The following is a 57,671-nucleotide window of genomic DNA, read 5'->3' on the forward strand; positions in this document are numbered from 1 at the left end:
ACGCCGGATACGAGGATCCCCCGCCACGCCGCCCGATCGGGCAGCCGCTCCCCGGTCGCGAGCATGATCGCGCCGAGCGTCAGCGACCCGGCGATCATCCGCCCGAGAGCCAGCGCGCCCGGCGAAAAGCTTTGTCCCGCAACGCGAATCACCACGAATGCGGACGCCCACAACAGCACGGTGATAGCTGCCGCGGCGAGTGCCCTGCGATCCGTCGGCTGTTGGACTTGCACCATTTCGGCAACGGTAGAGCACTGTCGGCGCTGGTACCAGCGGTTTTTCGACCTGCCGTTTCGCGGGGCCCGCCCAGGGTAGTGCGCAGAGGTAGCCGAGGAACAGGAGGAATCATGCCCGAATCTCTCGATGGCGCACGCGTCGTGATCATCACCTCCAACGCCGGGGTGGAGCACGACGAGCTGGTGGTACCCCGGGACCGGCTGCGCGAGCGCGGCGCCCGGGTGACGCATGCGGCGATGAAAGGCGAGACCGTACAGACCTATCGGCACGACCTCGAACCCGACGAGCAGGTGCAACCCGATACCGCGCTCGACGCCGTCGATCCGTCCGAGATCGACGTGCTGGTGGTGCCGGGCGGCACGGTCAACGCCGACAAACTGCGGATGGACGACCGCGCCCGCAACCTGGTGCGACAACTGCGCACCGCGGGCAAGCCGATCGCCGCGATCTGTCACGGCCCGTGGCTGTTGGTCGACGCCGGGGTGGTGCCGGGCAAGATGCTGACGTCCTATCCGTCGCTGCGCACCGACATCACCAATGCGGGCGGCACCTGGGTGGACGAATCGGTGGTGCGCTCCGACCACAACGGCTGGACGCTGATCACCTCACGCAGACCGGACGACCTGCCCGATTTCGTCAACACCATCACCGCGCAGTTGATGGGCTGACCGGGTCACGGGTTGATCCCGCCAAACCGGACGCCGCCCGCGGTCCAGTAGACTGCACCCCGCAGAAAGTAGGTCGCTGGAAGTCGCCCGGGGGCACGACTGATTATGAGAGGCGCGTGAATGTCTCGCCGCTACCCATCCACTGCCGCAACGGGATTCGTCCTGTTCGTGGCACTGGTGCTCGCCGCGTGCTCGAGTTCGCCGGATCATTCGGCGAACAGCCCGGCACCGCCCCCGGCCAAGATCACGATCGATCCGGGTAGCGGCTCCGACGTCGACCCGTTGACGCCGATCAAGGTCAGCGCGAGTGAAGGCATCCTGACGAACGTCAGCATGACTAACGAGGACGGCAAACCCGTCGACGGCATCTTCACCCCCGACAAGACGGCGTGGAAACCCACCGGCCCGCTCGGTTACGGGCACACCTACACGGTCAACGCCGAGGGCGTCACGCTCACCGGCAAACTCGGCCCGATGACGGCGAGCTTCGGCACCCTGAAGCCGAGCAATCAGACCAAGGCGTATCTGACGCTCACCAGCACCGCGCTCATCTCCGACGGCGGCACCTACGGCGTCGGCACCGTGGTCGTCGCCCAGTTCGACGAGGACATCCCGGACCGCGCGGCCGCGGAGAAGCGGCTCCAGGTCACCACCGTTCCGCCGGTACAGGGCTCCTGGTACTGGGTGGACAACCGGCACGTGCACTGGCGGCCGAAGGATTATTACGCCCCCGGCACCAAGGTGACCGTCGACGCCAATATCTACGGCGCCCAGCTCGGGCCCGGCCTCTACGGCCAGGAGGACAGTCACGTCTCGTTCACCATCGGCGCATCGCATGTCTCGATCGCCGACGACAACACCCACCAGGTGGAGGTATACGAGAACGGCAAGCTGATCCGCACCATGCCGACATCGATGGGTCGCGGCGGCACCGAGACCATCGCGGGCAAGACCATCAGCTTCTGGACCATGCCCGGCGTCTACACGGTGATGGACAAGGCGAATCCGGTGATCATGGATTCCTCCACCTATGGCCTGCCGATCAATTCGCGCCTCGGCTACAAGGAGGCCATCGGCTGGGCCACCCGCATCAGCACCGACGGCATCTACCTGCACGCGCTCGACTCGACCATCTGGGCGCAGGGCAGCAGCGACCAGTCACACGGCTGCCTCAACCTGAGCACCACGAACGCGCAATGGTTCTTCGACTTCTCCAATCCCGGCGATGTCGTCGAGGTGCGCAATACCGGTGGTGCGCCGCTGGCCATCTGGCAGAACGGCGACTGGACCCTGTCCTGGGATCAGTGGCTGCAGGGCAGCGCGCTGCACTAACCGTCAACTGTCCATCCCCACACGACATTCCGGGCTGATCTTCCGGCGCGGCTCGGATATGTTGTGCGCATGCGGACCATGACACGGTTGGGCCGGGGCGTCTGTCTCTTGGCCGCGGTGCTGCTCGGGGTGACGGCCGGTGGCCAACTGGCCGTTGCGGATTCGGATCTGCCGCCCGGCGGGCTACCCGGGATCCCGGTGCCGGAACTGGCCTGGCAGGCCTGCGGGGATGCCGGATACCAGTGCGCGAGCGCGGAAGTGCCGCTGGATTACCGCAATCCGGGCGCCGGGAATCTCACGCTGGCGGTAAGGCGGCATACCGCAACGGATTCCGGGCGGCGGATCGGCTCGCTGTTCGTGAATCCCGGCGGGCCGGGCGGTTCCGGGACCGACTTCGTCACCTCCGTGGTGAAACGGATGCCGGATCTGGCCGCGCGCTTCGATATCGTCGGCTTCGATCCGCGCGGCGTCGAACAGAGCCATGCGGTGCACTGCTTCGACTCGGCGCAGATGCGGCAGGAATGGGCGATGGTGCCCGCGCAATGGCGGCCGGGTGCCTTCGAACGCGGACAGGATTCGGCGGCCCGCTTCGAGGCGGCCTGCGCGGCGAACAGCGGCGACATCCTGCCCTACATCGGAACGGAATACGTTGCCCGCGATATGGATCTGCTCAGGGCGGCCGTCGGCGATCCCCAAATCAATTATCTCGGAGTGTCTTTCGGGACCATGATCGGCTCGGTCTACGCGAACCTGTTCCCGCAACGGATCCGGTCGTTCGTGCTGGACGGCGCGTACAACCCGGAGACATACGCGAACGATACGTACGCCTACGACTACGGCCAGTACGTCGCGGTGGAGGGCGCGCTCAACAGATTCCTCGACTGGTGTGCCGCGGATCGCGCGGACTGCCAGTTCGGCGATCCGGCGCAGGGCGGGCCCGCCGCGGCCTTCGACGCTCTGGTCGGGGATCTCAGCGACAATCCGGTGCGTGACGAATCCGGTGCGGTCACCCTGAACGGGTCGTCGCTGGTATACGAAATTCTCTTGCGGCTCAACGGCGCTCGCGCGGCCTGGCCGGCCATCGGCCGGATGCTGCAGCAGGCGGCGGCGCACGACGCCACGGCGGCGGGGCTCGACTCGTTCAGCCAGATGGCCGACTTCTTCGCCGCCAATGTCGCGGTCGAATGCGCCGATCGCGTCTACCCGCCCTCGACGCTGGAACTGCAGGCCCGCCTCGCCTTCGAGGTCGCGTCGGCGCCGCGCACGGGTCCGGTCATGGCCTGGGGTCCGCCCGGATACGACCATTCACACGGCAATATCTGCCAGCGCTGGTCGCAGCCGCGGCTGAGCCGCTACGCCGGACCGTGGTCGGCGGCGGGTTCCGCGCCGATCATGGTGGTCGGCACCACCGGCGACCCCGACACCCCCTATCCGGACGCGGTCGCGCTGGCCGGAATGCTGGCGAACGGGCGGTTGCTCACCGTGACGGGTGAGGGTCACTCCGGATTCGGCCACAGCGTCTGCGCGCGCGAGGCGGAGACGGCCTATCTCACCGAGCTGACCATGCCCGGCGCGCAATGCCCTGGCGATTCCTAGATGCTCAGCCGTAGGTTTGGCTCGGCGCCGGGACGGTGTGGAATTCCTTGATCGTCACCGTCGGGGTCATATAGTTCTCCGGCCGGGCCGAATCGGGAACCACCTTGCCCCGCACCGAGATCCAGCCGCCGTCGGAAACCGGTCCGAGGTCGCCGTCGAGGTGCACGCGCAGAGTCTGCGCGTCGGCGACGCAGCAGGTGATCACGACGCGCGCCAGATCCCAGCCGGAATGTGAACCGTCCAAACGGATTTCGCCGTCCTCCTCGGTGCGCACCAGGAAACCGACCACGGTGATCTCGCGGCGGTCCAGCTCGCCGGAATTGTCGTAGGAGGCGCGGTCGATCAGGTCGTACATGCGCATGGTCGGCGCGTCGCCGGGCGGCATCGGGCCCATGTTTATCTTGCGGACGGTCTGCGCCGCAGGGTTCGCACCGATCGAATTCGCCGGTGCGGTACCGGATTTCACCGATGCGGCACCGAGTGCGGGCGGCACGATGAGCAGCAGCCCGGCGACCGGAGCCACCAGCAGCCACCGCGAACGGCCACTGTCGTGCTCGTGCTCCGGCCGCGCGCGGCCCCGGCGGATGTCCCGCACTATCGCCGCGACGGCGAGCGCGATCACCGCGATCCCGCTGGCCAGCAGGAACGGATACAGACCCGGTTTGACGTAGCGCAGATAGGTGCCGTCGAGGGTGATCTTCACCATCGCCGCGCCGATGAGCAGCAGGATCATATTCTGTGTTTCGCGATTCATCGCATACCGCCCAGGAAGATATATCCGGCGAGCGCACCGCAGCAGGTGGCGACCACCAGCGTCAGCGGCGCGAACCGGAGGGCGAAGCGCCGCCCGAAGGTCCCCGCCTGCATGGCGAACAGCTTCACGTCGACGGCGGGACCGACGACGAGGAATACCAGCCGCGGCAGCAGCGGCAGCGCGGACATGCTGGACGCGACGAACGCGTCGGCCTCCGAACACAGTGCGAGCACCACGGCGAGCAGCGCCAACACCACGATCGAGAGCAGCGGTGCGCCGGCGAGGTGGCGGAACCATCCAGCGGGAACGAGCACATGCAGTGCCGCCGCGGCGGCCGCGCCGAGCACGAGGAATGCGGCCGCCTGGAGCAGATCGTGCCGCGCGGCCTCGGCGAACACCTCCCAGCGGGATCGGCCGGTGACGCAGTGCTCCTCCGCTCGATTACCTTGTGGCCGTAGCCAACCCGGCCGCCCGAATCGCGACCACAGCCAGCCCATCGCGAGCGCGGTCGCCAGCGATCCGGCGAATCTGGCGCCGACCATGCCCGGCTGGCCCGGAAACGCGACCGCGGTGGCCACCAGGACAACGGGATTCACCGCGGGCGCGGACAGCAGGAAGGCGAAGGCCGCACCGCTCGGCGCGCCCTGATCGATCAGCCGCTTCGACACCGGGACCACACCGCATTCGCAACCGGGCAGCGCCATCCCGGCCAACCCGGCCACCCCGACTGCCGCGGTTTCATTGCTCGGCAGGACGCGGCGCAGCAGCGCGGGCGAGACGAACGCGGCGATCGCGCCGCTCATCGCGACACCGAGCACCAGGAACGGCAGCGCCTGGACGAACACCCCAACGAATATCGTTGTGGCGGTTTGTAATTGCGGAACAGCACCGATCCGGTCGACCAACGGTCCACGGAAGATGATGCCGAGCACCGCCAGGAGTACGAACAGATGTGTCGAGGTCGGGGTGAATCGGCGTTGCCGCGGCGCCACCGCACCGGCAGGTCCCGACATATCCGCCCCTCCCACCTGACGGTAATGACAACGGTTACAAGTTAACCGATCGGCACGGCGCTGTCGCCCGGAACCGCCGTCAGGGTGATGTTTCGCATCGCACGGGTGACGTATTCCTCCTTCTCCCCCACCGGAGCGACATAGTGCACGGCGCTTTCGGCCGCTTCGACACCCGCCAGGCGGGCGATGATCCACGCCGCGAGATAGTGCGATGCGAGGCAGCCGCCCGCCGTCGCCACATTTCCCTTGGCGAAGATCGGTTGGTTCAGCACCTCGACGCCGGCGGCCCGCACCCACGGCTTGGTGATCAGATCGGTACACGCGGGCACGCCGTGGAGCAGTCCCAGCTTCGCCAAAACCAGTGTGCCCGAACATTGTCCGGCCAACAGCTGCCGGGCCGGGTCGAACCGCAACCGCGCCATGAGCTCCCGGTCGGCGACAATCTCGCGGGTTTTCGCGCCGCTGCCGACGATGACCGCGTCCGCGGCGCAGGCCTCCTCGATGGTGGCCATCGACTCGATCACCACACCGTTCATCGACCGCACGCGCGGCGACGGGCAGGCGATCGACACCCGCCACTCCGGCCGCCCGACCCGGTTCAGCATGCCGAGCGCGATGAGCGAATCCAGTTCGTTGTAGCCCTCGAAGGTGAGGATGGCGATATGCACGGCAACTCCTTTCGCTGCCCAGGCACTGTATGGCGGCCTATCCAATACATTCAAGAAATTGTCATGCATACAATCGGGTGTGGCATCCTCCCGATACAAACGCGTGGTAGACGCGCTGGCCGCCGATATCCGCGCGGGACGATTGCCGTCGGGCACGCGCCTGCCCACCCATCGTCAGCTCGCGGCCCGGGAGGGCATGGCGCTGGTGACGGCGACGCGGGTATATGCCGAACTGGAGGCCATGGGCCTGGTCAGCGGGGAACGCGGCCGTGGCACCTTCGTCAGGGAGCTCGCGCTGCCGCCGGGCCACGGCATCGACCAGCAGGTCGCGGCGGCGGATATGGTCGACCTGAGCTTCAACTATCCGACGCTGCCCGGCCAGGCCGACCTGCTGCGCAATTCGCTGCGTGAGCTCGCCGCCTCCGGTGACGTGGAGGCCCTGTTGCGCTATCAGCCGCACGGTGGACGACCACACGAAAGGGACACCGTCGCAAGGCATTTGCGGCAACGCGGCCTGGCGGTGGACGCAGGTCGGGTGCTCGTCGTCGGCGGCGCTCAACACGGATTGGCCGTCACGGCCATGGCCGCGCTACAACCCGGCGATGTCGTCGCGGTCGATGCGCTGACCTATCCGGGCTTCAAAATCCTCGCCCGCGCTCTGCACCTGGAGCTCGCGCCGATTCCGGTGGCAGGCAACGCATCCGACCTCGACGAGCTCGAACGGCTCTGTGCGACAAGGCGGGTGCGCGCGGTGTACACCATGCCGACGCTGCACAACCCGTTGGGATGGGTCACCTCGACGGCGCACCGTGCGCGTTCGGTCGAGATCGCGCGCCGATACGGGCTGCTCGTAATCGAGGACGCCGCCTACGCCTACCTGGCCGAGCGGCCGCCGCGCCCGCTCGCGGCGCTCGCACCGGAGACGACCGTGTACGTCTCCGGTCTGTCCAAGAGCGTCGCGACCGGACTGCGCTTCGGATTCGTCGCGGCTCCAACGGCTTTGGTGCCCGCGCTGGAGCGGGCGATCCGCGCGACGGTGTGGAACGTCCCCGCGGTGCTGACGGCGATCGCCTGCCGATGGCTCGACGACGGCACCGTCACCCGACTGGAGGCACAGAAGCGCGCGGACGCGAAAATCAGGCAGTCGATCGCCCGTGACGTGCTCGCCGGGCTACCGCTCGTGGGCCATCCGTCCTCGTATTTCCTCTGGCTGCCATTGGCCGAGGAGGTGCGGGCCGATCGAGTGGCGGCGGCGCTGCTGCGCGAACGCGTCGCGGTGTCCACCGCGGCACCGTTCGCCACCTCAGCCCATGTGCCGCATGCGATCCGGCTCGCGCTCGGCTCGACGAATCCGCGGACATTGCCCGACGCGCTCGGCAAGGTCAAGCGAGTTATCAATGATCACACCTATGGCTGACCTGGGGAGGTCGTCCGGCAGGATGGCCGGTATGGAAGATCCGGAACAGTTGCTGAAGCGCATCCTCGAATTCGCCGCCGACGATCCCGGAATCCGCGCCGTGATCCAGACGGGATCGCGGGCGCGCGGCACCCGGATCGACGAATTCTCCGACCTGGACCTCGAATTCATCGGTCCCGGCGCCAAGGCGCTGGTCGGTGACGACGCATGGGCGGAGCGGATCGCGCCGGTGCTGGTCGGCATCCATCTCGCCAACGACGAGGAGGACGAACCGGACTGGCCCACCTACCTCGTCGTCTTCGCGGAGGGCAGGAAGGTGGATTTCACGCTCGCCGATACCGCCCGGCTCACCGAACTGCGCGACGAACTCGACGAGCTCTACGAGCGCGGCTACCGGGTGCTGCTGGACAAGGACGGGCTGGCCGCCGGACTGCCCACCGCGAGCGGTAGGCCGCGGGCCGAGCCGCCGACCGCCGCCGAATTCGAGACCAACCAGCGCGAATTCTGGTTCGAGGCAACGCAGGTGCCGATCTATGCGGCGCGTGGCGACCTGTGGCATGCCCAGCTGCGCGTCGCCGAACTGCGCGAACTGCTGCTGACCATGCTCGAATGGCAGACCGCCGCAACGTCTTCCGGACAGATCGACACCTGGCACGCCGGACATCACGTCGACGAATGGGTCGCCGCGCCGTTGCGCGACCGCACGCCCGCGTATTTCCCCGCCTATCAGGCGGATTCGATCGTCGATGCCGTCCGCGCCATGGCGACGACCTACGCCACGGCCACCGCGGAGGCCGCGGAAGTACTGGGCCACACCGATCTTCGGCTGCGCGACCGGGTGCTGGCACATATCGAACGGATCGGGTCCGACTGAAAACGGACCGCAGATCGGGTTTTGCCAGCAGGATGGCGGCATGGCATCGACCGACCCGACTCCCCCGTCCGCCGCCCGCTTCGCCAGGATCGTCGCCGCGAGCGTGGCCGGGACCACCATCGAGTTCTACGATTTCTTTCTCTACGGGCTGGCCGCCGCGCTCGTTTTCAACAAGGTCTTCTTCCCCACCGATGATCCGCTCACCGGCGTGCTGCTCGCCCTGATCACCTATGGCGTGGGCTTTCTCGCGCGTCCGCTGGGCGGTGTGCTGTTCGGCCACCTCGGCGACCGGTACGGCAGGCGCCGCACGCTGTCGTTCACGCTCATGCTGATGGGCGCCGCGACCGTGGCCATCGGCCTCATCCCGTCCTATTCGAGCATCGGCATCGCCGCGCCCATCCTGCTGCTCGGGCTGCGGTTGGTGCAGGGGCTCGCGCTCGGCGGCGAATGGGGCGGCGCGATCCTGCTCGTCGCCGAGCACGGTTCGCCGAAACACCGTGGCTTCTGGACGAGTTGGCCACAGACCGGCGGCCCGATCGGCAATCTGCTCGCCACCGGCATACTCGCGCTGCTCGGGCTGTGGGTCACCAATTCCCAATTCCAGCAATGGGGTTGGCGCATTCCGTTCCTGCTGTCCATCGTCCTCGTCGTCGTCGGACTCTGGCTGCGGCATGCGGTCGAGGAATCGCCGATCTTTCGCGAATTGCAACAGCGCGCGCCCGCCGCGAGCCACGCGCCGGTGCGGACCGTGCTCACCCGTTATCCGAAGCAGGTGATCATCGCGGCGCTCGCGGATGTCGGCGAGAAGGCGACCTACTACACGTTCAGCATTTTCCTGCTCGCGTATCTCACCCAGATCGTGCACGTGGCCAAATCCACTGCGCTGACCGCGATTACCATCGCCTCGTTCTTCCAGGCGGCCGCGATCCTGCTCGGCGGCGCGGTGGGCGACCAGTACGGGCGACGGCCGACGAGTGTGCTGCTGGCCGTGCTGATCGGGATCTGGGCACTCGCCGGCCTGCCGCTGGTCGACGGCGGCAGCGCCACGCGGATCACCGTGGTGATCGCCGTCGGGCTCGCCCTGCACGGGCTGCTCACCGGTGCGCAGGCGCCGTTCTTCGCGGAGCTGTTCCCGAGCGAAGTGCGTTACACCGGAGCATCTTTGGGTTATCAGCTGGCCACCGTCGTCGGCGGCGCGCTGACACCGATTCTCGGCACCGCACTGCTGCACCGCTACCCGTCGACGGTACCGATCGCGCTGCTGTTGTGCGCGACCCTGGTCTGCACCGCGGGCGCATTCCTCTGGGCCGGTGAGACCCGGCGACGCGACCTGCGGAACATCGCGGCGCGGGAACCGGTCGAATCGGAGATCCGGTAGACGCTTGTCGCCTGATGCTCGCAACCGTATATTCGTAAGCGAGTATTGGCCTGATTCGACTCGAAAAGAACGAAATATGAGCACCCTTCATGTCCCCGGCGCCGACCTGTACTACGAGGTGACCGGCTCGGGTCCGCTACTGCTGGTGATACCCGGCGGCAGCGACGATGCCCGCGACTTCACCGGCATCGCCGAAATCCTCGCCGAGCGCTACACGGTGGTCGGCTACGACACCCGCGGCATCTCCCGCAGCCCGCGAGCCGATGACACCGCGGGCGCGTCGATGGAAACCGAGGTCGACGACGCTTCTCGGCTGTTGACCGCGGTCGGCGGCGAGCCGGCGCACATCTTCGGCACCAGCGCGGGCGCGCAGATCGCGCTGGCATTCGCGATCCGGTACCCGGACCGCGTGAAAACCGTTGTGGCGCACGAGCCTCCGGCCGCGCGGCTGCTACCCGATGATGATCCGCGGCGTACACTCCTCGACGAAGTCCAGGCGGCCTACCGCGAGCACGGCACGCAGGCGGCCATGCAGGCGTTCGCCGTCGGCGCGGGATTGGGCGGTCCGTCGAATTCGGATGCGCCGCCGTTCGAAAGCGAGCGCGGCGCCGAGCTCATGGGGCAGAAGCTGGCACGGATGGGGCAGAACGTCGATTTCTTCTACGCCCATCGGGTGGCGGCGATCGGGGACTACGTACCCGATGCGACGGCGCTGCGGGCGCTCGGTTCCCGGATCGTGGTGGGAGTCGGCGAGTCGTCGAAGGGGCAGTTCGCGTATGACACCGCGCTCGCCCTGTGTGCGCGGATCGGCATCGAGCCAACGCTGTTCCCCGGTGGTCATCCCGGATATGCAACGCACCCTTCGGGTTTCGCGCATCGGCTGGAGGAGGTGCTCACCCGCACGCCGGTGTCGCGAAACATCTGAGCAGGGGCAAGCCCGGTTCAGTGCCGCGGCACAGCCCGGGCCGGGTCGATCAAGGCTCGGTTCGCGGGCAGGTGGGCGGTCAGTTCGGCGAGGGCCGAGCGCGTCGCGCGGATCTCGGGGACGGTGGCGAATTCGGCGGACTCATGGTGGAAGTCTCTGAGGCGAGCCGCGATTCGGCCCGTCGGGCACGGACCGATCAGGGGCAGTGCCGCGGTGACGGCAGCGGCGGCGCGATCGGGTTCGTGGATGAGCAGGTGCGCGCGGGCGGCGGCGATGGAGCGCAGCGCGGAGTCGGCTGGGCGGCCGGAACGTCTACCGCCCCGGGCCAATTCGGGTAGTCGTGCGATTATGCGCGCGAATCGCGGCTCGGTGCGGGCCAACTCGCGGTAGGCATGGCCGACGTGGCGGTGCTGTTCACCGGGGCCCGGCCAGTGCCTGCGGGGACCGAGCACCGCCGCCAGCTCCAGACCGAGCAGTGAGCGATCGACGGCGTCCAACTGTTGGACTTCGGATTCGGTTGCGGCCAAATACGTTTCGTGCGCGCGGTGCGGCACGGCAACGGGTACCGATCCGATGCCGAAACTCGCAGCGGTATCGGAAGGTTCGACGGCCGATCGAACCTCCGATTCCGCCTCGGCGCGGCAATCCTCGGCGAAGGCGAAGGCCCGGCGGAAGGCGGGCCGGTCGCCGAGCATGGCGTGCGCCCACGCCTCCTGCCAGGAGAGTGCGGCGCGCAATCGCGGTGCGGCGGCCCGCCGCGAAATGTATTGCGCCAGTTGCACGACCTCCAGACCGTCGTCCGGACGGCCGCGGTCCAGGTACTGCCAAACCAGTGCGGCCAGGGTCGCCGCCGCGAGCGCCGGATCGCCCGCGGCCGCGGCGTACCGCGCCGCCTGCACCGAATACCGTTGCGCCGCACGATGTTCCTCGATATCCCAGGCCATGACGGCCGCGATATCGGCGATTTCGGCGGCCACCCGCAGCGCCCGCCCACATTCCGGCTCCCGCCGGAGCCGATCGCGGTTACCGTTCAGCCAACCCGCGACCTGGGCACGCGGTGCGGCATCGCGCCACTGCCGGGTCCGCGCCCAGCAGGCCCGCCGTTCGGCCGCCGCCACTTCGTCCACTGTGAACCGGCTTTGCGCGCCCGGCTGCCGGGCTCGCCGCGAATGCAGCAGCGGCCGCAGTTCATCCCACGGCTCGACCACGCCGGAATCGGTTGCCGCACCGTCGATCCGCACGCCCAGCGCGGCCTCGTACGCGGCGACATGTTCGGCCCGCACCGCACGCGATCCGGTTTCCAGCTGGCCGAGATACGGTTTCGAATAGCTGGTTCGCGCCGCCATCCGCGCCAGGCTCAACCCGGCGGCCATCCGTGCGGCCCGCAATGCCGCCCCCAGATCTTCCACCGCCAACCCTTCCGCCTGCCGCGCCGAATCGCCCGGCACTGTCACCCCACACTGCCAGGCCTCGAAATTCCCGTCACCCGCAACCCACAAGCACCCACTCTTCAATAGCAAATGAGCATCAATGCTCGCGAAGCGCACGATCGACCAACTACCAAGCGTCCAAACACTTTTCGGCCCGGCCGGTCGGATTCGGACCGCTGAGCAACCCGACAGTCGGCACAGAGCAACCTCTCAACCTCGGTGCATATTGTCGCCGCCATGACCCTTTCGATGACGAACAACCGGCTCCTCCGCACCGTCGCCACCACCGCCATGGCCATCGCCGCGGCCTTCGTCATGGCGTCCTGCGATTCCCACGACAACTCCGGCTCAGCCCCGTCGGGCCAGCCGAAACCCAGCCGTCACGGCGGAAACGCGGTGGTCGGCAAGATCGCCGCCGAGAACGCGGGCAGCTGGACCGTCACCAAGCGCGACGGCGGCACCGAAACCGTGACGATCACCTCCGGGACGGTCTTCGGCAACGAGAAGAACCCGGAAACGCAAGCGCAGTTCGCCGTCGGCGATTCCGTCGCGATCCAGGGTCAAGAATCCGGCGACACCATCACCGCGACGCACATAACCAAATCCCATGAGCGCACCGCCCCCTCCGGCACCCCCACCCAGAGCCCGAACTGATCGCCGTACGACGCAACCCGATCCGGCGCAGAATCGGATGATGGCCGAACTCACGCTCGTACTACTGCACAGTCCACTCGTCGGCCCACTCACCTGGACGGCGACGGCCGAATGCCTGCGCCGCGAAGGGCTGCCGACAGCGGTTCCCACCCTGGTGCTCGACGGTGATCCGCCCTATTACCGGCGGGTCGCCGACAGCACGGCGGCCGCCGTCGCCACCATCGGCACACCGCTGGTACTGGTGGCGCACAGCGCGGCGGGCGCATTCCTGCCGCCGATCACCGAGGCCATCGGAAACCGGGTTCGCGCAATGATTTTCGTCGACGCCCTGCTGCCACATCCCGGTCTCAGCTCATTGGATTCCGCACCGCCGCAGGCGGCCAAGATGTTGACCGACGAAGCCGGCGACGGCTACCTGCCGCCGTGGCACACCTGGTTTCCGCCGGGGTTGATCGAAGAACTACTCCCCGACCCGGACCTGCGGCACCGATTCATCGCCGAGATCGCACCGCCACCGCTGGCCTATTTCGAAGAACCCGCCCCGGAAACGCCCGGCCTGCCCGAAACACGGTGCGCCTACTTGCAATTGAGCCAAGCTTATGAGGGTGCGGCCGATGAGGCCGAGCGCCGCGACTGGCTGGTGCACCGGGTGAACGCCGACCACCTGACCATGCTCACCAACCCCGAGGCGATCGCCGAGCTGATCGGTGAAATCACCAAAACCCTCGTCCGAGATTGACATCGGCGGGCGCGCCTACTCACGAGTGACGAGAATCAAAGGCCCAGGCCGGATTTCAGGGTGGGCCAGGAGTCGTGCAAGGCGTTCTGCCAGTAGTACCAGGCGTGGGTGCCGAAATCGGTGTAGCGCACGGTCGCGGGGATATCGTGTGCGCGCAGGACCGCGTCGAAGGCGACGGTGCAGTCGTGGATAACCAATTCGAGGACAACCGAATTGAAGACGTCGTCGGGGTATTTGTAGGTCGGATCGAAGGTGAAGTCGTGTTGGCCCGGTATGCCGGTGGCCGCCGAGATGTACACCGGCTTGCCGCGGAGCTGATCGACGTGCCGGCTCGGATCGTGGGCGGCCCATTCGGGATTCGTCGAGGTACCCCACATATTGTCCGGATCGCCGCCCTTGATCCGCACCGGCGCCCGCACCGTGAACTGATCGTATCGATCGGAGGCCAGGCATCCGCTGTACGCGGCCATCGCCCGATACAGCGACGGATTGCGCACCGTCAGGGTCGCGGCGGCCTGCGCGCCCATCGACTGTCCGGCGATCGCGTTGATTCCGTTGCCGGACAGCGCATTATCGATGAGCGGCGGCAGTTCCCTGGTGAGAAAGGTCTCCCACCGGACGCGCCCGAGCTTCGGATCGTCCCGAATCCAGTCGGTGTAGAACGTGCCGGGACCGCCGACCGGCATCACCACATTCACCGGCTTGTCGGCGAAGAACTGGACGATATCGGTTTTCAAGGTCCACGTGCTCTGCCCCTCGTCATCGGACGCGCCGTCGCCGTCGAGCAGATAAAGGGTGGGATGCGGCGCGGTCCGGTCCGCGGGCAGCAGCACATCGAGTTGTACGGTCCGCCCCATCGCGGGCGACCACACGTACATCTCCTCCCACCGATCCGTCTTCGGCTCGATGTGATCGATCACCGCCTGCGCCCGCGCGATGGCCGGTGTGACGCACATCGCTACCGCGAGCAGTACCAGCACACCAACGGCAAATCGAACTGCCGCGAAGCGCCGACCTCCGAGCGACACGATACGTACCGTCCTTGCCGATAAGCGGAATCCCGGCGGCCGATCCAGCAAACCGATGGCCGGGTCGGCGATACTACCCGACCGGCCCCTGCCACCGGACGGCCGTCCAGGACAGCGCGCCGCTCCGGAGTTCGGCGATGACCGTGTCGAGCCAGTCCCGTTCCGCGGTGAGCATGGCGCGCTGGTATTCGTCCTCCAGCAGGAAGATCCGTTCGATGCCGTGCGCATCGGCCATCCGGTCCGGCGTCGGCCGCCCGAGCGCTTCGTCGAGGTGCCCGCGGCGGCGCTCGAGCAGCTCGGCGCATTGCGCCGGTGTCAGCAGCGAGGCGGTCGACAGCGCCGCGGGGAAGGCCGGGTATTCCTCGCGCGGCGTCGACATGGTGTCGGTCAACCAGGATTGTAAAGTCCCCCAACCGGATTCGGTGAGTTCGTAGACCGTGCTGTCCCGGCCCGCCCGGTCGTGCACGGCGATCAACCCGTCGCGCTCCAGCCGTTCCAGGGATTGGTAGATGCTGTTGCGCGAGCCGATGTTGACGACCTTGTCCTTATCCGTCGCGATCAGGAAGCGCTGCATTCGGTAGGCGTTTTGCGGCCCCTGGGTCAGCACGCCGAGTAGCACCAGCGCGAGCGGGGAGCGGCGATTGGCCGGCGGCACGAAAGCCCCCTTCACAAACGTTGTGTGGTCATAATATGACCGTCACAATATGAACATGGCGGACCATCTCACCATAAACCCTGCTCAACTGGTGAAACCACGGCTCGCGCTCGGCGCGATCGTCGGCCCGATCGGATTCATCATTACGTTCGTGCTGCTCGGCGCGCTGCGCCCGGACTACAGCCCGATGAAACAGCAGATCAGCGTGCTGGCCACCGGCCGTGACGGCATCTGGCTCGATATCGCGTTCGTCCTCTGCGGCGCGCTGATGATCGTCGGCGTGCAGGGCATTCGAATCTCGCTCTTGCGCAACGCAAGCGCGGCCAGGCAGGTCGCCGTGGCCGTGCTGCTGTGTCTTCCGGCGGTGGGCATGGTGCTGTGCGGGCTGTTCCCGATCGACTCGGGTGGGCCCGGGCACTTCATCGCCGCCAATATCGTGTTCCTCGGCCCGATCGTCGGCTTCCTCGGCTCGGGCGTCCTGCTGTTCCCGGTGCCGCGGCTGCGTCCGATCGCCATCGCACTCCTGGTGGCGAGTGTGCTCACCGCCGCCGGACTGTGCGGATACTTCGCCGGCGCGCCCACCGTGCGGGACTTCCGCACGATCGCGGGCGGCGGCACCATCGGGTTGTGGGAGCGGATCCTCGGCATCGAGATCGTCGGCTGGTACGTCGTTCTCGGTGCCGAGGCGCTGCGTCAGCGGGTCACTTGGTGAAGTACCAGTCCTCCGGGCTGCGGGCGGTCTGGTTCGCGGGGAACGCGACCCCGCCCAGGTTCTTCGCGACGACCTCCATGTAGGTGCGCAGCGGCATATTGATCTGTCCCGGCAGCGTTTTCACCGCGTAATCCTCGTAATTGGCGAAGGCGGCCTTGTCGTCGGAGTGCAGTGTGGCGTTGATCAGCTCGGTGAGCTTCGGATCGCTGTAGTTGCCGATATTCTCGCTCGCACCCGGCAGCAGCAGTTGGTCGCCGGTGGGCACCGCGTCGTATTCCTGGTAACCGAAGAAGCCGATCTGCCAGTCGCAGGTCGGGCCGGAACCGTGGCAGTTGCTGATGTCGTCCATCACCGTGTTGAATTCCTGGCCCTTCAGGTCGAAGACGATACCCGCCTGCGCCGCATCGGATTTCCACTGCTGCACTATCCGGCTGTAAATCGGGTTGCCGGTGGAGAATTCGAGGGTGAATTGCAGCTTCGTACCCGCGGCGACGCCGTCACCGCACTGGTTGTCGGCGGTGCCGGGACTCGTGCACACCATGACGCCGCCCTGATCGGTCCAACCGTGCCCGGTGAGCAGCGACTTCGCCTTGGCCTTATCGAAAGCGTATGGGCCGGAACCACGTTCGGAGTCCGCGATATACGGGTTCTCCGGTTTGATCGGCACCGGTCCGGTGGTGACCGCACCGTAGCCGCGCATCGCGGAGTTGATATCGGTCTCCTGATCCAGCGTCAGCTGCATTGCCTGACGGATGTAGAGCTGCTTGAACGTGGCGCCGAACGTCGGGTTGGCCATGTTCAGAATCGAAGTGCTCCAACCCCAACCATATGCGGGGATCAGATTGTAGTTGGCCTGCAACGGATTCGAGGACGGCTGCTCCTGCGAGGCCTTCTTCTCCGGCAGATTGGTCACCTGCACGCCGCCCACCGAGAGGGTGTTCCCGGCGCGGAATGTGTTGAAGATGGCGTCGGTGCTGGTGAACGGCTCCATCTTGTAATGCGCCAGATGCGGCTTGTCCGGCCCGCTGTAGGCCGGATTCGGGTCGAACGCGATATGACCCTGCGCGTCGTAATTCGTCAGATGCCAAGGGCCGTCGACGATCTGCCACAGCGGATCGGTGGCATAGGCCGAGCTGTTCTTGCTCTTCTCGTAGAGGTATTGGTAGACGGCATCGCATTTGGACTGGTCGTCGGTGCAGCCGCCGCTGCCCGGCGCGGCCGAATCGGAGGTCTTGTCCCACGCGATCGGCAGCGGAGTGACCTGCGAGAGCTCCTGACCGGTGAACCAGGTGGGCGAATAGCTGCTGTCGAGTTTGAAAGTTACCTGCTGCGGCCCGGTTTCGGTCACCGACAGCACATTGTCCGGGAATTGCCCCTGGACGTACTTGGCGAAGTTCTTCTTCTCCGCGGACAGCATATGCATCCAGAACAGGACGCCCTTGGCGTTAACCGGGTCACCGTTCGACCACTTGTACGGCTTCAGGTCGATGGTGACGGTACTGTTGTTGTCGCTGTATTTCGGCGGCGCGGCAAGGCTTTTCGTCTCGTTGAGATCGGAGCTGCCCTTGCTGTCGCCCCAGAAGTACAGCGGGCGGTACATCAGCCGCTGCAGGTCGCCCGTCGCGTAGCCGCTGTTGTGCGCGGCGTCGTACAGCGGGAAGATCCAGTTCGGTTGCGTACCAGGCGGTTCGGCGAATACCGCGGTACCGCCCTCCTGCGGCGTGCCGCCCGAATGCGTACTGCTCGAACCACATCCGGTGAGCACCGACGCCGCGGCCAAAACCGCACCGACGGCGCCGACCAATCTCTTCACCTGCATCCCAGGACTTCCCTTCTCTGCACTGTCCTAGATGGTCACAACGCGACGGCCGAATTCGCGGGCGGTTCCGACGCCGCGGCCGCGTCCAGCGGAAAATGGCATGCGGCCCGATGCCCGTCGCCGAACGCACGCATCGGCGGCTCCTCCAGCGCGCAGATCTCCTGCGCCAGTGGACATCTGGTCCGGAACCGGCAGCCCGACGGTGGGTTGCGCGCCGACGGCAGCTCACCTTTGATGACGCCGTCCCCACCGCGCCCGGCCCACGGGTCGGCTTTCGGCACGGTGCCGATCAAACCGAATGTGTACGGATGCCGCGGATTACGGTAAACCTCGTCGGCGGGACCGATCTCCACCAACTTGCCCAGATACATCACGCCGATCCGGGTGGACAGGTAGCGCACCACGGACAGGTCGTGCGAGATGAACACATAGGTGAGACCGTGCCGTCTGCGCAGATCGCCCATCAGGTTGAGGATCTGCGCCTGGATCGAAACATCGAGTGCCGAAACCGGTTCGTCGGCTACGATCAGCTTCGGCTGCAGCGCGAGCGCGCGGGCCAATGCGATGCGCTGCCGCTGGCCGCCGGAGAATTCGTGCGGGTAGCGCTCGGCCGCCGCCGCGGGCAGGCCGACCTCGCCGAGCAGATCACGCACCCGCGCGGCGCGTTGCGCGCGGTTGCCGACGCCGTGGATCACCAGCGGTTCGGCGACGATCGCACCGACCCGCATCCGCGGGTCCAGCGCGGAATAGCTGTCCTGGAAAACCAGGTGCGTATCCTGGCGCAGCTGCCGTAACCGCTTGCCGCGCAACGATGTCAGCTCGGCGTCGGCGATCCGGACGTGGCCGCTCGTCGGCGTCTCCAATCCGGCGATGCAGCGCCCGACCGTCGTCTTGCCGCAGCCTGATTCCCCGACCAGACCGAAGGTTTCGCCCGCGGCCACGGAAAAGCTCACATCGGCGATGGCGGAAACCGTGCCGACCCTGCGCTGCAGGATGGCGCCCGCGTGCACCGGAAAGTCCTTGACCAGATGTTCGACCGCGAGCAGCGCTTGTCCGGCCTGCGCCACCGACTCCTGTTCGGCGGGTGCGGGTCCGCGCTCGTGCACGGCGACGCGGCCGGATGGTTCGCGCAGCGCGGGATCGCCGACCGGATGGAAGCACGCGTACTCGTGCCCGACCACATCCCCGCGCAGCGCGGGATCCTCCGTTCGGCAGCGATCGGTCGCGTATCGGCAGCGCGGCGCGAACCGGCACCCCTGCGGCGGGTCGACCAGATCCGGCGGCAAACCCGGGATGCTGTACAGCCTTTCGCCGCTCTCCGCCGAATTCTCCGGCAGCGCCTCGAAAAGCGCCTCGGTATAGGGATGGCGCGGGTTGCCGAACAGCGATCTGGTGTCGGTGAGTTCGGCGATGCGGCCCGCGTACATCACCGCGACCCGGTCGGCACGCCCCGCGACGACGCCGAGATCGTGCGTCACCAGGATGACCGCCATGCCCACCCGGGTGCGCAGCTCATCGATCAGCTCCAGGATCTGGTGCTGGATGGTGACATCGAGCGCCGTCGTCGGCTCGTCGGCGATGAGCAGATCGGGTTCGCAGACCAGCGCGCGGGCGATCATCACCCGCTGGCGCATCCCGCCGGACAGCTGGTGCGGATAGTCGCCGAGCCGCTCGGCCGCCCGCGGCAGGCCCACCAGCCCCAGCACCTCGAGCACCCGGGCCCGCCGGGCGGCGGCCGAGAGTTCGGAGTGCAGTCCCAGCGGTTCGGCCACCTGCCTGCCGATCGGGATGGTCGGATTCAGCGAGCTCAGCGGATCTTGGAAGATCATGCCGATCCGGCCGCCGCGCACTTGACGCAGCTCGGCCTCGGACATCTGCGCGATATCCTTGCCGCCCAATAGGATTCGTCCCGATGCGATCCGGCCGCCCTCGGGCAGCAGGCGCAGGACCGACAGTGCGGTCATGGTCTTGCCGGAGCCGGATTCGCCTACCAGGCCGAGTAATTCGCCGCGGCCGACCTCCAGGGTCACGCCGTCGACGGCGTGCACGACGCCGTCGCGGACATCGATCGTGGTATGTAGGTCGTCCAGCCGCAGCACGGGTGCGTCGGTCATGTCACCGCCTCCGCAGCCGTACCTCGAGCGCGTCGCGCAGCGCGTCGCCGAGGAAGTTGAATCCGATGACGACGCCCATGATCGCCACACCCGGCGGCAGGACCAGCCACCAGTAGCCGTTCTGCAGGAAATCCGTGCTGTTGGAAAGCATGTTGCCCCAGTCGGCGTGCGGCGGTGCCATGCCGAGTCCGAGATAGCTCAGCGCCGCGACCATGAGCACCGCATCGGCCACCTGGAAGGTGGCGTTCACCACGATGACGCCGATCGCGTTGGGCATGATGTGGCGCAGGATCGCCCGGCGGTTGCCGCCGCCCATCATCTTCACCGCCTGCACGTATTCCCTTGTGCGCAGGGATAATGTCTCGCCGCGCACCAGGCGCGCGGGCGACAGCCAGGCGGCGAAGGATACGACGAGGATGAGCAGGCCGACGTTCGCGGTGAAGATCGACGAGAGGATCAGCAGCAGGAACAGCGTCGGTATCGCCAGCAGGGTGTCGACGACGCGCATCATTGCCGAATCGAGGAAACCGCCGACGTAGCCCGCGACCGCACCCCACAACGTCCCGAAGACGGTGGCGATGACCGCCGCGGCGACGCCGATCTCCACCGACGCGCGCCCGCCGACCATGAGCCTGCCGAGTTCGTCGTAGCCGACGTCGTCGGTGCCGAGCGGATGCGCGGAACTCGGCGGCTGATTGGCGCCCGCGAGATTCGTCGCGATCTGCTCGGAGTGGTAGAGCACCGGGCCGAGGAAGCAGAACAGCAGGAACAGCGCGATCAGCCCGATACCGACGACGGCGAGCTTGTTCGCCAGCAGGCTGCGCAGCACGGTTGCGAACCTGGATCGGGCCCGGCCCGGAATATGCTGGGCGGCAGCGACTTCCGGTGATTCGTTGAGCGGCAGGATGCGATCGGCCATCAGTACTTCACCCTCGGATCGAGCACGGCGTAACCGATATCGGCCAGCAGCGAGCCGACGACGGTCGCGATGGCGACCATCAGGCCGATGCCGAGCAGGACCGGATAGTCGTGCACCTGCGCCCCCTGCACAAAAATGAAACCCATCCCCGGATAGTTGAACACCCGCTCGGTGATCAGCGCGCCCGCGAACAGCTGCGGCAGGGTGAGCCCCAGCAGCGTGACCACCGGAATCAGCGAATTGCGCAGCACATGCCGCATCAGCACCCGGCCGTCGCTCGCGCCGCCGGCCAGCGCGGTGCGCACGTAGTCCTGCCGCAGGTTCTCCATCACCGAGGAACGCACGTACCGTCCGAACGACGCGATGGTGACCAGCGTCAGCGTCGCCACCGGCAGCACCAGACCCGATGCCTGCCCGAGGATTTCGCCGACCGTGTCACCATCCGGCCCGACCGGCGGAAACCAGTGCAGCTGAATGGCGAACAGCAGGATCAGCAGTTCACCGAGGAAGAAGGTCGGCATGGCGTAGAACGCGAACGACAATCCGGTGATCGCGTAGTCGCCGATGGTGTTTCGCTTGCGCGCCTGATAGATCCCGATCGGCACCGCGAGCAGCACCGCGACGGCGGTGGACAGCGACATCAGGATCAGCGTCTTCGGCAGGTGGTCGGTGATGACGTCGACGACCGGTTGGTTCAGCTTGTAGGAGTAGCCGAGGTCGCCGTGCAGCACGCCGCCCGCCCAATGCAGGAACTGCACGACCAGCGGTTTGTCATAGCCGTTCTGCTGATTGAAGGTTTCGATCTGCTGCGGTGTCGCCTTCGGCCCGAGGATCGCGCGGGCCGGGCCGCCCGGCAGCAGCTGCAGCAGCACGAACGTGAGCACCGAGACCAGCACGACCACGATCACCGACTGCAGAACCCGGCGCAGTAGGTATCCCGTCATCGTCGCCTCCGCAACAGAAACGCAATCGCCGCGAATGCGACCAACCGGTCACCTAACACCATGCGGGCATGTTAGCTAGGTGAAATGCTCGCGTCCACCGGAAGCTGGGCCCCAGATTCCTTGCGCGACATCGGCTTTATCCGGCGAGCACCGATGGCGGTGCACCGCAAGCATTTACCGCGTCGTGAGCGCAACAGTTATTCCGCGGTTCGCACGACGATCCGGCGGACGCGTTCGCGCCCGCCGGATTTCCTCCGTCAGCGCAGATCGCGGAAGAACTCGCGGATGTCGGCGACCAGGAGTTCGGGCTCTTCCATGGCGGCGAAGTGGCCGCCGCGGTCGACATCGGTCCAGCGCGTGATGGTGTTGGATGTTTCGCAGTAGCGGCGGATCGCGACATCGTGCGCGAAGACGATGCAGGCGGTGGGGACGCCGGAGTTCGCCGGAGGCTCGCCCCATGCCTGGGCGCTCGCGTAGCCGACGTAGGCCGCGGAGCCCGCGGTGCCGGTGAGCCAGTAGAACATCACGTTGGTCAGCAGGCGGTCACGGTCGATGATCTTGTCCGGCAGCACATTTCGCGGGAAGGTCCATTCCCGGAATTTGTCCATGATCCAGGCCAGCTGCCCCACCGGCGAATCCACCAGACCGTACGCGAGCGCCTGCGGGCGGGTGGATTGAATCGCGATGTAGCCGAACTCTTCTCGCATGAAGGCCGCGATCCGGGCGATCCGGTCGCGCTCGAGCTCGGTCAGCTCGGCGAGTTCGTCCTCCGGGAGCGGGAACGGCGGAAGGTTCGTGCCGCCGTTCACGTGAACGCCGATCACCCGATCCGGCGCGGACCGCGCCACCTCCGGACTCACCGCGCCGCCGATATCACCGCCCTGTACGGCGTATCGCGAATAGCCCAGGCGGTCCATGAGTTTCGCCCACACCTGGCCGATTCGCGCTCTGTCCCAGCCCGATTCGCGCACCGGCCCGGAGAATCCGAAACCGGGCAGCGACGGAATCACCAGGTGGAAGGCGTCGGCCGGGTCGCCGCCGTGCGCGCCCGGATCGGTGAGCGGTCCGATGACGTCGAGGAATTCGACGACCGATCCCGGCCAGCCGTGGGTGAGCAGCAGCGGTGTCGCCGCCGGCTCGGCCGAGCGGATGTGCAGGAAATGCACGCGCTGACCGTCGATTTCGGTAATGAACTGCGGGTACCGGTTCAATTCCGCCTCGGCGGCCCGCCAGTCGTATTCGGTGCGCCAGTACTCGACCAGCTCGCGCAGCCAGTGCACCGGGACACCGGTATCCCAGTCGTCGCCCGGCAGCGGCGCGGGCAGCCGCGCCGCATCGAGCCTGGCCCGCAGGTCGTCGAGCTGTTCCTGAGGGATTTCGATCCGGAAGGGAGTGATCTCGTTGCTCATGAGAAGTACAGTATCCGGCGGCTAGGACAGCTTCAGCCCTAGCTTCGGGACATACTTACTTCTGTGATGGAAACCTCAGCCCGGCTGCTGCGCCTGCTCTCGCTGCTGCAGACCCCGCGCGAATGGACCGGCGCGGAACTGGCCGGCCGTCTCGCGGTGGATGTGCGCACCGTCCGCCGGGATATCCAAAAGCTGCGCAACCTCGGCTACCCCGTGCACGCGATCGCGGGCGCAGCCGGGTATCGGCTCGGCGCGGGCGCGGAACTCCCACCGCTGCTGTTGGACGACGACGAGGCCATCGCCGTCGCCATGGGCCTGCGCACCGCGGCGGGCGGCACCATCGCCGGAATCGAGGAGAGTTCGCTGCGCGCGCTGGCCAAACTCGAACAGGTGCTGCCCTCCCGGCTGCGTCACCGCATGACCGCGCTGCAATCGGCGACCGTCGCCGTGCCCGCGGGCGGCCCACAGATCGATCCGGACGTCCTGACCGCGATCGCCGCCGCCATCCGCGACCACCACCGGCTGCGTTTCGACTACCGCACGCACACCGGCGAAATCTCTTGCCGCACAACCGAACCGCACCGTCTTGTGCATACCGGCCGCCGTTGGTACCTGACCGGCTGGGATGTGGACCGCGCGGATTGGCGCACCTACCGGGTGGACCGGCTCACCCCGCGCACCCCGACCGGCCCGCGCTTCACCCCGCGCGCGGCCCCCGACGCGGCCGATCTGGTTTCGCGCGGGGTGACCACCGCGCCCTATCGGTACCAGGCCCGCATCATGCTGCGGGCCTCCGCCGCGATCGCGGCCGAACGGATCGCCCCGACCGTCGGCGTCATCGAGGCGATCGATGCGGAAACCTGTGTGCTGCATACCGGTTCGAATTCCCTCGATTCGATCGCCGTCTATCTGCTCGGCTTCGGCTTCGAATTCGAGGTGCTCGAACCAGCCGAGTTGGCCGCGCGGCTACGCGAGCTGGCGGCCCGCCTGCTCAGGGCGGCCGGGTCGGTCGCGGATGGCGGTCCGGCCCGTAGGCAGGGAACTTCCTGAGCATTCGTCGTTGGTCGTCGGCGCGCAATGGGTTCGGCTCAGGGGAACGGCAAGGTGTGTCCGAGCACGGTGACCAGTACGAGCACCACCGGGAAGCAGACCAGGAACATCACGAAGGTGTAGCCCATGATGTGGCGGGCCTTGAGGCCGAGGATGGCCAACGTCGGCAGCATCCAAAACGGTTGCAGCAGATTGGCGCTCGCCTCGCCGAGGTCGTAGACCACGACCATCCAGCCCTGGTTCACCCGCAGCTGATTGGCCGCGTCCAGCACATAAGGCGCCTCGATCACCCACTTGCTGCCACCGCTCGGCACGAAGATTCCGAGCACACAGGAGTAGAGGCTGATCACCGCGGGATAGAGGTACCCATTGGTCAGGCCGACCAGCCAACCGGCGATCGACTTGGACAGGCCCGTGTAGGCGATCATGCCGAAAATCCCACCGTAGAGCGGGAATTGGAGTAGCACGCCGGAGGCCGCCGGTGCGGCGTCGCGCACCGAGGCCACCAGGTTCGACGGCCGCCAGTGCAGCAGCAGGGCCAGCAGGATGAGGATCATATTGATGGTGTTCAGATCCAGGGCGTTCAGCGCGCCGCCCTGCGCGTGCTGGAAATACCGCACCAGGTACCACAGCCCGAACAGGGTCAGCAGCACGCTGAACAGCGGGCTGTGCTCGAGCCAGTCGCCGGGCCGCCGCTGGCCGCTGTCGGCATTGTCGTTGCGCGTCAACGGTTTCAGCTCGACACCGAGATCAGCCGCCGACTTGACGGCGGCGCCGGTCGGGGTGATGAACCAGGCCACGGCGACCGCGATCACGAACACCACCAGGGTGGCCACGATGCCCTGCCATCGGAAGATGGTCTCCGACAATGGGATCAGGCCGCTCCCCCGGCCGGCCTTGATGACGTCCTGCACCGCTTTGGGGCTGGATCCGGCGCTGGCGACCTGCAATGCTGCCGAACCCGAGAGTCCTTGTGCCCATACGGTTCCCAGGCCCAGGAAGGCCATGGCGCCCACCGCGCGATAGTCGACGCCGCGCAGGATCCTGGCGATCTCCCTGGCCAGGATGGCGGTGAAGATCAGGCTGAACGCCCAGTTCAGATAGGCCGTGATCATCGAAATGGCGGCGGTGAAGGCGATGGCCGCCCGCGGCGACCTCGGCACCCGTGCGAGCCGTTCGATGACGCGGGCCACCGGCGGCGATACCGCCACCGCATAGCCGCCGATGATGATCATCGCCATCTGCAGGGTGAACTGGATCAGGCTCCAGAATCCCTTACCCCAGGCGTCGACCAGGCCGAATCCGCCGGTCGCCGCCGGATCGCTCGGTGTGCCGACGAGCGGAACCCCGGTGCCGAGCCCGAGCGCGACGATCAGGAAGGTGCCGACGAGCACGAAGCCGAAGGCATCGGGCAGCCAACGCTCGGTGAATGCGGTGAACCACAACGCGATTCGGGCCAACCGGCCCTCGCCGTCCGCATCCGGCCGCGGCCGCTCGTCCGTCGCAGCCACCTCTGGCACCGGTGCCATGCGAACCTCCACTCAGTCGTACCTCACATACCGATCGAGCAGGCTATGGCATATTCCACTCCCGGATACGGGGATTCCAGTTTTTTCATACTGGTCACCCCGTTTTGCTTCGGGTGCAGCTCAGAAGTACTGCCCGGCATTCCACTGCCGCACAAGCTTCATACCCCCGGTGGCCGAGGCTGATCGGCCATATGGTCATCGGCCGCCGCCCGCAGCGCGCGGGTCACCGATTCCGCGCCGCGCTCCGAGATCGCCAGCCCTATGTCGAGATAGCTCTGGAATGTCGGGGCGCTCTCGCCGAGTAGCAACCCAGACACCTTCTGACGGTTGGCGACGTGCAGCAGCACGGCGGTTTCGTCCGGATCGGTGTCGGCACTGACGAACTTGTCGAACCGCCACTCCCTGGTCATGATCGATCCGGTGAAAACCACTCGGGCCGTGGTGATCACGGCTTGCCCGTCATCGATCGGGGTCTGTAATTCCGGCCCGGGAACATACTGACCGCGATAGCTCCCGGCGCGGTACCACAGCCCCTTCGCGATGCGCACGCTGACACCCGAGGACCGGCCCGCATAGTATCCGCGCTGCCGACGCGGCTCGATCAGCCGCGCGGCACAGGACCACAACGCGGACTCACCGCCCCTCAGCTTCACGCCGTAGCCGATTCCGCCACGGTCCCGGAGGGCTTGGACCACAAGGGCAACCATGCCATCGAGCCGATCCTGATCTGCTTGCCATCGAGCCAGTTCATCGTGGTAGTCGCGCGAATCCGGAAGCCACCATTGCCAATCGGCCGGGGGCGGCGGCCACCCCGGATCGGGCCGCCACCCATCCGGGGGTACGAATCCGCGCGGCAACGGCCATCCCGGAGGTGGATTGAAAAGCCAGGACATGACGGCTCCCCTCGGTCGGAGTCCTGGAAAGCGCCCTATTCGAGACCAATAGCGTAGCGGCGCTATCCGATTCGGGATGGCGTTCCTGCCGAAGGCCGGGATTCAGTTACCGGGCGGCGTTATCCGCACGGTCGCGCCGGTCCATGTCACGACCATCGGGCTCTTTGCCGGGAAATCGGCCGTATCCTCCTCACCGATGTAGAGATCGATGTGGTTCTTCCCGCCGAGCCCAGGGGTGAACTCGTCGTCGATAACCCATTCCGGCGCAGTGAATTTCGCGCAGATATCCGCGGCGGGCGCCGAACCGCCGTCGTCGACACCACACGATTCCAGCCGCACATGACTCCCGCGGGCGACCTCATCCGCCGCCGAACTGGCGAACGGCCGCAACCGCGCCCCCGACGCACTCTTCGGCTCGTCATCGAGCCAATACCCGACGTCATGCGACCAGTTCAGATACCTCTTCGGCGCGTCACGGGTGATCCGCCCAGCCCCCTCATCGTGCACGGCCTGCACGAAACTCCCCGGAAACGCCCCCAATTCGACCTGCCCACCGGAACATTCAGCATCCCGACACCCCGTAACCGATACATCCGCATCACCGTGAAACGACTCGACCGCCGTGTAATACACCGTCACCGTCCACCCCGCCTCACCCACGGCCTGCGGCGCGAACACCCCCGACCAAACCACCCCAACCCCCACAACCCCCAACCGAAACCCGTTGTATCCCATAGCCAACCGATACCACCCCAACCATTAGCCCATCATGAATCCTTCCCACCGATGACAACCGGCATAGGTATCAAACCGGGCCGGGGTCCACTGATGCGGCGATGATCGGGGGGAAGTAGGTGCCGGCGAACCAGCGGGCGTGCTCGTCGGTGTCGATCGGGAGGGCGTCGCTGGGGACCATGAGGAGGGAGGCGGCGACGCGGACGAACATTTCGGCGGCGCGCAGCGCTGCGTCGAGCGGTAGCGAGTCGTCGGTGATGGCCATGGCGATGGCGGCGCGCACCGGTTCCATGGATGCGACATGGTCGATAAGGAAGGACGTCAAGGTTTCGGGTTCGAATTGGCGCAGCGCGGCCACCAACGGGTGGCGGCGGGATTCGCGGACGCCGAGCACGAACGCTTCGACCGCCTTGTCCGCCGCGGTCTCCTTGGTCAGCACCTGGCCGCTTACCCCGACGAAGAACGACACCACCTCGCGCACCACGACCTGGCGGACGATCTGATCCTTGTCGCCCAGCCGCCGGTAGACGGTGGGCCGCGACACCTTCGCGCGGCGGGCGATATCGCCGACCGAGGTGCGCCGGAAGCCGTGTTCGATGAATTCGGCACGGGCCGCATCCAGCAAGCGGCTTTGTTCGGCGTCGATGGCGAGCAGCCCCGACCCGAAAATCCGGCCGACGACGTCGCTGTTCTGGTCCGTCACGGTTGAAAGATTAACGTCCGGTGAATGGTTCCGGCCTAGCACGGGTGAGTCAGTGAACGATTTTTGCCTCATTGGTCGCATCCCTCCGGGTGACGCGTCATACTCGGGCGGTGGCGAAGATGGCACGAACGCGCGCCGGCCGGGCCGCGAAGCTGGGCGGCTTGGCGGGCACACAGACCGTGCGGCTCGCGGCCGGCAAGGCCGCGGATCTGGTGCGTTCGCCGGAGCGCGTCGATGAGGCGGAGCGGCTGCGCAATGCGCTGCTGGCCGAGCGATTGGTGGCGGTGCTCGGGACGATGCGCGGCGCCGCGATGAAACTCGGGCAGATGCTGTCGCTGGTCGACCCGGGATTCGTGCCGCCGGAATATCGCGACCTCTTCCAATCCACCTTGGCGACATTGCAGGACAACGCGCCCAGGGTGCCGTGGACGGATATGCGTGACCATCTGGAGAGCGAACTGGGCGGCGAACTGGCCACGGCATTCGCCGAATTCGAGCGTGAACCGATAGCCGCCGCATCGATCGGCCAGGTGTACCGGGCCCGGCTGCTCGACGGCCGACCGGTCGCGGTGAAGGTCCAGTACCCCGGCATCGAACAGGCGGTGCTGGCGGACCTGAAAAATCTGCGCACGCTGCTGAGCGTGTATCGGTTCGTCCATCCGGCGCTGGACACGGCGGCATTGGCGGACGAGTTCGAGGCGCGCATCCGGGAGGAGTTGGATTACCGCATCGAGGCGCGCAATACGCGGCTGATGCACGAGGCGTATCGCGACCATCCGTTCATCCGGATACCCGAGCTGATCTGCGCACTGTCGGGGCAGCGGGTGCTCGTCACCGAATGGCTTTCGGGCAAGCCGCTGCGCGAGGCCTATGATTCCCCACTGGACGAGCGCAATCGTATCGCCGAAATCTTGTTCCGATTCTATTGCGGCGCACCGTATTCGATGCACTTCTACAGCGGCGACCCGCATCCGGGCAACGCCGTGCTGTGCGACGACGGTTCGGTCGGCTTCCTGGATTTCGGCCTGTGCAAGGCCGTGCGCGCGGATGTCGCGGCGGCGGAGTTGACCGGCTTGCGCGCCGGGATCGACGGCGATGTGGCGCGGATCGTCGAACTGATGCAGGCACGCGGATTCGCCACCGCCGCACAGGTTTCCGACAAACAGGCCTATGAGGTATTCCTCCGGTTGTTCGGCTGGTATCTGCGCGACGGGCTGACGGAGTTCGGCCCCGACCTCGCCACCGACCTCGTCGCTCTGCTCGGATCCGCGCCGGAGGTGTCGCTGCGCCCGTTCAATCTGCCCGCCGAGCACGCGTTGCGGGGCCGGGCGGAACTGCAACTGGTCGCGATCCTCGGCCAGTTGCGACCGCACACGAACCTGCACATCGTCGCCCGCGAGTGGATCTTCGACGACGAACCGCGCACCGAACTCGGCCGGGCGCACCGTGATTGGGTCGGTCACCGCACCGGTAGCGCACCGTCCATGCCGCCGACGTCGGTGAGTTTCCAGCCGGAGTCGCGGTCGACGGTGACGTGGTAGGTGACGGTGGTGCGCGCACCGTCGGGTGTCTGGGCGCTCGTGGTGTCGACGTCGAGGAAGACGTCCACCTGATAGCTGCTTCCGGATTCCGAGAGTACCTTGGCGGCAATGGGTTTCGCGGTGGACGTCCATCGCAGCGGGGTCAGCAGTTGTTGCAATGCCGGTCCGGTCGCGTCGAACTTGGCGGCCAGCTGGGATGTCGTATTCGCCTTCAGCTTGGTCATCCATGCGGGGAAGTTCTGGTAGTCGATGGTGGATGCCCCGAGGGCGTAATCGGTGGCGACCTGCTCGGCATGCCGCCGATCGGCCGCGGCGGCGTCGCGGTTGTGCAGGTCGCTCCGGGCCGACCACCACAGCACGGCGAAGATCACGGCGGCGGCCGTCGCGACGGTGATCGCGAGACCGCGCAGGACCGTGCCCACCCGGATCGAAACCGTTCGCGATCCGAGCGCGACGCGACGGCCGACCAGGCTACTCGAATCTGGTTCGGGTGCAGCGGTTTTCGGGTCAGCGGCAACTGTCATGGCATCCTCCGGGAAACGGATCAACGGACAGCGATCCGCAGGCGAACGGCCCCGGTGTCGGTGCTGCTCAGGGCCTGCGAAATAAGCGCGCTCAGGTCGATGGTGTGCAGCACCCCGGTGGCGGACGAGGTCAGCGGGGCCAGCACGGGGATGAGGGGGCGCACCTCGGGCCCGATGCGGTCGAGGCGTGCGGCGAGCTGATCGAAGAACGGAACCAGCCCGGTGCCGGTTTGGTAATCCTCGGGAAATCCCTTGCTGCGCATCAGTTTCTCCAGCGCGTCGACGACATCGCGGACGCGGCCGCCGAACCGCCCCCACTGCGGTCCGCCCGCCTCGAGTGACGGGCCGAGCCAGTCCATATCCGCGCCGATGGTCTGCAGATCGGTGAGCATGGTCCGCAGCTGGGGCTGGCGGCCGAGCAGGGTGGCGGCCAATAACTCCGCCGCCCGATTCAGCTGGGGCAGAGCCGATTCCACTCCGGATGTCCCTTCGGTGAACGTCCGCACCAGCTCGCCGACGGCCTGTGGGTCCAGCTGGCCGAGCAGATCGGTTGCGGCCGTGGCCATCTCCGGGATCGATAACGGCGATCGCACCTGGTGCGTATCGATTCGGGCGCCGTCGGTGAGGTAGGGCCCGCCGCCGGTGGGTGGGGTGAATTCCAGATAGGGTTCGCCGAGCGCGGACAGATTCTCGATGCGCAGGATGCTGGCGGCGGGGATCCGGTAGGTGTCCTCGACGCGAAGCCGGACCCGCACCGCATGTTCGACGGTTTCGACCCCGATGACCTTGCCGACCGGAACACCCGATAGCAATACCGGAGAATGTTGTTGCAGCCCACCGGAATTCGGTAGATCCATGGTGAGGTTCAGATAATGCCGGAACCAGTCGACGCGGACGACGCCGAAGGTGAGGTAGCTCGCGCCGAGCACGAACACCACGGCGATCGCACCCAGCGACAGCACCGATCGCCACCTCATCGCACCACTCCCACCATGCGCAGCGCCGCGATGATCGAGGCCATCCGCTCGTCCCGTGACATCGAATCGGTGGCCGCGGTACCGACATTCGTGATGTTCACCTTCGGCCCCTGCTCGACGAACGGCAGGATCCGGTCGCGCAACAGGCTCACCAACCTGTTGAGATTCGACGGTGCGTTCAGATCGAGCGGGCGATCGGTGAACAGCAGCGGCAAAAAGGCCTGTGCCGCAGCGTCTCCGGCTTGCGCGAGCGGTGCGAGCCAGGCGATGGCGTGCGCGAATCCGCCGATGGCGGAGAAGACTCCGAGCAGGTGCGCCAGCGAGGCGGTGGCATCGGTGACGCGCCGGGCTCCCTCGGGTGAGAACAGGTCCCGAACGGCGGTCGCGTTGGTGCGGATTACGTCGATATCGGCCTGCGCAGCCGCGACGAATTGGTCGACGCGATCCAAATGCGTTGCCACATCGGTGAGATCGCCGATGCTCGCCCGCGCGAGACGCGCGGTCTCGCGCGGATCGGCGGGCAGTGCGGCATTCACCTGGTTCAGGATGTCCTGCATCCGGGTGATCGCACCGCCGCGCACGAAGGTGGCGATCCCGGCCATGGTGTCCTCGACCTGAATCGCGGGCCGGGTCTGCGCGATCGGGATCGTCGCGTTGTCATCGATCGGGGCGCCCGTGGCGGGTGCGGCGAGGGCGATATAGATGTCGCCGAGCACGGTGTCCTGGCGCAGTTGGGCGGTGGTCGCGGCGGGCAGCCGGACCGAGGTGGTGATGTCGACGTCCGCGACGACGTAGCCGGGCCGGGCGCCGTCCGGATCTACCAGGGTGACGCCTGCGAGGCGGCCGACCTCGACGCCGTCGGCGACGACCTTGGCACGGGCTGGCAGATTGAGCGCGTTCGCGAACTGGATGCGCACCCGGTAGGTCGGCCCGGAAACGGTCGCGCCCGGCACCGGAATCACCGAGGGATCGAAGCCGCAGCCACCGAGCCCGACCACCGCCACGACTGCCAGCGAAACCATTGTCCCCCTGCGCTTCTCGCTTCTCATCGAGCACCTACCGATCCGAATATCAGTGCCACCAGGTCGACTGTCCGCGAATCGTCGCAGCGTCCGGGGGCCAACGCGTTCACCGCCGCACAGATCTGATCACTGATCGGTTGCGGCAGTTGAACTTTCGGTGGTATCCAGGCGAGCGCCGGTTGTCCGTCCGGCCCGGTGGCGCGGGTGAAGAGACCCGCGATCGCGGGGATGCGGTCGATGATCTGCCGCAGCGTTCCCGCGCCCGACGCCACGATTCGCGCATAGGGCACCGCGGCGTCGAGACCGCCGAGGATGGCGCCGCCGTATTCCCGGGTTATGCCGTTGACCCAGGGCAGCAGCACGCGCAGGCCGTCTACCAGCTCGGTGAGGTGCGCGAAGATATCGTTGTTGATCTGATCGAATACGCCCGGGAAGCGGGTGAGGACGTCGCGCACCTGATCCCAGTTCGCCGCGACGCTCGCCGCCAGCGACGACAGGGCGTCGATGAGGTCGCCGACCTGGGTGATCTGGTTGTCGGGTGACCGCGCGGCGGAACCGAGTTTCGTGATCACCTGATTGAACCGCGGGCCCGCACCGGCGGTGGCGGTGCGCAGCGCCTCGATGGTGTCGTGGACCAGCCGGGGATCATCACCGGCGCTGAGCTTGTGCGCGAGTTCGTCGGTGGCCCGCAGGGTTTCGGTGATGCTCTTCGGGGTGAGGGTGCGGGTGATGCAGCGGGCCGGATCCCAGCGGGCAGCGGTGGACGGGCCGGGCAATACGATCAGGTCGCGATCGGCGGCGAGGGTGTCCGAGACCGTCGCCGCTCCGACGTCACCGTGCAACGGGTATCCGGCGTCGATGCCGAAATCGACTCGGACCGAACCGTTCTCGGGTCGCACCGCATCGACGGCGCCGACAACGACACCGCGCACCCGCACGTGGCTGCCGGGATACAGGCCGATCGAATCGGGCAGCTGTGCGCAATAGTGCCGCACCGGTTTCAGCGGATCGGCCACGACCGCGTACCCGGCCACCGCGACGACGGCGGTGGCGAACACCGCGAGCAGTGATACGAGCCCGCGAGAAGCGAGGAGACGACGCACGGCTCAGCACCCCTTCCCCGGCAGCGGCACACATATCGTGGACAGCGTTGTCGCCGACTGATCGATGGTGACCCCCTGCTGTGCGGCCACCTGCCGCAGATGCGTGGTGAGACCGTCGACGGTCGTGATCATCTCGTCCAGTCGCTGCCCGAGCCGCTGCAATTCCGGTAGCGCCCTGGCGAATTCGTCCACCAGCGGTTGCAGGCTGGTGCGGTAGCCCGGTTCCAGCGCCGCGATGCGGGAAACGAACCGAATCGTCAGCGGGACAGCGGCATTGATCTCGTCGCGCTTGTCGATCAAAATCGTTTCCACCGAGCCGATGTGCCGAATCAGTCCGCCGATGGCGGATTTGCCCGCATCGATGGTCGACAGATATTCGTCGGCGGCCGAGAGGGCGGCGGCTATATCGGTGCGCTGCTTGTCGAAAATCCCGACAACGGTGTCCATGGCATCGCTCAGGCGGCGAATCGAATCCGGATTGTCGGCCAGCGACCGCCGGACAGCCGCCAGATTGCGGCGCAGCGCATCGCCGTCCACCTGTTCGACCGGTGCGGCCGCGTCCTGGAAGGTCCGCATCAGACTGTACGGCAGCCGCACCCGATCAGCCGGGATCGGCTGCGCGCCAAGTGGTTTCGATCCAGACGGTGTCATCGCGAGATAATGTCCGCCGACGGCGGTGAGCATACGAATATCGAGTGTGCTGGCGTCACCGACGAAGACCTGGTGATCCACGGTGAAGCGCATGCGCACCTGATCGGGCAGTAGCTCCAGGCCGGTGACCGACCCGACCGTTATCCCCGCCACCCGAACCTCGTCGCCGACCTTCACCGAACCGGCCTCGGACAACAACGCGGTATAGCTCGACTTGCCCAGCGGCAGAACATATAACACCCCGCACACCACCAGCAACGCCACGACGGCCAGCACACCGAGCACACCCCAGCGCACCTCCCGGCCCGAGTCGCCGCGCAGGTGACGGGTGAAACCGCTTGTCAGCGTTGACATATCGTGATCCTCCGCCCATCGATCAGCAGGGCCAGCGGCGCGGGTACCGATGCCGGGCCGTGGCTACAGATCGACGCCGCGCCCGCGCTCAGCCCATCGAGTGTCTGGAGCAATCCGGGTAGCCGGGCGAGCACATCGCGGGCGGCATCCGGGTCCGGCAGGGCGGCACGCAGGATCCGGTCCACATCGGTGTCGGCGCCCGGGCTCAGGCCGAGGCGGGCGGCGAGGTCGTCCAAGGGTTGCAGCACCGGCGGAATGGTTTCCGCGTAGTCGACCACCCCCTGCAATTTCTGCTCCAACGAGGCGAAGACATCGGCCAATCCGCTGATGATCGTGACCATATGCGGGGATCGCCCGGCCAGCGCATCCGACATCTCGCGCAGGTTGCGGATCAAGGTGGAGATCACCGTCTGCCGATCGCTGACGTAGGCCGATAGCTGCTCGATGGCGTTCAGCGCCTGCCCGAGACCGGAACCGTCACCCTCCAGCACGGCCAACATGCTCTCGGCGAAGCGGTTGATCGCATCCGGTGACACCCCGGCCAGAATCGGCTGCAGGCCGTCGAACAGGGCGGTGATATCGAAGGACGGGACGGTGCGGTCCGCGCCGATCGTCGCGCCGGATGCCAGCCGCGCGCCCGTCCGCGCGGGCGGGCGCACCTCGAGATAGCGCTGCCCGGCCAGGGTTTGGTAGCGGATGGCCAGCGTGCTGCCCTCGAAGATCGCGTGTGCCCGCTGCACGCTGAACCGCACCTTCGCGTTCGCGCCGTCCAGGGCGAGCGACTCGACCTTGCCCACCGGCAGCCCGTACATGCGCACGTCGTCGCCGGCGTGTAATCCGTTGGCATCGGTGAAGATCGCGGTATACCCATCGACCGCACCGACGACCGGACGGCGGATGACCTGCACGATCAGCATCAACAGCACGATCATGACCGCCGCGAAAACGCCTATCCGCCAAGCGAATCGGAACGAGCTCATCGGCCGCCTCCCGCACCGAGCAGGGGTACGGCGACGGCGGGAACACCGCGCAGCGCCACCTCGACATTCAGCACCGGCCCGCCGGGACCGTCGGTGAAAGCGCTGTCGAGCCGGTCGAGGAGCTGTCGAATCTCGGTGGCGGACCGCCCGGGTGCGGGCACCGTGGCGGCCAGCGCCCGCAGCAGCGGAGCCACCAGTTCCGAATAGGGCCCGAACGCGCGTTGCGCAGCCGATCCGGCGCGACCGACCGACGGCACGATCTGCTCGGTGATGATGTCGACCGACCGGTCGAACAGCGCGCGATCCTCGCGCAGCACCGGAATGTTCGAAAAGCTTTCCAGCAGTGTGACACTGCCGCCCAGCAACGAGGCCATCCCTTGGAGGGCGGAGGCGTACTGCGCGATCAGGTAGGACGGCGCGTATCGCTGACCGTCGACGACCGTGCGGGTCGTGGCCACTATCACCTGCAAAAGCGGTGCGACCGAATCCAATTCGGTGCTCAGCCGATTCAGCGACGAAGTGAGCTCGGGAGTCGCCAACTGTCCGGCCGTGGCGGCCAACTGCTCGAGCAGCCGACCCATGGTCGCATCGACGACCCGGCCGGTCGCGGACAGATCGATGACCGTCCCGTCGCGCAGCGGATGGCCGCCGGGCCCGGGCCGCAGCGCGATTCGACTGACGCCGAACAGATTTCCCGGCGAGAACCGCAGGGCGAACGTATCGGTCAATTCGGCCGCCGCCGCGGGTGTGAGTGCCAGCGTCAGCCGTTGCCGCCCCGGCGCGACGACCTCGATACCGTCGATTCGCCCCGCGGGCACCCCGTCGAGCTCGACCGCCGATCCGGCGCCGATTCCGCCCCCGATCCGCGTGGTCAACACCTGCACCCGCACCCGTCCGTCGGGCCGAGTGTGCGCGTAATGCACCGCACCCGTGCCGATTACGGCCCCGACCACGAGGGCCGCGAATCCACGCCGGAGCGCACCACCGCGGGTGATGGCGGATCCAGGCATTCCGTATCTGGGCATCGCGTCACCCCGTGAACTGAATCGAGGAGCCGACGCCCCACAGCGCGACAGTGAGCACCATGTCCAAGGCGATGATGGTGACGAAGCTGGCCCGCACCGCCCGCCCGGCGGCGATACCGACGCCTTCGGGACCACCCGCGGCGTAAAAGCCTTGGTAGCAATGGATCAGGATGATCGCGGTGACGAACACCAGCACCTTGATCACCGCGGCGATCATGTCCCAGCCGGATACGAACTGGAAGAAGTAGTGGTAGTAGACGCCGCTGGACTGCCCGTGCACCGTGACCACCACGACGGCACAGCTCAGATAGGCCAGGATCAGCGCGACCAGGAAGGTGGGCACGATCGCGACGGCCCCGGCGATCACCCTGGTGCTGACCACGAACGGAATCGACCGTAGGCCAAGGGATTCCAGCGCATCGATCTCCTCGGAGATGCGCATCGCACCGATCTCGGCGGTCATCCGGCAGCCCGCCTGCGCGGCGAAACCCACCCCGGCCGCGATCGGCGCCAGCTCGCGAGTGTTGGCGAAGGAGGAGATGATCCCGGTCAACGGACCCATGCCGAGCAGATCCAGCAGCGCGAACGCCTCGATACCCGTTCCCGCCCCCATCACGACACCCAGCACCATCAGCGTCGGCACGGTGCCGCCGCCGACGATGATCGAACCCTTCCCCCAGGTCATATCCGTGATCAACCGGACCGTCTCACCGCGATAGTGCCGCAGCGTCAACGGAATCGAGCGCAGCACCTGCCACCCGAAATCGAGTGCGAAGCCGATGCTCTCCACCGCGCCGGGAACCGCCGCGCCGACCCGCGCCGCCCGATACAGCGGCCGCACCGCCCTTGGGACGTAACCGGCGACGCTCATGCGAACCGCACCGGCAGAAACATCGTGACCAGCTGCGTCAGCGCCAGATCGACCACCGCGATCGATACCACCGACAGCACCACCGCGGCGTTGACACCGTCCGCGACACCGCGCGGGCCGCCCTTGGCCTCGAGCCCACGCTGGCATGCGACGATCACCACCAGGAAGCCGAACAGCACCGACTTCGCCAGCGACACCCAGACATCGGCGACCACGGCGAACGATCCGAAGGTCAACCAGTAGCTGCCGGATGTGACTCCCTGCGCCGTCACGGCGATGGCGTAGCCGGAGGCGATGCCGACGAAGATGATCAGGATATTCAGCAGCGGGGCCACGATCACCATGGCGACCATGCGCGGAATCACCAGCCGGTGAACGGGATTCAGCCCCATCACCCGCAGCGCGTCGATCTCCTCACGAATGGTGCGCGCCCCGAGATCCGCCGCGATCGCCGACGCACCCGCCCCGCCGAGCAGCAGACCGGTCGCCATCGGCGCGCCCTGCTTGATCACGCCCAGCCCACCCGCCGCGCCGATCAGCGAATCCGCGCCGAGCTGATGGATCAGATTGCCGACCTGAACCGACACGATCACGCCGAACGGAATCGCCATCAGCACCGCGGGAACCGCGGTGACGGTGATCAGATACCAGCACTGCCGCAGCATCTCGCGCCATTGGAAGCGGCGGCGGGCCAGATCCACGACCGCGCCGCGGACCGATTCCACGGCCAGCTGCACCGCACGCCCGTAGGTCCGCAGGCTCGCGATGCCGGTGTCGGAGAGGTTCTTCCGGAAGACGCCCGCAGCGGAGGGATGCGGTGGTGATGTCGCCGTGGGTGTTGCCATACGCCGCTCCTTCGATCAATCACTGAGACTGTAATGGCAAAGTGTCCGGCTGTTCGGGAAATCGTAAAACCAACCAGTCAGGTACAGGGCATGGAGTTTGTCCAGCTCAGATCGAACGAGCATTTGACACAGTGAGTGATCAGAGGACCGCTTCCCTCAAACCTATTCAGGCACTATTGACCTCTGTTGTTACACAGATCTAAATTTGATTCACCATTACACCCGTCGGTATCGGTCCCGGTGATCGAGCCGCCGGGGCTCGACGAAAGGCGACCGATGCGGACGCTCCATCATCTGGGCCCATCTCCCGAACACCCCCGCTACCAGGCGCTGCTGCCGGAATTCTGGGACAAGGTCGGACAGCAGCAGAAGGAAGCCGTCGATCACGGCTACCCGCTCGCGGGCCTGCTGGAGTTCGGGCAGGCGTGGTTCGGCGCCTGGGCCGCCCAGAGCCTGGACCGGCTCCGCGACTGTATGGCGCCGGACTGCGATTTCATCGACAGCTCCACCTTCCAGAACATCCGCATCGGCCGCGAGGAAACCCTCGCCAACTGCGCGGCCTGCTTCGGGGCCTTCCCGGACATGGCGTTCTATCCGCAGGACGACAGCCTGCGCTCGCTGCCCTACGGCGACTACTCGCACGGGCAGTTGCGGGTCGCGATTCCCTGGCGCGGCATCGCGCGCTGGACCGGGCCGCTGCGGCTGCCCGGCACCGACATCGTGTTCCCGCCGACCGGTCGCTGCCTCAACTTCATCGGCGTCGACCGCTACCTGCTGACCGACGACTTCCGGATCACCCATATCGATACCGACTGGGACCTGCTGTTCATGGGATTACAGCTGTCCCCCTTGGGAATTCGCACACCGCGCCTCGGGTATCTGAAGGCGGCCTCACTGGCGGCGCGGGCGGTGGTGCCCCTGGCGCGCGGCGCGGGCCGCGGCGGGACGGACGGCCATCGCCGGTTCGACCTCCCGCTGCCGAGCATCACTCGGCTCGAGCAATGGCAGGGCACCGATGCGGAGGCGACGGCATGAACCCGCACGCTCGTCCCGAAAGCACCGCCGATCGCGAGAAATCAACTCGCCGCGTCGAGGTGTTTCCCGGTGTTTCGGCCCAACCGGCCACCGTGCCGCGTCGCCGCCGTCGGCTGAGCACGTTCGGCCGGACCATCGACCCGGCGATACCGGGACCGAAGGGGCGGCCCGTCATCGGTCTGTTACCCGAATTCCGCAGGGACCCTTTCGAATCCGTGCGCGGATGGGCCCGCGAATACGGTGACGTGTTCCATGTGCCGCTCCCGGTGTGGAACCTGGTCATGGTCAATCACCCGGATCTGGTCACCGAGGTGATGAACAATCGGGAGGGCCGCTACAGCATGATCGGTCCCGGCGAAAGGCCGATCGCCATGACCGTCGGATCCGCCCTGCCGATGATGGAGGGCGAGCGGTTCCGCAAACGCCGTCGCATGCTCACCCCGATGTTCGGCCGAAAACACTTGGCGCGCATCGCCGATACCATCGTCGACGAGTTCACCCGCCGCATCGAACGCTGGGATCGTTACGCCGATACCGGTGCGATCGTGGATCTACAGCACGAGATCGCGCAGGTGACGCTGCCCGCGTTCCTGCGAGCCATGTACAGCACCCGACTGGACGATAAGCGGATCGACCAGGCGGATCACGACATCCGGTTGCTCATGCGGACGGTGGCCTTCGCGGTATTCCTCTCCGACCCGCCCAACCCGCTGCCGGTCGGCGCAAACAGCTTGCCGCTCACCGTGTTTCGGTTGACGAGGCTCGTCGATGGGCTCGTCGCGGAGCGCGTACTCCATCCGCGCGATGATACCGACCTGCTGGGGCTGCTGCTGGACATCCGCTACGACGACGGCACCGGGCTCAGCCGCCGTGACCTGCGGGCCGAACTGATCGCGCTGATGGGCGGCGGGTACGAGACGGTCGTCTCCTCCTTGTCGCACACGCTCGCCCAACTGTGCATCAATCCCGAACCGGCGCAGCGACTTTACGATGAGATCGACGGATTGGGCGGGGCCGCACCGGCTCTCGACGATCTTTCGCGGTTGACCTGGGCCAAGGCATGTTTCGACGAGGGCCAACGCCTACAGGGCCACCCGATGAACCCGCGACTGGCCATGCGCGACAGCGAACTCGGCGGATTCCACATCCCGGCAGGCACTTTGGTCGGCACGCCGGTCTACACCCTGCACCGCGACGAACGGTGGTGGAAGGATCCGGACGTCTACGATCCCACCCGCTTCACCGACCCGTCGCATCCGGCGCGACCGAATAACGCGTTCATACCCTTCGGCGCGGGTCCGCATCACTGCATCGGTTCCGGCATGGCCTATATGAACGCGCAGTTCCTGCTCGCGCTGATCTTCCAGCGGTACCGGCTCGAGACCCCGGCGGGCTGGAAACCCAAGCACGCCTCCACCTTCTCCATCACCCTCGACGGCGGACTGCCCGTTCGGATCTCCCGGAGAACGGCATGAGCCCGGCCCGCGTCGAGGTCGATCAGAACGTCTGCCAGTCGGCCGGGTACTGCATACGCACGGCGCCGACGGTCTTCGCCGCCGATGCCGACGGCATCGTCGCGCTCCGCGACGGAGACCATCTGACCACCGGCCCGATCGAAATACCCGAGGACCGAACCGAATTGGTCGATCGGGCGGCCTGGGACTGCCCGGCCGCCGCCATCACGATCAGCTGATTCCACCGCTTGCCGTGCGGCACAAGGAGATACAACGATGTTCGGTCCCGGATCACTACTCTACGAAAGCTACGGCGATCGCCGCGGCTACCTGGTCGCGCCGGTCGAAGGGCTGCTGCAATTGATGTACCCGGCCCTCGGCCGCGGTGTGGAACAACATTCGGCGTTCTACGGCGAACCACTGCAACGGTTGTTCCGCTCGGTGCCACAGATACAGGGCACCATCTTCGACGGTCGCACCGCCACCGAAACCGCCCATCGGATAAGGGAATTCCATCGCGACATCAAGGGCGCCATGCCCGATGGCAGTCGCTACCACGCCCTGGATCCGGAAACCTACTTCTGGGCGCACGCCACCTTCATCGATGCGGCCTTCCGCGCCACCGACCTGTACTTCGCCCGGCCGTACAACGCCGAGGAAAAGGCCGCGATCTATCGCGAGGGCGTGCGGTGGTGGCGCATGTACGGTCTGAGCGAGCGAGTGGTGCCGCCGACCTACGGCGACTTCCGCGACTACTGGGATCACATGCTGCACAACGTGATCCAACAAACCCCCGCGGCCACCGAGCTGGTGCGCTTCTTCCGCGAACCCGGATCGATGCCCCAACCCTGGGTGCCGCAGTGGCTGTGGCGTTCGACCGAGCCGCTAACCAGCCTGGCCTGGTTACAGGTCGGCGCGGGCGCCCTGCCGCCGGTGGTGCGCGAGATGTTCGACATCCCGTGGACGAGAGCCAATCAGCTCGCCTTCGACACCTTCCGCAAATCCGTCGCCTACACCTGGCCGGCGCTGCCTTACCGGCTGCGGATTACACCCCGGGCCCGCGCCGCCTACCGGCGCGACGGTCGGCTGGGGATCGACGCGGCCCGCCGACGCGTACCCGCCCACACCTCCGCCGCCGCCTGACCCGCCCCTGTGCGGTCGAGAAACGAGAAATCATGATCCACGAGCTTCTGGACAAATACTTCCTCGCGCCACCGGTCGATACCGTCACCCAATATCCGCTGTTCACGGTGCTGGCCTCGGCGCTGCTGGTGGTGCTGTCACTGCTGTTCGGCATCGGCCACACCTTGGTGACCAAGAGCCCGCTGTATTTCTGTTCCGCGGTGGCCGGGTGGACGCTGTATCCGTTCTTCGTCGAACCTATCGCCGACCATTTCATTGCCGTCTGGTATCCGAGCAATCACTACATCGCCGCCACCATGTTCGACCGGCCGATCCCCTGGTTCGTCGTGCTCTTCTACGCCGGTGGCATACCGCTGGTCTCCGTGCTCGCCTACGAGATCGTCCGGCACGGCCTGCCCGCCCGCTATCTGCTGGGCCTGGTCGCATTCGTCACCGTCATCGAGATTCCGATCGAAGTGGTTGCCGGGCAATTCAATTGGATGGTCTACTACGGCAATCACGCGGTGATCCTGCGGGAGCCGATCTACTGCGTGCCGCAGAACGGCGGCATGTTCGCCGTCGTCGCCTGGGTGCTGGCCTGGTTGGTTCCGCGAACCCGTGGCTGGCGTTGGGTTTTCGTGCCCTTCGCGGTCGCCGCCGTCCTGCCGGTCTTCGCGCTGGTCGCGACCTTCCCGGCTTATATCGCCATCGCCGGCCACGCGGGGCCCGCCCTCGGCTGGGCCGCCGGAATTCTGTCCACCGTGCTGAATGCCGCGGTCGTCGTCGCCTGCGTCTACTCGCCCACCCTGCAACGCCTGCGGCGCAACAGTTCCCAGAGCCGGGTGAGCGAATCATCCGCCGCGGCGGCCCCGGCAGTGGGATAAACCGCTACAGATCGATGATCAGCCGGGTGAGTGGCCCGGGTTCGGCGATGCACAGCCGCACCGTGCATCGCCCCGGGCCGGACAGGATGGATGCGGGGATCGCGCCCGAGGCGAATTCCGCTCCGAGCACGGTGGTTTCGCAGGTTCCGCAGATTCCGGTCCGGCACATCGAATCCACCGCGATACCGTGGTCCTCCAACGCTTCCAAGGCGGTCGATTCCGGTGACACCCGCACCGTGATACCTGTTCGGCGCAGTTCCAGGTTCATCGGATCGGACACCGTGCCGGACCGTCCGCGGTGCCGTCGTGATGGTCGTATGGCGTGTCACGAATCCCGGCGCGTTCGGCGAGGAGCCTGGTGATGCGGGTGTTGAGCCGCCAGGCCGGATCATCGCCGTCGGTTCTGCGCGTCATCCGCCATCGGGCGCCGGGTAGCCGGTCGTCGACCGCGCGCAACCACACGTTCGTCGTGGACGCCACGGCGGTCAGCGTCGCCCAGGGCTGAATCGGTACCGACCGCAACGGCGTGTCGGAGACCAGGGTTCGTACCAGATCCGCACTGCTGTAGTAGGCAAGCATGCCCAGCAGCGGAGCGGTCGCCCCGGCCGCCAGCCGAGTGCGAATCCCGCTGCCGCGCAAGCGTTTCGTCGCTGCACCGGCCATCGTATCGGTCCATTCCGGTGCGACTCCCGCGGTGGCCACCATGTAGTCGGACATCTCCATGCCCGCCAGCGCGGTGTGCGGGATCAGCTCCTCGGCGACGCCGAAAACGTATGCGATATAAGCCCAGTAGTGCATCGCGGCGTCGAATTGGGCGGTGCTGAACCGGCGGCCGTGTACATGGTCGAAGCACATCGGCGAGATGCCGAAGGTGACCGCGGCGCCCATCATGGTGGCATTGGAGATCGGATTGCCGTGCTGTTCGAAATGCTCTTCGCCCCAAGCCTTTCGGAGGCCGGACCGGACCTGCGCGTGCATGAGCCGGACCCGCACGGTGTCCTTGAACACCGGCGACCAGCGGTCCATACACCCCGGACGGGTGACGTTCCAGAACCAGGTCGAGGTTTCGAGATTACGCCGGTACGGGTCGTTGACGAACCGGCCGGTGGCACCGGTCGCCGAGGCCACCTCCGCGCCGACGAACGTGCCCATGAAATCCTGCACTCCCATCGCGAGCTTGCCCGCGGTGGACACATTGAGCCATAGCCGGCGCCCGTATTCCCACAGCTCCGGATCGAACCAATCCGGTGGATTGTCCAGCTGTTCGAACAGCGTCACCAGTTCCGGCGGCGGGTCGGCGATCGCATCGATGCCGTGGTCGAGGGCTCGATCGAACATCCGCCGACCGCGCGCGGTACCGATCCGGCGGAACGCGGTGACCACGCCGTCCATCGCCTCGTCGCCCTGCCAGAGATGGTCGGCCATCATCCGGGTGCGTGGGGTGTCGGCCGGGGTCGGTCGCACATCGATCCAGGGGGACAACATCTTTCGCCGCGGCGCGAACCAGAGCTCGGAGGCCGTCGCGCGCGGCGGCGGTGGACGCAGCGCCATGCCGGGCCGGTAGTAGTAGTCGAAAGGATGGGCGGCGGCCGGTGTTTCGGTGGAGTGCATCTCAGAATCCCGTCGCCTGCCGGAATCTCGTCACCGGGTCGGCGCCGAAATCCGCGTGCACCGGGCAGTAGTGCTTCGGATCGTCCCGGAATTCCGGTGCGGGCCAATACAATTCCGGCGCTTCCGGCGGTGGCAGCGTCGCGGGACGCTTCCCGGCCGCGCGTCGGCGTCCGGCACGGATGCGCGGTGCGAAGTACTTCACCTCGTCGGGGGTGATCGCGTTCATCGCCGAGAACAGGCGACAGATCTGGTCGAAACGTCGCTGGTCGCGATCGGTCCACCGGAATCCCATCGTCCGCCGGATAGCGGGATCGCACAGTCCGATCGTGACGAACTTGTAGAATCCGGATCCTGCCGGGCGAGCCACCCGCTCCCACAACGGTTTCGGCATGCGACGCAGTACGGGGAAGATCGGTACCGGCGCGTTGTCGGCGAGATGCCAGACGTCCCATGCCGCTCTGGTCGGCTCCAATACGTTCTCGCACATGTCGTTCCAGTACTCCTGGAATTCCGGCCAGCTCCGCGGCACCACCCGCATGCTCATGCCGTACATCTCGTACCACTGATACTGCTCACGCCACAGCTGCTCTTTCTGCGCCGCGGTCAGCCCGCCCATGAAAAGGTCACCCGCGCGCAGGGTCTCCATGAAGAACACCGCGTGCGCCCAATAGAAGGTGCCGGGGTCGAGGGCGTGATAGCGGCGGCCCTCGGCATCGATCCCCTTGATATCGCGGTGGTGCTCGACGATTTCCCGTGCCGTTTCCCTGGCGCGCGAGCCGTCGAAAACCACACCGAGAATCGGATACGCCGAGCGGAAAACGCGCTGATAGAACTCATCCTGGATGCGCGAGTGGAACTCGACTCCCGCGCCGAGCCCGGGATGCATATTCTGCACCATCCCCAGGAAGAGGCCCGTCGGCGCGAAGTACAGCGATCCGAAGATCTGCCAGGTCAGCGAGTCGGGTCCGAGCGGTGTCGGCTGGTGGCGGGCCACACTGCCCGCATGTAACATCATGACAATATTGTCTCGAGGTAAATAGCTCGCCTTCAATTCGCATTCGAGGGATATGGCCGCACGACGCCCCGCCGCCACGCGCAAGATCCCGCGCCAGCAACGTTCCCGCGAGATGGTGCGCCGGATCATCGACGCCGGTCAGGCCGTCCTCATCGACCACGGATATGAGGGAGCGTCGACCAATCGCATCGCCGCGGCCGCCGGCATCAGCCCGGGGTCGCTCTACCAGTACTTCCCGAACAAGGATGCGATCATCGCCGCTGTCATCGACCGATACCACGCGGAGCTCACCGCCCGCATCGGCGACAGCGTCATGGCAGGCCTCACCCAACCACCCGAAATCGCCGGTCCCACCGCGATCGCCGCCTTACTCGACGCGCTGAGCGAACACCCCCGGCTCCTGCGCGCGGTCGTCGAACATACGCCCCGGCTCGACTCCGCCCACACCGTGCACGCCTTCGAGCACCAGATCGGCGAGATCGCCCGAGCCGCCTTGCGCATGCGCAGACAATCCCTACCCGACGATATCGATGCCGACGCGACGGCCTGGCTGCTGGTGCGCGCCGTCGAACACCTCACCATCCGCTACGTCCTGGACCGGCCGCCCATCCCCCGCGACCGATTTCTCGCCGATATCACCAGGCTGATCAGCAATTTCTTCCTCACCGCGCCGCCATCGACCCAGACCGCGTGGTAATCGCGAACAAAATGCGAGCTCTTCATCGCATTCGCGTGCGGCGCTGTCCAGACCGGGCAGCGATCGAGCCGAATCGCCGATGGTCCCGGCGGCGCGGACTCCGACAGCCCGGCGGCACCGCGCCGTACCCTGCTCGAGTGGCCCCAGTCGTTCCACGAACCCTCAGCCTGCCGGACCGCGCGATATGCGTTGCCGAATACGGCGATCCGGCAGGCGATCCGGTGCTTTACAACCACGGCGTACCCGGATCGCACATCGAGGCGATCGCCTTCGACGAGGCGGCCGCCGCGGCGAAACTGCGCATTATCGCGATCGAACGTCCAGGGATCGGGGGTTCCCCGCCGGCGCCCATTCGACGAGTTGTCCAGTGGGCCGATATCGTTGCCGCACTGGCCGATCGGCTCGGGCTGGATCGGTTCGCGGTCGTCGGGGTCTCCGGCGGCGGCCCATATGCGCTCGCTTGCGCGCACAATCTGGCCGACCGCGTCACCGCGGCGGTGGTGGTCAGCTCCATCGCACCCCTCGACGATATCCCCGGGCAGCGGCGTGACGGTTTGGCGATGCTGCGGCGGTTTCCGTTCATGGCGCGACCCGTCGCCGCGCGAATGGCCGCACAGCTCCGTCAACCCGGCGGCGTCGCCACGACCATCGCCCGGATGGCGCCGATAGATCGTGCGCGGGTAGCCGCCGATCCGCGGCTGGCCACCGAACTCGAGACCAATATCGGCGAGGCATTCCGCCAAGGCGGCCACGGCTTCGCCATGGACCTGCGGTTATTGTTCACCCGCCCATGGGGTTTCCGCCTCGCCGACATCACGGTGCCGGTCCGTATCTGGCACGGCGCCGCCGACCACAATGTGCCCGTCTCCGATGGCCGTCGAATCGCAGCCCTCTTACCGAACTGTCGAATCGATATCGTCCGCGATGCCGGACACCTGCTGTTCATCGACCACACCGCCGCGATCCTCGAATCGATCCGTACCGGCGACATCGATCGGCCATAGCCGCGGGCGCTTTGGCGTACAGAAACTCCTCGGCCGCAACGGCTTTCAGGTCAGCACGCCGTCGACGTATCGGGGCTACGCCGGATCGCGCGTCGCCTGGGTGAGGATGCGGAGACCGTCGGGTTCGATCAGGAACAGCGTCGGCAGCAAATCGTCATCGACGTGTTCGAATTCGAGCACCATCGCTTCGAGCACGTACGCGGCGGGCGAGTCGGCACGCATAACGCGCAGATAGTCGTGGCAGTGGACGGCGGCGACGAATCGGTCGCCGCCGAGGATTTCCGACATCCGCTCGCGGAAGTCGGGCAGCATGATCGCCGCGGGCGGCAGATAGACCGGGGTCGACCCCTTGATCTCGAGCATTATTTCGGAATGGTCGTCATCGCCGCGAGCGAAGATGTCCAGGTTGCCCGATAGGCTTTCGCAGGCGGCATCGAAGACGTCATCGATGCTCGTCGTGTCGTCGAGTTGCGGGTGGGTCACCCACGACAAGTCCTGGGTGCCGAGATCATTGGCCGACACCTCCGCGGCGACCACGTACAACCGGTCGGGCAACAGGGTTTTGGCGACCATCTCCGCCGTCGGCGGGGTAGTACGCAGCATCGGAACCAGAACCGACTCACCGGGTACGAATTCCGCCGTACCGGAAGCGGTCTCGGGCACCTGTGTCGCCTCGTGTTGCAGCGCTTGTTCGAAGACCGCCGCGGCTATCTCCGCTGCCTGCGCCCACTGCCCCGGCTCCGGCCGCGCGCACATGAACAGCGATCCGCGCAGGTTCGGAAAGGTGCGCAGGATGAATTCCCGATCCTCGGCCGACGGTTCCCAATGCGCCGCAATAGCTTTCACCTTTTCCGGCGGTATCCGACTCGACCGGAAGACGTGGTGCCACGCTTGCCTGAAACCATCGTCGGCCTCCGACGCCACCGGTACCGCCGCCGCCTCGTTCAACCCGTCGAAATGGAATATCACCAGATTGACATTGCCGAACAGGTCGGCCTGATCACCGGACATCCAATCCCTACCCTTGCGCAAAATCGGCCTCGAGCTAGCACTTTCGTACCGCCTTCCCACCGATGGTCATACGGCGCTCATTCGCACAGGGCGGCCACGATCGAGGTCAGCGCCTCGGTGAATGCCGTCGATCCCGAATCGGGGTCCTCCCGGATCGTCACCGACATCGCGAGACGGCGGCCGCCGTCGGCGGTGCTCAACAATTCGGAGAGGTAGCCGTGGATTCCGCCGTCGTGCCCGACGACCTCGCAGTTCGGCCGCATCCGCAGCACCGCGAGCCCGAGACCGTAACCGGCCGACTTCTTCGGCACCGGAACGGGCGTGCGCATCATGTCGAGCAGATTCGGCGCCAGCAACCGGCCACCGAGCAGGGCCGTGATGAACTGGTCGAGATCGGCTGTGGTGGAGATGATTTCGCCCGCCGATCCGCCCCACGACGGGTTCAGCTCGGTGATATCGGCCAGTTCGTCTTTTCCGTCGCGCCGATAGGGGTAGTAGCCGTGGGCGTGCGGATCCGGGATGTGCGGATCCTCCCCCGGCAGCCAGGTGCTCCACAACCCGAGCGGCACAATGATTCTCCCGTAGATCTGCCATGCGTACGGTGTGCCGGTGAGCCTTTCGATGAGCAGTCCGGCGAGAATGTAGTTGGTATTCGAGTATCGCCACTGTGCGCCGGGCGCGAACCGCGCCGGTCTGGCCAGCGCGAAGCGGGCCAGTTCGGCGAGGGTGTATCCGCGCAACTTGTTGTCGACGAATTCGGCACCCCGCAACGGGATTCCGGCCTCCTCGGTGCCGTCGGGATTCGTTTCGCCGGTGTAGTCGAACAGTCCGCTGGTGTGCTGCAACAGCATTCGCACGGTGATCCGCGGATCGATGCCGTATTCGGGAAGGTGATCGCGCACCGGATCGTCGAGGCCGAGCCTGCCCTCGCCGACCAGCTGCAGCACCACGGTGGATACGAACATCTTGGTGATGCTGCCGATCCGGAACCGCCCGTCGGTCGACGGCGGCTCCGGCCTACCGATTTCGGCCACCCCGGAACTACCCGTCCAGTCCTCGGATTCGTCGTGTACCCGCAACTGCACACCCACCGCGCCCGCCGCGACGAGATCGTCCATCGCCCGCCGCAAAGCGGCACGATCGGCAAGCGGCACGGCCATCGCATCGCCACCACAAAACCCACCCGCCACCGTCACGATCGCCACGACCAGCAAACACAGACCGCCCCGAACTGTCCTCATCTTCCCTGAATCCCTTCGGGTGGAATGCGATACGCCGGTCGGACAGAAAAGATCGGCTCCCCCTGCTCCTCGATCCGGAAGCCATTGCACCCCAGGATATCCAGTAAGCCGACGCTCCGCCGGTAGTGCTGGCAACACCTTTGGTCGGGTGCCTGCGACTTGAAGACAGACCCAGCTCGGTTCCGGCAGCAAAGCCGTCATCCGAGACACTTCGAACATCACGTCGACCCGTACCAGCGAGAACCGTTACAGCCGTGCGTAATTCGACCGAATCATCAGGGACTGTGCCCACTGCTGGCCACAGTTAGCGTTTGGCACGGCCTCGGAGACGACGGTGAAATGGCGAGCGGGCAGAACTGGGTGACGCACCTGGCCCGATCGGAACCAGGAGTTCGCGGATGCCGGTATCGACCGTGGGGCAGCAGCTCGGCAGCTGGCGTGCCGCGCTGTGGGCGGTCCGGTTGAGGTTCTTTCTGACCGGTCTGCTCTCCGCGACATGGGTGGCGCGTACCCCGACCATCAAAGCGAAGCTCGATCTCGACGATGCGGGTTTGGCCTTCGCATTCACCGGGCTGTACCTCGGTGCGACGCTCGGCCTGCAACTCGGCAAGATCATCACCCTGCGCTTCGGTAGCCGAGCGACCCTGCGGGCGACGATGCCGCTGTTCGCGCTCGCACTATCCGGTCTGGCGCTGGCGAACAACCTTGCGGCACTGACCGCGACCGTCGCTGTCTTCGCCGTCGCCAACAGCGTCATCGACGTCGCCATGAGCGCACACGGGATCGCGGTCGAAAAAACGAGCGCCCAGCCGCTGCTGTCGGGGATCCACGCCTACCACAGCCTGGGAATGATTGCCGGAGCCTTGGCGGGCGCGGCCGCCGAACGTCTACAGCTGTCCCTCGGCGGCCACCTCGCCGGTATCACGGTCGCTGTCGGGGCGGCGGCGGTCATCGGAACCCGCGGACTGCTGCCGTCGACAGTCGATCGGCTCGCCGATACCGCACCCAATTCGCACACCGCGCAACGTTTTCGGCCCTGGCCGACCCGATTGATCGTGCTCGGATCACTGGCCTTCTGCGTCGCGCTGGCCGAAGGCGCCGCCAATGACTGGACCGCCGTCTACCTCCACGACGCCACCGGCGCCACAACCACGGTCGCCGCATTGGGATTCGCGGTCTACTCCGCGGCGATGTTCATCGGCCGTCTGCTCGGCGACCGGCTCGTCACCGCCTTCGGCCCGGCCCGCCCCTACCTGGCCGCCACACTCACCGCCGCCGTCGCACTGATCACCGCACTGTTGTTCGGCGGCACAAATCCGGCGCTCGTCGGCATCGCGCTGTTCGGTCTCGGCATCTCGTTCACACTGCCGCTGATCTACTCCGCCACCGCAACCATCACCGGAATGCCGCCCGAGCCATCGCGAACATCTCCATCGTCGGTTACCTCGGATCCTTCACCGGCCCGGTCCTGATCGGCTCCATCGCCAACCACCACGGCATCACCATCGCCATGGCCATCCCCGCCCTCGTCATGGCCTTCGCCGCCCTCGGCACCACCAACCTCCACCATCCGAAACCATCAATGCGGCAATGACATTGGGCGTTCAGCGTGCTCGCCGCACCCGGGGCTCGTCCCAGACCGGCGTATCGGTTTCGTAGACGTCGCCATCGGATCCGAAGATCAGGAAGCGATCGAAGCCGCGGGCGAACCACCGGTCGTGGGTGACCGCGATGACGGTGCCCGCGAACTCGGCGATGGCCTGCTCCAGTGCATCGGCGGAGTGCAGGTCCAGGTTGTCGGTGGGTTCGTCGAGCAAAAGCATTGTTACGCCGGATAATTCGAGCAACAGGATCTGCAACCGGGCCTGCTGGCCACCGGAGAGATCGTCGTAGCGCTGCTCGGCGGCGCGGGCCAGCCCGTACCGGTCGAGCACCCGGCTCGCGGCCTCGCGCCCCATTCCGTCGCGATGCTCGTTGCCCGCGTGCAGAATCTCCAGCAGCGTATTGCCCACCAGGTCCGGCCGAAAATGCGTCTGCGCGAAGTAACCTGGGCGCACTCGCGCACCCAGCACCGCATTTCCGGTGTGCGGCACCGGCATCAGCTCCAGATCTTGAACCGGACGCTGTTCGATCTCCGGATCGGAACCACCGGCCGCGAGCAGCCGCAGGAAGTGCGACTTACCGGATCCGTTGGCGCCCAAAACCGCAACACGGTCGCCGTACCAGATCTCGGCGTCGAACGGCCGCATCAATCCGGTGAGCTCGAGCCCGGTGCACACCAGTGCGCGCTTACCGGTCCGCCCGCCGCGCAACCGCACGGATACGTTCTGCCGCAACGGAACCGCCTCCGGTGGCCCGGCCGCCTCGAACTTCGCCAGCCTGGTCTGCGCGGCGTGATAGCGCGCGGCCATACCGTCGTTGAACTTCGCCTTCTCGCGCAACCGCAGCACCAGCGCCCGCAGCTTGGCGAGTTCCTCGTCCCAGCGCCTGCGTAATTCGGCCAGTCGCGTGTTGCGCTCCTCGCGCGCCTGCTGATAGCTCGCGAAGCCGCCGCCGTGGATCCATGCCGTCGCACCGCTGACGCCGGGCTCCAGCGTGACGATCCTGGTGGCGGTATTCGCGATCAGCTCCCGGTCGTGGCTGACGAACAGCACCGACTTGGCCGATTCGGCGATCAGCCGTTCCAGCCATTGCTTGCCCGGAACATCCAGGTAGTTGTCCGGCTCGTCGAGCAGCAGCACCTCATCGGGACCGGCGAACAGCGCCTCGAGGACCAATCGTTTCTGTTCGCCGCCGCTGAGCGAACACACCGGCCGCCACTTGGCCCGATCGAAGGCGATACCGAGCGCGGCGGTGGTCACGACGTCCCAGAATGCCTCGACCTCGTACCCGCCGACATCGACCCAGTCGGCCAGCGCCTGCGAATAGGCCAGCTGCGTCGGCTCCTCGTCGCATTCGATCAGCGCGTTCTCGCTGGCGTCGAGCGCGTGCGCCGCCGCGCGAACAGGCTGCGGCGCAACCGAAAGCAGTAGGTCACGCACCGTCGATTCGTCGTTGATTCCGCCGATGAATTGCCGCATCACCCCCAGCGACCCCGACCGGGTCACCGCGCCGCCGTCCGCGCTGCGATCACCGGCGATGATCCCGAGCAGCGTGGTCTTACCGGTGCCGTTCGGGCCGATGAGGGCCGCTTTGACACCATCGCCGATCCGGAAGCTCACCCCGTCGAGCAGCTGACGTCCGTCTGGGAGGAAGTAGTCGAGATCGGCAATGTCCAGGTGCGCCACAGATATCCAGGCAACCCGACGGGCGCCGGTCGCGGCAACCGATTTTCCGGGGACGCAGGCCGTACGACCCAACTCGGCTCAGCGCCAATCTGAGGCCCGCAACCCCCATTTCGCATGGGGGGAGTTGAAAGGCTAGGTGCGAGAACATCCTCGAGGCAGCTAGCCGTGTTAGATCGGCAATCGAGACCGCTTGACGGTACGATGAAAAGCAACGAGTTGGCGATACTCCACCGCCGTCATACACAGTCCACGCCTAGGCGTGTGATTCCTCGAGCAGTAGGTCAGGTCGGACCATGGGGGGTTGTGCTGTGCCCGGCGCCGGGAGATCGATGAGTGAGATGAGGTACCGGCCGGTGGCTGCCGAAGATGCCGACCCGGGCAAGGGGAACTACGGCGCGTCCAGCATCAGGCGCTTGGAGGGGCTCGATCCGGTCCGCAAAAGACCCGCGATGTACATCGGCTCCGTCGGTGAGCTCGGTCTGCACCACCTGGTCTGGGAGATCGTCGACAACTCCGTCGACGAGGCGATAGCCGGATTCGCGACGCGGATCGACGTGCGGTTGCTGGCCGACGGTGGCGTCGAGGTGGCCGACAACGGGCGCGCGATCCCGGTCGAGATGCACGAGACGGGCCGCCCGACCGTCGAGGTCGTGATGATGGAACTGCACGCGGGCGGCAAATTCGACTCGAATGCCTACGCCGTCGCGGGCGGCCTGCACGGCGTCGGCCTGTCCGTGGTGAATGCCCTGTGCCGCCGAGTCGAATTGGAGATCGACCGCGACGGCTACCACTGGACCCAGCACTACACGATGGCCCGCCCGGGCGAACTGGTGCGCGGTGCGCGGACCGACCGCACCGGCAATACGACACGCTTCTGGCCGGATGCGGAGATCTTCGAGACCACGACCTTCGATTTCGAGACGGTGGCGCGGCGACTACAGGCGACGGCCTTCCTCAACTCGGGCCTGACCATCACCCTCACCGACGAACGGATCGCCGAAAACGACGAGACCCCAACCGAACTGACCTACCACTACCCGGGCGGTCTCGCGGATTTCGTGCGCCACATCAACCGCACCAAGCAGCCGATCCACAACTCGGTAATCGCCTTCTCCGGCAAGGACATCGGTTACGAGCTCGACGTCGCGATGCAGTGGAACTCCGGCTATTCCGAGTCGGTGCACACCTTCGCCAACATCATCAACACGCACGAGGGCGGCACCCATGAGGAGGGCTTCCGGGCGGCGTTGACCACGGTCGTCAACAAGTACGCCAGGGATAAGAAACTGCTGAAGGATAAGGACGGCAACCTCACCGGTGACGATATCCGCGAGGGTTTGGCCGCCATCGTGAGCGTGAAAGTCGGTCAGCCGCAGTTCGAGGGCCAGACCAAGACCAAACTCGGCAATACCGAGGTCAAATCGTTCGTGCAGCGGATGTGCAACGAACATCTGACGGACTGGTTCGAAGCCAATCCCGCCGACGCGAAAACCATTATCACCAAAGCGATTTCGTCGGCACAGGCGCGCACCGCCGCGCGCAAGGCGCGAGAACTGGTGCGACGCAAGTCGGCCGGTGATCTCGGCGGACTACCGGGCAAACTGGCCGACTGCCGTTCCAAGGATCCGCATAGGTCCGAGATCTACATCGTCGAGGGCGATTCCGCCGGTGGTTCGGCCAAATCCGGGCGCGATTCGATGTATCAGGCGATCCTGCCGTTGCGCGGCAAAATCATCAACGTGGAACGGTCCCGCATCGATAAGGTGTTGAAAAACAACGAGGTTCAGTCGATCATCACCGCGTTCGGCACCGGCATCCACGACGAATTCGATATCACCAAGCTGCGCTACCACAAGATCGTGCTGATGGCCGACGCCGACGTGGACGGCCAGCACATCACCACCCTGCTGTTGACCCTGCTGTTCCGGTTCATGCGGCCGCTCATCGAGCAAGGGCACGTCTACCTGGCGCAGCCACCCCTTTACAAGCTGAAATGGCAACGCGCGGAACCGGAATACGCCTATTCGGACCGCGAGCGCAACACCCTGCTCGCCACCGGGACGGCGGCGGGCAAGAAGATAAACAAGGACGATGGCGTGCAGCGCTACAAGGGTCTCGGCGAGATGAACGCCAAGGAGCTGTGGGAGACCACCATGGACCCACGCACCCGCCTCCTCCGCCGCGTCACCCTCGACGACGCGGCCGCCGCGGACGAACTGTTCTCCATCCTCATGGGCGAGGATGTCGAAGCGCGCCGCGGTTTCATCACCCGCAACGCCAAAGACGTTCGCTTCCTAGACCTTTGACCCAGATCGCCCAACGAATCGTCAAGGGCAGGGACGGACATACGGTATGGCGGGGAACAGGTCGTGCCAGGTTTGTTCGTCGATGCGGGTCTCGATCGAGGCGCACAGGTGCGTCGCCACGTCATCCGGATCGGTGTATCCCAGTACCGAGGCGAGGTCGGTAACGGTGAGGATGCGCGACGGGTCACGCGGATCGAAACGCAGGTGCACCGCCGCCGCGGTGGGGAGATAGATCGGGACGTCCGCCTGCCTGATGTCGGCCGGATCGGAGATATCCCACAATCGGGCGGTCTGGTCGTCACCACCGGAGGCCAGCCGATGACCCGACGGGTCTATCGCCAGTGTCTGCACCGCACCTGTGTGTGCGTGCACGGAATCCAATTCGCGCGGGTGCGCATGGTTCGTTACGTCCCACGATCGGATCACTCCGGCGGTGTCGGCGCTGAACAGCTGTCGGCCGTCGGGGGCGAAAGTCAGTGTCCGCACAGTGGATCCGTGCGCGTCCAGGGAGACCTCCGACGGTCTGTTCCCATCGGATAAGTCCCACAGGTGGATTCGCGCATCGCTGCCGGCCGCGACCACCACCGAATTCTTCGGATCGAATGCCGCGACGCCGATATCGCGGGCCGGCACGGTCAATGGCGGTCCCAGTGCATGCGGACTCGAGGGGACCGACACATCCCAGATCTGCAATGCGCGCTCACCCATCCCCGTGACCAGGCGGCTGCCATCCGGCGCGAAGGCGATCGGGGCGCCGATGCCCGCACCGGGCAGTGAACCCAGCGGCGTGGGTCCGGCGGGATCGGCCAGATCCCACAGCCGCACATCGGGACCGGTCGTCGTCGCCAGCAGCCGGCCGTCCGGGCGTAGCGCCACCCGCACCCCGGCCTCGCTGGGCGGTCCCGCGGCGAACGCGCTCGACACATGGCTGAGCTGTGGGACGGACACGGCCCAGATCGTGACCTGTCCATCCCGCATTCCGGTGGCCAGAATCCGGTTGTCACGGTCGAAGCCGACCGTGGCGAGCGAACCGTCCAGCAGGATCGGAACGAAGATCATCGGTGGACTCCACAGTCGGATCCGCCCGTCCGATCCGGCCGTGATCCCCTGGATGTCACCGACGAAGTGGATCAACCGCGTCGATCCGGCGTTGCCGTGGATCTCCCAGCCGACCGGGGTCACCCGGTCGCGACGCTGCGTATTCCAGATCTCGATGTTGCCGTCGATATCGGCTGCGGAGAGAAGTTGACCACCGTGGGTGAACGACAGCCCCGAAATCGGTACCCGGCGATCGTGTTCGGTGTCGATCAAGCGCGGCTGGGTCGGATCGCGCACATCCCAGATTCGAATCACCCCATCGGCGGTCCCAGTGGCGAGGATGCCGCCGGGACCGAATTCGACAACCTGCACGGCGCCTCGACCATCGAGCGGTGTGCCGATGGGCGCCGGGTGCTCGGCGTCGTCGACCGACCACAGTCGCACGGCGCCGTCGTCCCCGGCGCCGGCCAGCACGGCGGCATCCGGAGCCGTCGCCAGCGACCGAATCGCCCCGGGATGCGCGGGAATCGGGCATCCAACACGCTGAATCGATTGCGGCACCCCGATATTCAGCAAGCACAGCGTGCCGTCGGCGCCGGCCGCGGCCACCACGTGACCGCCCGGCAGGAAGACGACAGCGTTGACGGGCGTTCCGTTGTCGACCGTGCCGAGTGCGCGGACGGCATCCGGGTGCTGGATATCCCAGAGCCGGATCGTGCCGTCCTCTCCCGCACTGACCAACTGGGCGTCATCAGGTGCGAATGCGACCGATTCGACTCGCCCCCGGTGACCGTCGAGTCCGGATCCCACCGGGTGGACAGTGTGCCCACTCGCTATGTCCCACAATTGAATTCGACCATCATCGCCGGCGCTGGCCGCCAGTTTCCCGGCAGAGCTCACCGCCAGCGCCTGAATCGGTGCACCATGTGCCGATGTCGAGGTGGTCTCCAACGGAAGCGCTTGCGCCGTCAGCAAACGGATGCGAGCGCCGGCGTTGCGCGGATTCATCCGGTAGGCGGCCAATGCCAGCTGCGCCGCGATTCCGGGGCTGCTGACGTCCATCCGTTGCGATTGCGCGATGACCTCCCCTAACCACGCGTCCTTGCGCTGCTGGGAGACCGCGGCTCCCTGCGCGATCATCAGCGCCGAGGCCACCAACGCGATTATGGCGAGCACCGCGACCGCGACCAGCAGCGCCTTCCGCCGTCGCGCATGCGTTCCCGTCTGCGACAGCGCTGCGGTCACGAACTCGCGAGCCGGCTTGTTCAGTGAATCCGTACGCCGCATCAGCTCGGCGGCGTCCTCCAACCGGGTCCGGACGTACAGCAGTTCCGCGGGTCTGCCCTGATTCACCCACTCCCGGGCATCGGCCTCGATGCGCTGGCGGGCGGGTGCGAATTCCCTTTCCTCGGTTATCCATTCGACCATCCGGGGCCAGATGGTGAGCGCCAGGTCGTCGACCAGTTCGAGGTCGTCGTTGTACTGCACCAGGATTCGGACCTCGAGCAGCCGGTCGATGACCGCTTTCGCGCTCTCGGGGTCCTCGGCCTCGGCGATCAGCACCTTCCGCGGCAACCGGTTGCGCTGCGCCGACGTCGGCCCGATGATCGTCAACGCCATCAGCACCCGCCGGCCGGCCTCGCGTTCGGCATCGCTCAGCCGGGACCACCAGCGTTCGGCGCGGCGCGCCATGATGCCGGCCACCCCGCCGAGGTCGCGGTAGGTGGCCAGCGTCAGTGTCCGCCCACGTCGGTTCTCCCAGATCAGCGCCAGTACGGAGAACAGCATCGACAGCCGGGCCGGATGTTGTGGGGCGAGTCTCCCCACATCCTTCAGCAGCACTTCGACGAGGCTGTCCTCCACCCGCAGACCGACGAT

General features: G+C 66.5%; 53 protein-coding genes (2 of these 53 cut by a window edge). 21 read left to right on the forward strand and 32 right to left on the reverse strand.

What is annotated here, in order from left to right; genetic code table 11:
• Nucleotides 1-236, reverse strand: the beginning of a protein-coding gene (locus LGY53_RS00290; protein ID WP_225724604.1) for a DMT family transporter. 655 nt of this gene lie to the left of the window's left edge; 236 of the gene's 891 nt are visible here — the first part of the coding sequence; its start codon is at nt 234-236; its stop codon lies beyond the left edge, outside the window.
• A 111-nt stretch (nt 237-347) separates the two neighbouring features.
• Between LGY53_RS00290 and LGY53_RS00295 the strand changes: the two genes are divergently transcribed.
• The 3 genes from LGY53_RS00295 (at nt 348) to LGY53_RS00305 (ending at nt 3,833) form a co-directional block, all read left to right on the forward strand.
• Entirely contained in the window at nt 348-905 is a 558-nt protein-coding gene (locus LGY53_RS00295) for a type 1 glutamine amidotransferase domain-containing protein (protein ID WP_225724605.1), read from the forward strand.
• Between the two features lie 120 nt (nt 906-1,025).
• Nucleotides 1,026-2,237 carry an Ig-like domain-containing protein gene (locus LGY53_RS00300; RefSeq protein WP_225724606.1) on the forward strand — a complete coding sequence of 404 codons (1,212 nt, stop codon included), beginning with the start codon at nt 1,026-1,028 and terminating at the stop codon, nt 2,235-2,237.
• A gap of 69 nt (nt 2,238-2,306) precedes the next feature.
• Nucleotides 2,307-3,833 (forward strand): alpha/beta fold hydrolase, encoded by a 1,527-nt coding sequence (locus LGY53_RS00305; protein ID WP_225724607.1) that lies wholly within the window; start codon nt 2,307-2,309, stop codon nt 3,831-3,833.
• A 4-nt stretch (nt 3,834-3,837) separates the two neighbouring features.
• Here the strand turns inward: LGY53_RS00305 and LGY53_RS00310 are convergent, their stop codons facing one another.
• The 3 genes from LGY53_RS00310 to LGY53_RS00320 are packed head-to-tail and all read right to left on the reverse strand — an operon-like array spanning nt 3,838 to nt 6,268.
• Complete coding sequence (locus LGY53_RS00310) at nt 3,838-4,587, reverse strand: TIGR03943 family protein (protein ID WP_225724608.1); 750 nt, start codon at nt 4,585-4,587, stop codon at nt 3,838-3,840.
• Nucleotides 4,584-5,600, reverse strand: a complete 1,017-nt coding sequence (locus tag LGY53_RS00315; RefSeq protein ID WP_225724609.1) for a permease — start codon at nt 5,598-5,600, stop codon at nt 4,584-4,586. The genes LGY53_RS00310 and LGY53_RS00315 overlap by 4 nt, the downstream gene beginning before the upstream one ends.
• A gap of 41 nt (nt 5,601-5,641) precedes the next feature.
• The gene (locus LGY53_RS00320) at nt 5,642-6,268 is read right to left on the reverse strand and encodes a DJ-1/PfpI family protein (RefSeq protein ID WP_225724610.1); all 627 of its coding nucleotides are present in this window, start codon (nt 6,266-6,268) and stop codon (nt 5,642-5,644) included.
• Between the two features lie 79 nt (nt 6,269-6,347).
• Here LGY53_RS00320 and LGY53_RS00325 point away from each other — a divergent pair, with 79 nt between their 5' ends.
• The 4 genes from LGY53_RS00325 to LGY53_RS00340 all read left to right on the forward strand — a co-directional run bounded on the left by LGY53_RS00325 (nt 6,348) and on the right by LGY53_RS00340 (nt 10,862).
• Nucleotides 6,348-7,685, forward strand: a complete 1,338-nt coding sequence (locus LGY53_RS00325; protein ID WP_225724611.1) for a PLP-dependent aminotransferase family protein — start codon at nt 6,348-6,350, stop codon at nt 7,683-7,685.
• Nucleotides 7,678-8,559, forward strand: coding sequence for an aminoglycoside 6-adenylyltransferase (locus LGY53_RS00330; RefSeq protein WP_225724612.1), 882 nt, complete (start codon nt 7,678-7,680; stop codon nt 8,557-8,559). Before LGY53_RS00325 ends, LGY53_RS00330 begins: the two co-directional genes overlap by 8 nt.
• A 40-nt stretch (nt 8,560-8,599) precedes the next feature.
• A complete protein-coding gene (locus LGY53_RS00335; RefSeq protein WP_225724613.1) occupies nt 8,600-9,937 on the forward strand; it encodes an MFS transporter in 1,338 nt (445 codons plus the stop codon).
• A 76-nt stretch (nt 9,938-10,013) separates the two neighbouring features.
• On the forward strand, nt 10,014-10,862 hold the full coding sequence (locus LGY53_RS00340; protein WP_225724614.1) for an alpha/beta fold hydrolase: 849 nt from the start codon (nt 10,014-10,016) through the stop codon (nt 10,860-10,862).
• Nucleotides 10,863-10,879: 17 nt separating this feature from the next.
• On the opposite strand, the gene LGY53_RS00345 is transcribed toward LGY53_RS00340, so the two are convergent.
• Nucleotides 10,880-12,316, reverse strand: a complete 1,437-nt coding sequence (locus LGY53_RS00345; protein ID WP_225724615.1) for a helix-turn-helix transcriptional regulator — start codon at nt 12,314-12,316, stop codon at nt 10,880-10,882.
• Nucleotides 12,317-12,529: 213 nt separating this feature from the next.
• Between LGY53_RS00345 and LGY53_RS00350 the strand changes: the two genes are divergently transcribed.
• Together LGY53_RS00350 and LGY53_RS00355 are read left to right on the forward strand one after the other, a co-directional pair.
• Nucleotides 12,530-12,946, forward strand: a complete 417-nt coding sequence (locus LGY53_RS00350) for a DUF5666 domain-containing protein (RefSeq protein ID WP_225724616.1) — start codon at nt 12,530-12,532, stop codon at nt 12,944-12,946.
• A 40-nt stretch (nt 12,947-12,986) separates the two neighbouring features.
• Nucleotides 12,987-13,685, forward strand: coding sequence for an alpha/beta fold hydrolase (locus tag LGY53_RS00355; RefSeq protein ID WP_225724617.1), 699 nt, complete (start codon nt 12,987-12,989; stop codon nt 13,683-13,685).
• A gap of 35 nt (nt 13,686-13,720) precedes the next feature.
• Here LGY53_RS00355 and LGY53_RS00360 read toward each other — a convergent pair whose 3' ends face one another.
• Complete coding sequence (locus LGY53_RS00360; protein ID WP_225724618.1) at nt 13,721-14,713, reverse strand: alpha/beta hydrolase family protein; 993 nt, start codon at nt 14,711-14,713, stop codon at nt 13,721-13,723.
• A gap of 73 nt (nt 14,714-14,786) precedes the next feature.
• Nucleotides 14,787-15,368 carry a PadR family transcriptional regulator gene (locus LGY53_RS00365; RefSeq protein WP_225724619.1) on the reverse strand — a complete coding sequence of 194 codons (582 nt, stop codon included), beginning with the start codon at nt 15,366-15,368 and terminating at the stop codon, nt 14,787-14,789.
• Between the two features lie 55 nt (nt 15,369-15,423).
• Here LGY53_RS00365 and LGY53_RS00370 point away from each other — a divergent pair, with 55 nt between their 5' ends.
• A complete protein-coding gene (locus LGY53_RS00370; protein ID WP_225724620.1) occupies nt 15,424-16,080 on the forward strand; it encodes a DUF998 domain-containing protein in 657 nt (218 codons plus the stop codon).
• Here LGY53_RS00370 and LGY53_RS00375 read toward each other — a convergent pair.
• The 5 genes from LGY53_RS00375 to LGY53_RS00395 form a co-directional block, all read right to left on the reverse strand.
• Nucleotides 16,070-17,899 carry an ABC transporter substrate-binding protein gene (locus LGY53_RS00375; protein WP_225724621.1) on the reverse strand — a complete coding sequence of 610 codons (1,830 nt, stop codon included), beginning with the start codon at nt 17,897-17,899 and terminating at the stop codon, nt 16,070-16,072. The genes LGY53_RS00370 and LGY53_RS00375 overlap by 11 nt on opposite strands.
• Nucleotides 17,900-17,934: 35 nt before the next feature.
• Nucleotides 17,935-20,013 carry an ABC transporter ATP-binding protein gene (locus tag LGY53_RS00380; protein WP_225724622.1) on the reverse strand — a complete coding sequence of 693 codons (2,079 nt, stop codon included), beginning with the start codon at nt 20,011-20,013 and terminating at the stop codon, nt 17,935-17,937.
• 1 nt (nt 20,014) lies between these two features.
• A complete protein-coding gene (locus tag LGY53_RS00385) occupies nt 20,015-20,932 on the reverse strand; it encodes an ABC transporter permease (protein WP_225724623.1) in 918 nt (305 codons plus the stop codon).
• Nucleotides 20,932-21,876, reverse strand: a complete 945-nt coding sequence (locus LGY53_RS00390; protein WP_225724624.1) for an ABC transporter permease — start codon at nt 21,874-21,876, stop codon at nt 20,932-20,934. Before LGY53_RS00390 ends, LGY53_RS00385 begins: the two co-directional genes overlap by 1 nt.
• Nucleotides 21,877-22,133: 257 nt before the next feature.
• Complete coding sequence (locus tag LGY53_RS00395; RefSeq protein WP_225724625.1) at nt 22,134-23,285, reverse strand: epoxide hydrolase family protein; 1,152 nt, start codon at nt 23,283-23,285, stop codon at nt 22,134-22,136.
• Between the two features lie 63 nt (nt 23,286-23,348).
• On the opposite strand from LGY53_RS00395, the gene LGY53_RS00400 reads away from it, so the two are divergent.
• Nucleotides 23,349-24,335 (forward strand): YafY family protein, encoded by a 987-nt coding sequence (locus LGY53_RS00400; protein ID WP_225724626.1) that lies wholly within the window; start codon nt 23,349-23,351, stop codon nt 24,333-24,335.
• 38 nt (nt 24,336-24,373) lie between these two features.
• On the opposite strand, the gene LGY53_RS00405 is transcribed toward LGY53_RS00400, so the two are convergent.
• From LGY53_RS00405 to LGY53_RS00420, 4 genes are all read right to left on the reverse strand, one after another.
• Complete coding sequence (locus LGY53_RS00405) at nt 24,374-25,864, reverse strand: short-chain fatty acid transporter (RefSeq protein ID WP_225724627.1); 1,491 nt, start codon at nt 25,862-25,864, stop codon at nt 24,374-24,376.
• 158 nt (nt 25,865-26,022) lie between these two features.
• Nucleotides 26,023-26,571 (reverse strand): hypothetical protein, encoded by a 549-nt coding sequence (locus LGY53_RS00410; RefSeq protein WP_225724628.1) that lies wholly within the window; start codon nt 26,569-26,571, stop codon nt 26,023-26,025.
• Nucleotides 26,572-26,859: 288 nt separating this feature from the next.
• The gene (locus tag LGY53_RS00415; protein ID WP_225724629.1) at nt 26,860-27,273 is read right to left on the reverse strand and encodes a hypothetical protein; all 414 of its coding nucleotides are present in this window, start codon (nt 27,271-27,273) and stop codon (nt 26,860-26,862) included.
• A gap of 289 nt (nt 27,274-27,562) precedes the next feature.
• Nucleotides 27,563-28,195: a TetR/AcrR family transcriptional regulator gene (locus tag LGY53_RS00420; RefSeq protein WP_225724630.1), complete on the reverse strand. Its 633-nt coding sequence runs from the start codon at nt 28,193-28,195 to the stop codon at nt 27,563-27,565.
• 119 nt (nt 28,196-28,314) lie between these two features.
• Here LGY53_RS00420 and LGY53_RS00425 point away from each other — a divergent pair, with 119 nt between their 5' ends.
• A complete protein-coding gene (locus LGY53_RS00425) occupies nt 28,315-29,736 on the forward strand; it encodes an AarF/ABC1/UbiB kinase family protein (RefSeq protein WP_225724631.1) in 1,422 nt (473 codons plus the stop codon).
• On the opposite strand, the gene LGY53_RS00430 is transcribed toward LGY53_RS00425, so the two are convergent.
• From LGY53_RS00430 to LGY53_RS00470, 9 genes are read right to left on the reverse strand one after another with little or no spacing between them, the layout of a single operon-like run.
• Nucleotides 29,655-30,260: a hypothetical protein gene (locus LGY53_RS00430; protein ID WP_225724632.1), complete on the reverse strand. Its 606-nt coding sequence runs from the start codon at nt 30,258-30,260 to the stop codon at nt 29,655-29,657. The two genes, LGY53_RS00425 and LGY53_RS00430, sit on opposite strands and share 82 nt — an antisense overlap.
• A 20-nt stretch (nt 30,261-30,280) precedes the next feature.
• Nucleotides 30,281-31,237 (reverse strand): MlaD family protein, encoded by a 957-nt coding sequence (locus tag LGY53_RS00435; protein ID WP_225724633.1) that lies wholly within the window; start codon nt 31,235-31,237, stop codon nt 30,281-30,283.
• A complete protein-coding gene (locus LGY53_RS00440) occupies nt 31,234-32,286 on the reverse strand; it encodes an MlaD family protein (protein ID WP_225724634.1) in 1,053 nt (350 codons plus the stop codon). Before LGY53_RS00440 ends, LGY53_RS00435 begins: the two co-directional genes overlap by 4 nt.
• Entirely contained in the window at nt 32,283-33,362 is a 1,080-nt protein-coding gene (locus tag LGY53_RS00445) for an MlaD family protein (RefSeq protein ID WP_225724635.1), read from the reverse strand. Before LGY53_RS00445 ends, LGY53_RS00440 begins: the two co-directional genes overlap by 4 nt.
• A gap of 3 nt (nt 33,363-33,365) precedes the next feature.
• The gene (locus LGY53_RS00450; protein ID WP_225724636.1) at nt 33,366-34,367 is read right to left on the reverse strand and encodes an MlaD family protein; all 1,002 of its coding nucleotides are present in this window, start codon (nt 34,365-34,367) and stop codon (nt 33,366-33,368) included.
• Nucleotides 34,355-35,347 (reverse strand): MlaD family protein, encoded by a 993-nt coding sequence (locus tag LGY53_RS00455; protein WP_225724637.1) that lies wholly within the window; start codon nt 35,345-35,347, stop codon nt 34,355-34,357. The genes LGY53_RS00450 and LGY53_RS00455 overlap by 13 nt, the downstream gene beginning before the upstream one ends.
• Entirely contained in the window at nt 35,344-36,372 is a 1,029-nt protein-coding gene (locus LGY53_RS00460; RefSeq protein WP_225724638.1) for an MlaD family protein, read from the reverse strand. Before LGY53_RS00460 ends, LGY53_RS00455 begins: the two co-directional genes overlap by 4 nt.
• A 4-nt stretch (nt 36,373-36,376) precedes the next feature.
• The gene (locus LGY53_RS00465) at nt 36,377-37,243 is read right to left on the reverse strand and encodes an ABC transporter permease (protein ID WP_225724639.1); all 867 of its coding nucleotides are present in this window, start codon (nt 37,241-37,243) and stop codon (nt 36,377-36,379) included.
• Nucleotides 37,240-38,088, reverse strand: a complete 849-nt coding sequence (locus LGY53_RS00470; RefSeq protein WP_225724640.1) for an ABC transporter permease — start codon at nt 38,086-38,088, stop codon at nt 37,240-37,242. Before LGY53_RS00470 ends, LGY53_RS00465 begins: the two co-directional genes overlap by 4 nt.
• Nucleotides 38,089-38,364: 276 nt before the next feature.
• Here LGY53_RS00470 and LGY53_RS00475 point away from each other — a divergent pair, with 276 nt between their 5' ends.
• From LGY53_RS00475 to LGY53_RS00495, 5 genes are read left to right on the forward strand one after another with little or no spacing between them, the layout of a single operon-like run.
• Nucleotides 38,365-39,123 carry a nuclear transport factor 2 family protein gene (locus LGY53_RS00475; protein WP_225724641.1) on the forward strand — a complete coding sequence of 253 codons (759 nt, stop codon included), beginning with the start codon at nt 38,365-38,367 and terminating at the stop codon, nt 39,121-39,123.
• Nucleotides 39,120-40,598 (forward strand): cytochrome P450, encoded by a 1,479-nt coding sequence (locus LGY53_RS00480; protein ID WP_225724642.1) that lies wholly within the window; start codon nt 39,120-39,122, stop codon nt 40,596-40,598. Before LGY53_RS00475 ends, LGY53_RS00480 begins: the two co-directional genes overlap by 4 nt.
• Nucleotides 40,595-40,816, forward strand: a complete 222-nt coding sequence (locus LGY53_RS00485) for a ferredoxin (protein WP_225724643.1) — start codon at nt 40,595-40,597, stop codon at nt 40,814-40,816. The genes LGY53_RS00480 and LGY53_RS00485 overlap by 4 nt, the downstream gene beginning before the upstream one ends.
• A 37-nt stretch (nt 40,817-40,853) precedes the next feature.
• On the forward strand, nt 40,854-41,720 hold the full coding sequence (locus LGY53_RS00490; RefSeq protein WP_225724644.1) for an oxygenase MpaB family protein: 867 nt from the start codon (nt 40,854-40,856) through the stop codon (nt 41,718-41,720).
• A 32-nt stretch (nt 41,721-41,752) separates the two neighbouring features.
• Complete coding sequence (locus LGY53_RS00495; protein WP_225724645.1) at nt 41,753-42,583, forward strand: hypothetical protein; 831 nt, start codon at nt 41,753-41,755, stop codon at nt 42,581-42,583.
• A gap of 4 nt (nt 42,584-42,587) precedes the next feature.
• On the opposite strand, the gene LGY53_RS00500 is transcribed toward LGY53_RS00495, so the two are convergent.
• Genes LGY53_RS00500 through LGY53_RS00510 form a run of 3 tightly spaced genes read right to left on the reverse strand, consistent with a single transcriptional unit; the run spans nt 42,588 to nt 45,209 of the window.
• The gene (locus LGY53_RS00500; protein WP_225724646.1) at nt 42,588-42,863 is read right to left on the reverse strand and encodes a 2Fe-2S iron-sulfur cluster binding domain-containing protein; all 276 of its coding nucleotides are present in this window, start codon (nt 42,861-42,863) and stop codon (nt 42,588-42,590) included.
• Nucleotides 42,848-44,194: an oxygenase MpaB family protein gene (locus LGY53_RS00505; protein ID WP_225724647.1), complete on the reverse strand. Its 1,347-nt coding sequence runs from the start codon at nt 44,192-44,194 to the stop codon at nt 42,848-42,850. The genes LGY53_RS00500 and LGY53_RS00505 overlap by 16 nt, the downstream gene beginning before the upstream one ends.
• A 1-nt stretch (nt 44,195) precedes the next feature.
• Nucleotides 44,196-45,209, reverse strand: a complete 1,014-nt coding sequence (locus LGY53_RS00510) for an oxygenase MpaB family protein (RefSeq protein WP_225724648.1) — start codon at nt 45,207-45,209, stop codon at nt 44,196-44,198.
• A gap of 52 nt (nt 45,210-45,261) precedes the next feature.
• Between LGY53_RS00510 and LGY53_RS00515 the strand changes: the two genes are divergently transcribed.
• Both LGY53_RS00515 and LGY53_RS00520 read left to right on the forward strand, forming a co-directional pair.
• Nucleotides 45,262-45,906 carry a TetR/AcrR family transcriptional regulator gene (locus LGY53_RS00515; RefSeq protein WP_225724649.1) on the forward strand — a complete coding sequence of 215 codons (645 nt, stop codon included), beginning with the start codon at nt 45,262-45,264 and terminating at the stop codon, nt 45,904-45,906.
• Nucleotides 45,907-46,043: 137 nt separating this feature from the next.
• The gene (locus tag LGY53_RS00520) at nt 46,044-46,910 is read left to right on the forward strand and encodes an alpha/beta fold hydrolase (RefSeq protein ID WP_225724650.1); all 867 of its coding nucleotides are present in this window, start codon (nt 46,044-46,046) and stop codon (nt 46,908-46,910) included.
• 75 nt (nt 46,911-46,985) lie between these two features.
• On the opposite strand, the gene LGY53_RS00525 is transcribed toward LGY53_RS00520, so the two are convergent.
• Together LGY53_RS00525 and LGY53_RS00530 are read right to left on the reverse strand one after the other, a co-directional pair.
• On the reverse strand, nt 46,986-47,921 hold the full coding sequence (locus LGY53_RS00525; protein ID WP_225724651.1) for a hypothetical protein: 936 nt from the start codon (nt 47,919-47,921) through the stop codon (nt 46,986-46,988).
• Nucleotides 47,922-47,998: 77 nt separating this feature from the next.
• A complete protein-coding gene (locus tag LGY53_RS00530) occupies nt 47,999-49,162 on the reverse strand; it encodes a serine hydrolase (RefSeq protein WP_225724652.1) in 1,164 nt (387 codons plus the stop codon).
• 398 nt (nt 49,163-49,560) lie between these two features.
• Here LGY53_RS00530 and LGY53_RS00535 point away from each other — a divergent pair, with 398 nt between their 5' ends.
• Complete coding sequence (locus tag LGY53_RS00535) at nt 49,561-50,634, forward strand: MFS transporter (RefSeq protein WP_225724653.1); 1,074 nt, start codon at nt 49,561-49,563, stop codon at nt 50,632-50,634.
• 132 nt (nt 50,635-50,766) lie between these two features.
• Here the strand turns inward: LGY53_RS00535 and LGY53_RS00540 are convergent, their stop codons facing one another.
• A complete protein-coding gene (locus LGY53_RS00540) occupies nt 50,767-52,449 on the reverse strand; it encodes an ABC-F family ATP-binding cassette domain-containing protein (RefSeq protein ID WP_225724654.1) in 1,683 nt (560 codons plus the stop codon).
• Between the two features lie 329 nt (nt 52,450-52,778).
• Here LGY53_RS00540 and gyrB point away from each other — a divergent pair, with 329 nt between their 5' ends.
• Entirely contained in the window at nt 52,779-54,755 is a 1,977-nt protein-coding gene (gyrB, locus tag LGY53_RS00545; protein WP_225724655.1) for a DNA topoisomerase (ATP-hydrolyzing) subunit B, read from the forward strand.
• 21 nt (nt 54,756-54,776) lie between these two features.
• On the opposite strand, the gene LGY53_RS00550 is transcribed toward gyrB, so the two are convergent.
• A protein-coding gene (locus LGY53_RS00550; RefSeq protein WP_225724656.1) for an AAA family ATPase crosses the window boundary here: on the reverse strand, nt 54,777-57,671 show its 3' portion. The gene runs 915 nt beyond the window's last position; the window shows 2,895 of its 3,810 coding nt (coding positions 916-3,810); the start codon falls outside the window, past its right edge — the gene reads right to left on this strand; it ends in the stop codon at nt 54,777-54,779.

The organism is Nocardia sp. JCM 34519.1, from assembly GCF_020361265.1.
GTDB classification, from domain to species: Bacteria; Actinomycetota; Actinomycetes; order Mycobacteriales; family Mycobacteriaceae; genus Nocardia; species Nocardia arthritidis_A.

Coding starts and splice junctions, on each gene's coding strand:
- LGY53_RS00495 (WP_225724645.1), top strand. CDS start 41,753: ATGATCCACGAGCTTCTGGACAAATACTTCCTCGCGCCACCGGTCGAT.
- gyrB (WP_225724655.1), top strand. CDS start 52,779: ATGAGTGAGATGAGGTACCGGCCGGTGGCTGCCGAAGATGCCGACCCG.
- LGY53_RS00475 (WP_225724641.1), top strand. CDS start 38,365: ATGCGGACGCTCCATCATCTGGGCCCATCTCCCGAACACCCCCGCTAC.
- LGY53_RS00490 (WP_225724644.1), top strand. CDS start 40,854: ATGTTCGGTCCCGGATCACTACTCTACGAAAGCTACGGCGATCGCCGC.
- LGY53_RS00505 (WP_225724647.1), bottom strand. CDS start 44,194: ATGCACTCCACCGAAACACCGGCCGCCGCCCATCCTTTCGACTACTAC.
- LGY53_RS00390 (WP_225724624.1), bottom strand. CDS start 21,876: ATGACGGGATACCTACTGCGCCGGGTTCTGCAGTCGGTGATCGTGGTC.
- LGY53_RS00355 (WP_225724617.1), top strand. CDS start 12,987: ATGGCCGAACTCACGCTCGTACTACTGCACAGTCCACTCGTCGGCCCA.
- LGY53_RS00330 (WP_225724612.1), top strand. CDS start 7,678: ATGGCTGACCTGGGGAGGTCGTCCGGCAGGATGGCCGGTATGGAAGAT.
- LGY53_RS00525 (WP_225724651.1), bottom strand. CDS start 47,921: ATGTCCGGTGATCAGGCCGACCTGTTCGGCAATGTCAATCTGGTGATA.
- LGY53_RS00450 (WP_225724636.1), bottom strand. CDS start 34,367: ATGTCAACGCTGACAAGCGGTTTCACCCGTCACCTGCGCGGCGACTCG.
- LGY53_RS00375 (WP_225724621.1), bottom strand. CDS start 17,899: ATGCAGGTGAAGAGATTGGTCGGCGCCGTCGGTGCGGTTTTGGCCGCG.
- LGY53_RS00455 (WP_225724637.1), bottom strand. CDS start 35,347: ATGAGCTCGTTCCGATTCGCTTGGCGGATAGGCGTTTTCGCGGCGGTC.
- LGY53_RS00465 (WP_225724639.1), bottom strand. CDS start 37,243: ATGAGCGTCGCCGGTTACGTCCCAAGGGCGGTGCGGCCGCTGTATCGG.
- LGY53_RS00425 (WP_225724631.1), top strand. CDS start 28,315: ATGGCACGAACGCGCGCCGGCCGGGCCGCGAAGCTGGGCGGCTTGGCG.
- LGY53_RS00295 (WP_225724605.1), top strand. CDS start 348: ATGCCCGAATCTCTCGATGGCGCACGCGTCGTGATCATCACCTCCAAC.
- LGY53_RS00405 (WP_225724627.1), bottom strand. CDS start 25,864: ATGGCACCGGTGCCAGAGGTGGCTGCGACGGACGAGCGGCCGCGGCCG.
- LGY53_RS00460 (WP_225724638.1), bottom strand. CDS start 36,372: ATGCCCAGATACGGAATGCCTGGATCCGCCATCACCCGCGGTGGTGCG.
- LGY53_RS00485 (WP_225724643.1), top strand. CDS start 40,595: ATGAGCCCGGCCCGCGTCGAGGTCGATCAGAACGTCTGCCAGTCGGCC.
- LGY53_RS00370 (WP_225724620.1), top strand. CDS start 15,424: ATGGCGGACCATCTCACCATAAACCCTGCTCAACTGGTGAAACCACGG.
- LGY53_RS00470 (WP_225724640.1), bottom strand. CDS start 38,088: ATGGCAACACCCACGGCGACATCACCACCGCATCCCTCCGCTGCGGGC.
- LGY53_RS00530 (WP_225724652.1), bottom strand. CDS start 49,162: ATGAGGACAGTTCGGGGCGGTCTGTGTTTGCTGGTCGTGGCGATCGTG.
- LGY53_RS00395 (WP_225724625.1), bottom strand. CDS start 23,285: ATGAGCAACGAGATCACTCCCTTCCGGATCGAAATCCCTCAGGAACAG.
- LGY53_RS00385 (WP_225724623.1), bottom strand. CDS start 20,932: ATGGCCGATCGCATCCTGCCGCTCAACGAATCACCGGAAGTCGCTGCC.
- LGY53_RS00480 (WP_225724642.1), top strand. CDS start 39,120: ATGAACCCGCACGCTCGTCCCGAAAGCACCGCCGATCGCGAGAAATCA.
- LGY53_RS00430 (WP_225724632.1), bottom strand. CDS start 30,260: ATGACAGTTGCCGCTGACCCGAAAACCGCTGCACCCGAACCAGATTCG.
- LGY53_RS00300 (WP_225724606.1), top strand. CDS start 1,026: ATGTCTCGCCGCTACCCATCCACTGCCGCAACGGGATTCGTCCTGTTC.
- LGY53_RS00380 (WP_225724622.1), bottom strand. CDS start 20,013: ATGACCGACGCACCCGTGCTGCGGCTGGACGACCTACATACCACGATC.
- LGY53_RS00435 (WP_225724633.1), bottom strand. CDS start 31,237: ATGAGGTGGCGATCGGTGCTGTCGCTGGGTGCGATCGCCGTGGTGTTC.
- LGY53_RS00410 (WP_225724628.1), bottom strand. CDS start 26,571: ATGGTTGCCCTTGTGGTCCAAGCCCTCCGGGACCGTGGCGGAATCGGC.
- LGY53_RS00350 (WP_225724616.1), top strand. CDS start 12,530: ATGACCCTTTCGATGACGAACAACCGGCTCCTCCGCACCGTCGCCACC.
- LGY53_RS00315 (WP_225724609.1), bottom strand. CDS start 5,600: ATGTCGGGACCTGCCGGTGCGGTGGCGCCGCGGCAACGCCGATTCACC.
- LGY53_RS00510 (WP_225724648.1), bottom strand. CDS start 45,209: ATGATGTTACATGCGGGCAGTGTGGCCCGCCACCAGCCGACACCGCTC.
- LGY53_RS00440 (WP_225724634.1), bottom strand. CDS start 32,286: ATGAGAAGCGAGAAGCGCAGGGGGACAATGGTTTCGCTGGCAGTCGTG.
- LGY53_RS00535 (WP_225724653.1), top strand. CDS start 49,561: ATGCCGGTATCGACCGTGGGGCAGCAGCTCGGCAGCTGGCGTGCCGCG.
- LGY53_RS00305 (WP_225724607.1), top strand. CDS start 2,307: ATGCGGACCATGACACGGTTGGGCCGGGGCGTCTGTCTCTTGGCCGCG.
- LGY53_RS00340 (WP_225724614.1), top strand. CDS start 10,014: ATGAGCACCCTTCATGTCCCCGGCGCCGACCTGTACTACGAGGTGACC.
- LGY53_RS00310 (WP_225724608.1), bottom strand. CDS start 4,587: ATGAATCGCGAAACACAGAATATGATCCTGCTGCTCATCGGCGCGGCG.
- LGY53_RS00335 (WP_225724613.1), top strand. CDS start 8,600: ATGGCATCGACCGACCCGACTCCCCCGTCCGCCGCCCGCTTCGCCAGG.
- LGY53_RS00515 (WP_225724649.1), top strand. CDS start 45,262: ATGGCCGCACGACGCCCCGCCGCCACGCGCAAGATCCCGCGCCAGCAA.